At 69.2% G+C, this 55,154-nt stretch carries 53 protein-coding genes and 4 tRNA genes (2 of these 57 running past the window's edge); 20 read left to right on the top strand and 37 right to left on the bottom strand.

Annotated features, from left to right (window positions below; all coding sequences use genetic code 11):
- The 7 genes from eno to lipA form a co-directional block, all read right to left on the bottom strand.
- Positions 1 to 1,138, bottom strand: partial view of a phosphopyruvate hydratase gene (gene eno, locus ACFQQC_RS13635; RefSeq protein WP_376862977.1) — the 5' portion only. The gene continues 140 nt to the left of window position 1, outside the view; 1,138 of the gene's 1,278 nt are visible here — the first part of the coding sequence; it begins with the start codon at positions 1,136 to 1,138; the stop codon falls past the left edge of the window.
- Between the two features lie 140 nt (positions 1,139 to 1,278).
- Positions 1,279 to 1,884 carry a hypothetical protein gene (locus ACFQQC_RS13630; protein WP_376862975.1) on the bottom strand — a complete coding sequence of 202 codons (606 nt, stop codon included), beginning with the start codon at positions 1,882 to 1,884 and terminating at the stop codon, positions 1,279 to 1,281.
- A 107-nt stretch (positions 1,885 to 1,991) separates the two neighbouring features.
- Entirely contained in the window at positions 1,992 to 2,174 is a 183-nt protein-coding gene (gene rpmF, locus ACFQQC_RS13625) for a 50S ribosomal protein L32 (protein WP_141626598.1), read from the bottom strand.
- A gap of 132 nt (positions 2,175 to 2,306) precedes the next feature.
- Positions 2,307 to 2,837, bottom strand: a complete 531-nt coding sequence (locus ACFQQC_RS13620) for a GNAT family N-acetyltransferase (protein WP_376862974.1) — start codon at positions 2,835 to 2,837, stop codon at positions 2,307 to 2,309.
- Entirely contained in the window at positions 2,830 to 3,942 is a 1,113-nt protein-coding gene (locus ACFQQC_RS13615; protein ID WP_376862972.1) for an NAD(P)/FAD-dependent oxidoreductase, read from the bottom strand. Before ACFQQC_RS13615 ends, ACFQQC_RS13620 begins: the two co-directional genes overlap by 8 nt.
- A complete protein-coding gene (locus tag ACFQQC_RS13610) occupies positions 3,939 to 4,394 on the bottom strand; it encodes a type II toxin-antitoxin system RatA family toxin (protein ID WP_376862971.1) in 456 nt (151 codons plus the stop codon). Before ACFQQC_RS13610 ends, ACFQQC_RS13615 begins: the two co-directional genes overlap by 4 nt.
- A gap of 7 nt (positions 4,395 to 4,401) precedes the next feature.
- Entirely contained in the window at positions 4,402 to 5,364 is a 963-nt protein-coding gene (gene lipA, locus ACFQQC_RS13605; protein ID WP_376862969.1) for a lipoyl synthase, read from the bottom strand.
- A 178-nt stretch (positions 5,365 to 5,542) separates the two neighbouring features.
- Between lipA and ACFQQC_RS13600 the strand changes: the two genes are divergently transcribed.
- A complete protein-coding gene (locus ACFQQC_RS13600; protein WP_376862968.1) occupies positions 5,543 to 7,096 on the top strand; it encodes an AMP-binding protein in 1,554 nt (517 codons plus the stop codon).
- A 79-nt stretch (positions 7,097 to 7,175) separates the two neighbouring features.
- Entirely contained in the window at positions 7,176 to 7,574 is a 399-nt protein-coding gene (locus ACFQQC_RS13595; RefSeq protein ID WP_376862967.1) for a DoxX family protein, read from the top strand.
- On the opposite strand, the gene ygiD is transcribed toward ACFQQC_RS13595, so the two are convergent.
- The 4 genes from ygiD to ACFQQC_RS13575 form a co-directional block, all read right to left on the bottom strand.
- Positions 7,575 to 8,330, bottom strand: coding sequence for a 4,5-DOPA dioxygenase extradiol (gene ygiD, locus ACFQQC_RS13590; RefSeq protein ID WP_376862966.1), 756 nt, complete (start codon positions 8,328 to 8,330; stop codon positions 7,575 to 7,577). It lies immediately after the preceding gene.
- Positions 8,331 to 8,334: 4 nt separating this feature from the next.
- Positions 8,335 to 8,937, bottom strand: coding sequence for an NAD(P)H:quinone oxidoreductase (wrbA, locus tag ACFQQC_RS13585; protein ID WP_376862965.1), 603 nt, complete (start codon positions 8,935 to 8,937; stop codon positions 8,335 to 8,337).
- Positions 8,938 to 9,021: 84 nt separating this feature from the next.
- A complete protein-coding gene (locus tag ACFQQC_RS13580) occupies positions 9,022 to 9,474 on the bottom strand; it encodes a hypothetical protein (protein ID WP_376862964.1) in 453 nt (150 codons plus the stop codon).
- Entirely contained in the window at positions 9,471 to 10,373 is a 903-nt protein-coding gene (locus ACFQQC_RS13575; protein WP_376862963.1) for a D-alanyl-D-alanine carboxypeptidase family protein, read from the bottom strand. Before ACFQQC_RS13575 ends, ACFQQC_RS13580 begins: the two co-directional genes overlap by 4 nt.
- Positions 10,374 to 10,493: 120 nt before the next feature.
- On the opposite strand from ACFQQC_RS13575, the gene ACFQQC_RS13570 reads away from it, so the two are divergent.
- The 3 genes from ACFQQC_RS13570 to ACFQQC_RS13560 are packed head-to-tail and all read left to right on the top strand — an operon-like array spanning position 10,494 to position 13,228.
- On the top strand, positions 10,494 to 11,870 hold the full coding sequence (locus ACFQQC_RS13570; protein WP_376862962.1) for an MFS transporter: 1,377 nt from the start codon (positions 10,494 to 10,496) through the stop codon (positions 11,868 to 11,870).
- A 12-nt stretch (positions 11,871 to 11,882) separates the two neighbouring features.
- Positions 11,883 to 12,683 carry a nucleoside triphosphate pyrophosphohydrolase gene (gene mazG, locus ACFQQC_RS13565; RefSeq protein ID WP_376862961.1) on the top strand — a complete coding sequence of 267 codons (801 nt, stop codon included), beginning with the start codon at positions 11,883 to 11,885 and terminating at the stop codon, positions 12,681 to 12,683.
- Positions 12,680 to 13,228: a DUF1643 domain-containing protein gene (locus ACFQQC_RS13560; protein ID WP_376862960.1), complete on the top strand. Its 549-nt coding sequence runs from the start codon at positions 12,680 to 12,682 to the stop codon at positions 13,226 to 13,228. Before mazG ends, ACFQQC_RS13560 begins: the two co-directional genes overlap by 4 nt.
- On the opposite strand, the gene ACFQQC_RS13555 is transcribed toward ACFQQC_RS13560, so the two are convergent.
- The 3 genes from ACFQQC_RS13555 to hfq all read right to left on the bottom strand — a co-directional run bounded on the left by ACFQQC_RS13555 (position 13,225) and on the right by hfq (position 16,897).
- The gene (locus ACFQQC_RS13555; protein WP_376862959.1) at positions 13,225 to 14,862 is read right to left on the bottom strand and encodes a Na+/H+ antiporter; all 1,638 of its coding nucleotides are present in this window, start codon (positions 14,860 to 14,862) and stop codon (positions 13,225 to 13,227) included. The two genes, ACFQQC_RS13560 and ACFQQC_RS13555, sit on opposite strands and share 4 nt — an antisense overlap.
- 203 nt (positions 14,863 to 15,065) lie before the next feature.
- Entirely contained in the window at positions 15,066 to 16,367 is a 1,302-nt protein-coding gene (gene hflX, locus ACFQQC_RS13550; RefSeq protein ID WP_376863235.1) for a GTPase HflX, read from the bottom strand.
- Positions 16,368 to 16,651: 284 nt separating this feature from the next.
- The gene (hfq, locus tag ACFQQC_RS13545; RefSeq protein WP_131249128.1) at positions 16,652 to 16,897 is read right to left on the bottom strand and encodes an RNA chaperone Hfq; all 246 of its coding nucleotides are present in this window, start codon (positions 16,895 to 16,897) and stop codon (positions 16,652 to 16,654) included.
- Positions 16,898 to 17,094: 197 nt separating this feature from the next.
- Here hfq and ACFQQC_RS13540 point away from each other — a divergent pair, with 197 nt between their 5' ends.
- Positions 17,095 to 17,493 carry a hypothetical protein gene (locus ACFQQC_RS13540; protein WP_376862958.1) on the top strand — a complete coding sequence of 133 codons (399 nt, stop codon included), beginning with the start codon at positions 17,095 to 17,097 and terminating at the stop codon, positions 17,491 to 17,493.
- 11 nt (positions 17,494 to 17,504) lie between these two features.
- Here ACFQQC_RS13540 and ACFQQC_RS13535 read toward each other — a convergent pair whose 3' ends face one another.
- Genes ACFQQC_RS13535 through dusB form a run of 4 tightly spaced genes read right to left on the bottom strand, consistent with a single transcriptional unit; the run spans position 17,505 to position 23,128 of the window.
- Complete coding sequence (locus ACFQQC_RS13535) at positions 17,505 to 18,368, bottom strand: D-amino-acid transaminase (RefSeq protein WP_376862957.1); 864 nt, start codon at positions 18,366 to 18,368, stop codon at positions 17,505 to 17,507.
- Entirely contained in the window at positions 18,365 to 19,780 is a 1,416-nt protein-coding gene (locus ACFQQC_RS13530) for a sigma-54-dependent transcriptional regulator (protein WP_376862956.1), read from the bottom strand. Before ACFQQC_RS13530 ends, ACFQQC_RS13535 begins: the two co-directional genes overlap by 4 nt.
- A 10-nt stretch (positions 19,781 to 19,790) precedes the next feature.
- Positions 19,791 to 22,079, bottom strand: coding sequence for an ATP-binding protein (locus ACFQQC_RS13525; RefSeq protein ID WP_376862955.1), 2,289 nt, complete (start codon positions 22,077 to 22,079; stop codon positions 19,791 to 19,793).
- A complete protein-coding gene (gene dusB, locus ACFQQC_RS13520) occupies positions 22,076 to 23,128 on the bottom strand; it encodes a tRNA dihydrouridine synthase DusB (protein WP_376863234.1) in 1,053 nt (350 codons plus the stop codon). The genes ACFQQC_RS13525 and dusB overlap by 4 nt, the downstream gene beginning before the upstream one ends.
- Positions 23,129 to 23,192: 64 nt before the next feature.
- Between dusB and ACFQQC_RS13515 the strand changes: the two genes are divergently transcribed.
- Positions 23,193 to 24,350 (top strand): bifunctional 2-C-methyl-D-erythritol 4-phosphate cytidylyltransferase/2-C-methyl-D-erythritol 2,4-cyclodiphosphate synthase, encoded by a 1,158-nt coding sequence (locus ACFQQC_RS13515; protein ID WP_376862954.1) that lies wholly within the window; start codon positions 23,193 to 23,195, stop codon positions 24,348 to 24,350.
- Positions 24,351 to 24,356: 6 nt separating this feature from the next.
- On the opposite strand, the gene ACFQQC_RS13510 is transcribed toward ACFQQC_RS13515, so the two are convergent.
- Complete coding sequence (locus ACFQQC_RS13510) at positions 24,357 to 26,654, bottom strand: fused MFS/spermidine synthase (RefSeq protein WP_376862953.1); 2,298 nt, start codon at positions 26,652 to 26,654, stop codon at positions 24,357 to 24,359.
- Between the two features lie 75 nt (positions 26,655 to 26,729).
- On the opposite strand from ACFQQC_RS13510, the gene ACFQQC_RS13505 reads away from it, so the two are divergent.
- The gene (locus ACFQQC_RS13505) at positions 26,730 to 27,221 is read left to right on the top strand and encodes a CinA family protein (protein ID WP_376862952.1); all 492 of its coding nucleotides are present in this window, start codon (positions 26,730 to 26,732) and stop codon (positions 27,219 to 27,221) included.
- On the top strand, positions 27,218 to 27,451 hold the full coding sequence (locus ACFQQC_RS13500) for a sulfurtransferase TusA family protein (protein ID WP_376862951.1): 234 nt from the start codon (positions 27,218 to 27,220) through the stop codon (positions 27,449 to 27,451). The genes ACFQQC_RS13505 and ACFQQC_RS13500 overlap by 4 nt, the downstream gene beginning before the upstream one ends.
- Here the strand turns inward: ACFQQC_RS13500 and ACFQQC_RS13495 are convergent.
- On the bottom strand, positions 27,414 to 28,358 hold the full coding sequence (locus ACFQQC_RS13495; RefSeq protein WP_376862949.1) for a YihY/virulence factor BrkB family protein: 945 nt from the start codon (positions 28,356 to 28,358) through the stop codon (positions 27,414 to 27,416). The genes ACFQQC_RS13500 and ACFQQC_RS13495 overlap by 38 nt on opposite strands.
- Positions 28,359 to 28,540: 182 nt before the next feature.
- On the opposite strand from ACFQQC_RS13495, the gene ACFQQC_RS13490 reads away from it, so the two are divergent.
- Both ACFQQC_RS13490 and ACFQQC_RS13485 read left to right on the top strand, forming a co-directional pair.
- Complete coding sequence (locus ACFQQC_RS13490; protein ID WP_376862947.1) at positions 28,541 to 29,860, top strand: diguanylate cyclase domain-containing protein; 1,320 nt, start codon at positions 28,541 to 28,543, stop codon at positions 29,858 to 29,860.
- Positions 29,860 to 30,255, top strand: a complete 396-nt coding sequence (locus tag ACFQQC_RS13485; RefSeq protein WP_376862946.1) for a lysozyme inhibitor LprI family protein — start codon at positions 29,860 to 29,862, stop codon at positions 30,253 to 30,255. The genes ACFQQC_RS13490 and ACFQQC_RS13485 overlap by 1 nt, the downstream gene beginning before the upstream one ends.
- A gap of 9 nt (positions 30,256 to 30,264) precedes the next feature.
- Here the strand turns inward: ACFQQC_RS13485 and mfd are convergent, their stop codons facing one another.
- Both mfd and ACFQQC_RS13475 read right to left on the bottom strand, forming a co-directional pair.
- Positions 30,265 to 33,708, bottom strand: a complete 3,444-nt coding sequence (mfd, locus tag ACFQQC_RS13480; protein ID WP_376862945.1) for a transcription-repair coupling factor — start codon at positions 33,706 to 33,708, stop codon at positions 30,265 to 30,267.
- 8 nt (positions 33,709 to 33,716) lie between these two features.
- The gene (locus tag ACFQQC_RS13475; RefSeq protein WP_376862943.1) at positions 33,717 to 34,034 is read right to left on the bottom strand and encodes a succinate dehydrogenase assembly factor 2; all 318 of its coding nucleotides are present in this window, start codon (positions 34,032 to 34,034) and stop codon (positions 33,717 to 33,719) included.
- 152 nt (positions 34,035 to 34,186) lie between these two features.
- Between ACFQQC_RS13475 and ACFQQC_RS13470 the strand changes: the two genes are divergently transcribed.
- A complete protein-coding gene (locus tag ACFQQC_RS13470; protein ID WP_376862942.1) occupies positions 34,187 to 35,050 on the top strand; it encodes a DUF6065 family protein in 864 nt (287 codons plus the stop codon).
- A 75-nt stretch (positions 35,051 to 35,125) separates the two neighbouring features.
- Positions 35,126 to 37,213, top strand: a complete 2,088-nt coding sequence (gene recG / locus ACFQQC_RS13465; RefSeq protein ID WP_376862941.1) for an ATP-dependent DNA helicase RecG — start codon at positions 35,126 to 35,128, stop codon at positions 37,211 to 37,213.
- A gap of 6 nt (positions 37,214 to 37,219) precedes the next feature.
- Here the strand turns inward: recG and ACFQQC_RS13460 are convergent, their stop codons facing one another.
- The 4 genes from ACFQQC_RS13460 to kdsA are packed head-to-tail and all read right to left on the bottom strand — an operon-like array spanning position 37,220 to position 41,663.
- Positions 37,220 to 38,326 (bottom strand): DUF3089 domain-containing protein, encoded by a 1,107-nt coding sequence (locus tag ACFQQC_RS13460; protein ID WP_376862940.1) that lies wholly within the window; start codon positions 38,324 to 38,326, stop codon positions 37,220 to 37,222.
- The gene (rfaD, locus tag ACFQQC_RS13455) at positions 38,323 to 39,324 is read right to left on the bottom strand and encodes an ADP-glyceromanno-heptose 6-epimerase (RefSeq protein WP_376862939.1); all 1,002 of its coding nucleotides are present in this window, start codon (positions 39,322 to 39,324) and stop codon (positions 38,323 to 38,325) included. The genes ACFQQC_RS13460 and rfaD overlap by 4 nt, the downstream gene beginning before the upstream one ends.
- On the bottom strand, positions 39,324 to 40,778 hold the full coding sequence (gene rfaE2 / locus ACFQQC_RS13450) for a D-glycero-beta-D-manno-heptose 1-phosphate adenylyltransferase (RefSeq protein WP_376862938.1): 1,455 nt from the start codon (positions 40,776 to 40,778) through the stop codon (positions 39,324 to 39,326). Before rfaE2 ends, rfaD begins: the two co-directional genes overlap by 1 nt.
- Before the next feature lie 18 nt (positions 40,779 to 40,796).
- Positions 40,797 to 41,663, bottom strand: a complete 867-nt coding sequence (kdsA, locus tag ACFQQC_RS13445) for a 3-deoxy-8-phosphooctulonate synthase (RefSeq protein ID WP_376863233.1) — start codon at positions 41,661 to 41,663, stop codon at positions 40,797 to 40,799.
- A 104-nt stretch (positions 41,664 to 41,767) separates the two neighbouring features.
- Here kdsA and ACFQQC_RS13440 point away from each other — a divergent pair, with 104 nt between their 5' ends.
- Genes ACFQQC_RS13440 through ACFQQC_RS13425 form a run of 4 tightly spaced genes read left to right on the top strand, consistent with a single transcriptional unit; the run spans position 41,768 to position 45,348 of the window.
- Positions 41,768 to 43,228: a cryptochrome/photolyase family protein gene (locus tag ACFQQC_RS13440; protein ID WP_376862937.1), complete on the top strand. Its 1,461-nt coding sequence runs from the start codon at positions 41,768 to 41,770 to the stop codon at positions 43,226 to 43,228.
- Between the two features lie 33 nt (positions 43,229 to 43,261).
- Complete coding sequence (locus tag ACFQQC_RS13435) at positions 43,262 to 44,482, top strand: class I SAM-dependent methyltransferase (protein ID WP_376862936.1); 1,221 nt, start codon at positions 43,262 to 43,264, stop codon at positions 44,480 to 44,482.
- A 21-nt stretch (positions 44,483 to 44,503) separates the two neighbouring features.
- Complete coding sequence (locus ACFQQC_RS13430) at positions 44,504 to 45,106, top strand: sulfurtransferase (RefSeq protein WP_376862935.1); 603 nt, start codon at positions 44,504 to 44,506, stop codon at positions 45,104 to 45,106.
- A complete protein-coding gene (locus ACFQQC_RS13425) occupies positions 45,016 to 45,348 on the top strand; it encodes a rhodanese-like domain-containing protein (protein ID WP_376863232.1) in 333 nt (110 codons plus the stop codon). Before ACFQQC_RS13430 ends, ACFQQC_RS13425 begins: the two co-directional genes overlap by 91 nt.
- Here ACFQQC_RS13425 and ACFQQC_RS13420 read toward each other — a convergent pair.
- Together ACFQQC_RS13420 and ACFQQC_RS13415 are read right to left on the bottom strand one after the other, a co-directional pair.
- Complete coding sequence (locus tag ACFQQC_RS13420) at positions 45,345 to 46,667, bottom strand: dicarboxylate/amino acid:cation symporter (protein WP_376862934.1); 1,323 nt, start codon at positions 46,665 to 46,667, stop codon at positions 45,345 to 45,347. The two genes, ACFQQC_RS13425 and ACFQQC_RS13420, sit on opposite strands and share 4 nt — an antisense overlap.
- Before the next feature lie 30 nt (positions 46,668 to 46,697).
- Positions 46,698 to 47,804 (bottom strand): amino acid ABC transporter substrate-binding protein, encoded by a 1,107-nt coding sequence (locus ACFQQC_RS13415; RefSeq protein WP_376862933.1) that lies wholly within the window; start codon positions 47,802 to 47,804, stop codon positions 46,698 to 46,700.
- An 87-nt stretch (positions 47,805 to 47,891) separates the two neighbouring features.
- Between ACFQQC_RS13415 and metC the strand changes: the two genes are divergently transcribed.
- Both metC and ACFQQC_RS13405 read left to right on the top strand, forming a co-directional pair.
- Complete coding sequence (metC, locus tag ACFQQC_RS13410) at positions 47,892 to 49,079, top strand: cystathionine beta-lyase (protein WP_376862932.1); 1,188 nt, start codon at positions 47,892 to 47,894, stop codon at positions 49,077 to 49,079.
- A gap of 81 nt (positions 49,080 to 49,160) precedes the next feature.
- Positions 49,161 to 49,556 carry a hypothetical protein gene (locus ACFQQC_RS13405; RefSeq protein ID WP_376862931.1) on the top strand — a complete coding sequence of 132 codons (396 nt, stop codon included), beginning with the start codon at positions 49,161 to 49,163 and terminating at the stop codon, positions 49,554 to 49,556.
- A 5-nt stretch (positions 49,557 to 49,561) separates the two neighbouring features.
- Here ACFQQC_RS13405 and ACFQQC_RS13400 read toward each other — a convergent pair.
- Positions 49,562 to 49,638 (bottom strand) — tRNA-Arg (locus ACFQQC_RS13400).
- 157 nt (positions 49,639 to 49,795) lie between these two features.
- Positions 49,796 to 50,104: an ETC complex I subunit gene (locus tag ACFQQC_RS13395; protein WP_376862930.1), complete on the bottom strand. Its 309-nt coding sequence runs from the start codon at positions 50,102 to 50,104 to the stop codon at positions 49,796 to 49,798.
- Between the two features lie 132 nt (positions 50,105 to 50,236).
- Between ACFQQC_RS13395 and ACFQQC_RS13390 the strand changes: the two genes are divergently transcribed.
- Complete coding sequence (locus ACFQQC_RS13390) at positions 50,237 to 50,602, top strand: hypothetical protein (RefSeq protein ID WP_376862929.1); 366 nt, start codon at positions 50,237 to 50,239, stop codon at positions 50,600 to 50,602.
- Positions 50,603 to 50,614: 12 nt separating this feature from the next.
- Here ACFQQC_RS13390 and ACFQQC_RS13385 read toward each other — a convergent pair.
- The 7 genes from ACFQQC_RS13385 to glpX all read right to left on the bottom strand — a co-directional run.
- A tRNA-Pro gene (locus ACFQQC_RS13385) sits at positions 50,615 to 50,691 on the bottom strand.
- A gap of 78 nt (positions 50,692 to 50,769) precedes the next feature.
- Positions 50,770 to 51,240, bottom strand: coding sequence for a DUF192 domain-containing protein (locus ACFQQC_RS13380; protein ID WP_376862928.1), 471 nt, complete (start codon positions 51,238 to 51,240; stop codon positions 50,770 to 50,772).
- A 31-nt stretch (positions 51,241 to 51,271) separates the two neighbouring features.
- Positions 51,272 to 51,832, bottom strand: a complete 561-nt coding sequence (locus ACFQQC_RS13375) for a cold-shock protein (protein WP_376862926.1) — start codon at positions 51,830 to 51,832, stop codon at positions 51,272 to 51,274.
- A 199-nt stretch (positions 51,833 to 52,031) separates the two neighbouring features.
- Positions 52,032 to 52,106 (bottom strand) — tRNA-Glu (locus tag ACFQQC_RS13370).
- Positions 52,107 to 52,301: 195 nt separating this feature from the next.
- Positions 52,302 to 52,376: transfer RNA gene (locus ACFQQC_RS13365), tRNA-Glu, on the bottom strand.
- 94 nt (positions 52,377 to 52,470) lie between these two features.
- Positions 52,471 to 54,276: a single-stranded-DNA-specific exonuclease RecJ gene (recJ, locus tag ACFQQC_RS13360; RefSeq protein ID WP_376862925.1), complete on the bottom strand. Its 1,806-nt coding sequence runs from the start codon at positions 54,274 to 54,276 to the stop codon at positions 52,471 to 52,473.
- Positions 54,276 to 55,154, bottom strand: the 3' portion of a protein-coding gene (glpX, locus tag ACFQQC_RS13355; protein ID WP_376862924.1) for a class II fructose-bisphosphatase. It continues 81 nt past the right edge of the window; the window shows 879 of its 960 coding nt (coding positions 82–960); the start codon falls outside the window, past its right edge; its stop codon occupies positions 54,276 to 54,278. The genes recJ and glpX overlap by 1 nt, the downstream gene beginning before the upstream one ends.

Genomic DNA, 55,154 nt, shown 5'->3' with positions numbered 1-55,154 from the left:
CGGCCAGATCGGCGATCGTCGAGTCCTCGGTCTCGCCCGAGCGGTGGCTCATGACGGCGGTGTAGCCGGCGCGATGGGCCATATCGACCGCATCCAGCGTCTCCGAAAGCGTGCCGATCTGGTTGACCTTGATCAGGATCGAGTTGGCCAGGCCTTCGCCGATGCCGGCGGCCAGACGGGCCGGATTGGTCACGAACAGGTCGTCGCCGACGATCTGGACGCGGTCACCCAGACGGTCCGTCAGCAGCTTCCAGCCATCGAAGTCGTCCTCGGCGCAGCCGTCCTCGATCGAGACGATCGGGAAGCGCTCGCACAGGTCGGCGAGGTAGCCCACCATGCCGTCGGCGTCGAAGCTCTTGCCCTCGCCCGCCATCACATACTTGCCGTCCTTGAAGAACTCGGTGGCGGCGACGTCGAGGCCCAGGTGGAAGTCCTCGCCGGCCAGGTAGCCGGCGGCCTGACCGGCCTTGGTGATGAACTCCAGCGCGGCTTCAGCCGACAGCAGGTTCGGGGCGAAGCCGCCCTCGTCACCGACGTTGGTGTTGTGGCCGGCGTCCTTCAGCGACTTCTTCAGCGCGTGGAAGATTTCCGCGCCCATGCGCAAGGCGTCCGAGAAGTCCTGGGCGCCGGTCGGCAGGATCATGAACTCCTGGATGTCGATCGGATTGTCGGCGTGGGCGCCGCCGTTGATGATGTTCATCATCGGGGTCGGCAGGACGCGGGCCGAGACGCCGCCCAGGTAGCGATACAGCGGCAGGTTCGACGAAATGGCGCTGGCCTTGGCGCAGGCCAGCGACACGCCGAGGATCGCGTTGGCGCCGAGGCGGGCCTTGTTCGCCGTGCCGTCCAGACCGATCAGGGTCTCGTCGATGCGGCGCTGGTCCTCGGCATCCATGCCGGACAGGGCGTCGAAGATCTCGCCGTTGACGGCGTCGACCGCCTTCTGGACGCCCTTGCCGCCCCACATGTCCTTGTCGCCATCCCGCAGTTCGACGGCTTCGTGGGCGCCGGTCGAGGCGCCCGACGGCACGGCGGCGCGACCGAAGCTGCCGTCCTCCAGCACCACATCCACTTCCACCGTCGGATTGCCCCGACTGTCGAGGATCTGGCGGGCGACGATTTCAGCGATGTCGGTCATGGGATGGCTCTGCTCTGCGAGACGGCGTTCAGACGCCGCGTTTAGACCGTAGAGGCCCGGAACGGCAACCGGATAGAGCCTCGCGCTCCGGGACGGCGGCTCTCACCGCCGCCCCGGATGTCAAAGCGACCGGCCTGCGATCAGGCGCAGCCCTCGACGTACTCGATGGAGGCGCCGCCGCCGGCGATGGACTTGACCTTGCCGTCCATGCCGATCTCGTACTTGATCCCGCGGGCCGCCGGACCGGTGCGCTCGCTCGTCGCCCAGACCGTGATGTACTCGGCCGGCGCGCTCTCATACTTGTGCGGGACGACGACCGCCGCCGCGCCGTAGGCCGCCTTGATGGCCGAGGCCTCGTCGCCGATCTTGAAGCCGCGATCCGTTTCGATGGTGGAGGTCCGTGTCAGCCACACGCTGGCCAGCACCCCGTCATTGGTCATCACCAGCATGTTTTCGGGCGCCCGGCTCGGGCGGAACATGTCGCAACTGGCCGGGTCGGCTCCACCGACCGCGTTCGGGTTCGCATCCGGCCCCAGCGCCGCCTCGATCTCGGCGGTGGTCATGCCGACCCGCAGGGGGCCGAAGCCGTTGGCGGTCAGGACGTTGTCGGGAACGGGCTGGGCCGGGGCCTCGGCCGCGGGCGGCGGGGTCGGCGCCGGCGCATCGGCGGGCGCTTGCGCGGATTCCGGCGCATTACAGGCGGCGACGGACAGGACGGCGGCGGTCAGCAGAAGGCGGCGGATCATGGGGGCTCCAGAAGGTTGTCCAGAGGCATGAACGCACGAAAACGGCGCGCGAGGGTATCGCGCGCCGCAAAATCTTTCGTCCGGCCGGAGCCGGCAGCGTCAGAAGACTAGTCTTCCTTCGGCGTCAGAACCTGACGGCCACGGTAGGTGCCGGTCTTCAGGTCGATGTGGTGCGGGCGCTTCAGCTCGCCGGTGTCCTTGTCCTCAACGTAGGAGTTGGTGCCAAGGGCGTCGTGGGCGCGGCGCATGTTGCGACGCGAGGGCGATACTTTGCGCTTCGGAACGGCCATGTCCGTCTCAATCTTCTGGTCGGGCGCCGGCGAAGGCGCGAAAACAATAGCGGCGGCCCGTCAGAGCCGCCTTGCGAGGGCGGGCTTATGCATGAACCCGCAGGCGATTTCAAGGCGCTTGCGATGAGAGACTCAGCGAAGCGTCTTCTCCATCACGATGAAGCTCAAATCCTCCCGCTTCGGCAGGCCGAAACGCCTGTCTCCATAAGGGAAAGGCAGGGCCTCGCCGGTGGCGACGTAACCGAGGCGCTCATACCAGGCGATCAGGGTGTCCCGCTGCGGAATGACCGAGATGCGAACCCGGAGGGCGCCGAATCGGTCGGCCATTGTCTGTTCAGCGATCCGGACCAGCTTCCGACCCAGCCCCGCGTTCTGAAGGAGCGGGCTGACCGACAGCATGCCGAAATAGCCGATCCCCTCCCCGCGCCGCGCGATCAGGATGCAGCCGACGAGCGCGTCCCCGTTCCAGGCGGTCAGCATTCCCTGTTCGGGGTCCGACAAGATGGACGCCAGATCCTCCGCATCGGTCCGCTGGCCGTCCAGCAGGTCGGCCTCGGTCGTCCAGCCCGCGCGCGACGCCTCGCCGCGGTAGGCGCTTTCGACCAGCGCATGCAGCGACGGGATGTCGGACACGATCGCATCCCGGATCGTCGGTTCAGTCACGCGTCGCCATCTCCGCCACCGCCTCGCCAATGGCCAGCGAGCTGGTCAGGCCGGGGCTCTCGATGCCGAACAGGGCGACCAGACCGTCGATGCCGTGATCCTCGCGCCCGCGCAGTTGGAAGTCCGGCTGCGGTTCGCCCTTGCCATGCAGCTTGGGCCGGATGCCGGCATAGTCGGGCGCCAGAGCCCCTTCCGGCAGGCCCGGCCAGAAGCGGCGGATATAGTGCTCGAACTCCGCCGCCTTGGCCGGATCGACCGAATAGTCCTCGGCCTCGACATAGACGAGGTCCGGCCCGAACACCGCCTGTCCGCCCAGATCCTTGCGGTAGTGGGTGCCCAGCGCGCCGGGGATGGGCGGCGGATAGATCAGCCGCTCGAACGGCGCCTTGCCGGTCAGACGGAAATAGACGCCCTTGCCGAAATGGCGTGCGGGAATGCCGTCCGCCGGATAGCCTGCGATGCGCGCCGCCACATCCTGCGCGCCCAGGCCCGGAGCCGTGACCAGCAGGCCGGTCGTCAGGGTCGCCCCGCCCTCCCCGCCCGCAATGATCTTGAACCCGCCGCCCGACAGGGGCTCGGCCCGTTCGAACGGCGTGGACAGGACGACAGACCCGCCCGCGTCCTCGATCTCGCCCTGCAGGGCCAGCATGTAGTCGTGGCTGGCGAACAGGCCGCTCTCCGGCGACAGGATGGCCGCATGGGCGTTGAGCCCCGGCTCCATGGCGCGCGCCTGCGCCCCGGTCAGATGCTCCAGCCCCTCGACGCCATTGGCGGTGGCCTGCTGGAAGATGGCCTCGATCCGCTCGACCTCGGCCTCCTCCGTCGCCACGACAAGTTTTCCGCATTTGCGGTAGTCGACCTTGTGGCTGTCCAGGAAGGCGTACAGCGCCCGCCGCCCCTCGACGCAGAATCGGGCCTTCAGCGACCCGGTCGGATAGTAGAGCCCGCCGTGGATGACCTCGCTGTTGCGCGAGGACACGCCCTGCCCGACGTGCGGCTCCTTCTCGAGCACCAGCACCGACAGGCCCCGCTTCGCCAGCGCACGCCCGCACGCCAGACCGACCGCGCCGGCCCCCACCACCGTCGCGTCGAAGTCGAAGCTCATGCCTTCTGTCCGTACCGGCGCGCCGCCTCGGCCTCGAAACTGCTCATCAGGGCCGAGACCGCGCGATCAAAATTGGCCTGCAGCATGCCGTTCAGCAGCGGACTGGCGAAGGCGAAATCGATCATGAACTCGACTCGCGTCCCGCCGGCGTCGGGAAAGAACTGCCAGCGGTTCTTCAGATGCCGGAACGGCCCGCGCAGCAGGCCCACCTCGACCAGCGGCGCATTGCGGTCATGCCGCACCCAGGTCGAGAACCGCTCGGTCAGGAAGGAGAAGCCGACCGAGGCCTCGGCGTCCAGCACGGTCACGCCGGGACGTTCCTCGCGCGGATTCCAGGTCCGCATGCCGGTGACCCACTTCACGAAGACCGGATAGGCCTTCACGTCCGCCACCAGCTCGGCCAGCTGATCCGGTTGATAGGGCAGGATTTTCGTGACGCGGTGGACGGCCAAGCGGGGCTCAGCGCCCCGTCTGCGCCAGACGCGCCGCCTTCAGCCGGGCGAAGTCGTCGCCGGCGTGGTGCGAACTGCGGGTCAGCGGCGAGGCCGACACCATCAGGAAGCCCTTGGCCCGGGCGATCGCCTCATAGGCCTTGAACTCTTCCGGCGTCACGAACCGCTCGATGGCCGCGTGCTTGCGGGTCGGCTGCAGGTACTGGCCGATGGTGATGAAGTCGACGCCGGCGGACCGCATGTCGTCCATCACCTGCATGACCTCTTCCTTGGTCTCGCCCAGGCCGACCATGATGCCGGACTTGGTGAACTGGTTGGGGTCGCGCTCCTTGACCATCTGCAGCAGGCGCAGGCTGTGGAAGTAGCGAGCGCCCGGCCGGATCTTCAGATACAGGCGCGGAACGGTCTCGAGGTTGTGATTGAAGACGTCAGGCTTGGCGTCGATCATCACCGCCGCCGCCCCGTCCTTGCGCAGGAAGTCGGGCGTCAGGATTTCGATGGTGGTGTCCGGGGCCTGCAGGCGGATCTGGCGCACCACCTCGGCGAAGTGGGCGGCGCCGCCGTCGGACACATCGTCACGGTCCACCGAGGTGATGACGACGTGGTTCAGCCCCATCTGCGACACGGCCAGACCGACCTTGCCCGGCTCTTCCGGGTCCAGCGGCTGCGGCAGGCCGGTCTTCACATTGCAGAAGGCGCAGGCGCGCGTGCAGGTGTCGCCCATGATCATGAGCGTGGCGTGCTTCTGGCTCCAGCACTCGCCGATGTTCGGGCAGGCCGCCTCCTCGCAAACCGTCACCAGTCCCTTGGAGCGGACGATCTCCCTGGTGGCGTTGTACTGGCCCGATCCGGGCGCCTTGACCCTCAGCCAGTCCGGCTTTTTCAGCACCGCGCTTTCCGGGCGGTTCTGCTTTTCCGGGTGACGCAACTCGGCGGGCGTCTTCTTCAGCGTATCGATCAGGGTGACCAAGGCGGGGGCTCGGGCTCCAGAGGCGTGAAGGCGGTATGTCGTCTTTCCGTGCGGCGAAGGCAAGGCGCGAGGGAACCTCACGCTAGGTAACGCATCTTTTCAAGGTGAACGCCCCGCACTAGTTTCCCCGGTTCAAATCACGGGCGCGGGGTTCAACGCGTCGACGGAGGACTGAGTTTTGCGCGTACCGCTGGAAGCCAAGATCGGCGAAGAAGGTATTTTCGACGCCCTGATCGCCGCGCGCGAAACCTACGGCGACAAGGAGATCCTGGAGGACCAGGATCGCAAGCCGCTTACCTACACCGGCCTGATCCGCGCCGCCTTCGTGCTGGGCCGCAAGATCGCGGCGATGACTGAGCTGGAGGAACGCGTCGGCATCCTGCTGCCCTCCAGCATGGGCACGGTGGTCACCTTCTACGGCCTGCACGCCCACGGCCGCGTGCCGGTGATGATCAACTTCACGGCCGGCGAGCGGAACATCAAGGCGGCGCTGGCCGCCGCGGGTGTGAAGAAGGTCCTGACCGCCCGCCGCTTCATCCAGCAGGCCAAGCTGGAAGAGCTGATCGCCGACATCGAGACGGTCGCCGAGATCGTCTGGCTGGACGACGTGCGCGCCACCATCGGCCTGCCGGACAAGCTTTACGGCCTCGCCGCCGGGATCGCGCCCAGGCGGTTCCGGGTCAAGACGGACGCCCATGCCCCCGGCGTGGTGCTGTTCACCTCCGGCAGCTTCGGCGCGCCCAAGGGCGTGGTGCTCAGCCAGGCCAATCTGGTCGCCAACTGCCGCCAGGTCGCCCAGCACATCGATCTGAAGCCGGAGTGGGTGATGTTCAACCCGCTGCCGACCTTCCACTGCTTCGGCCTGACCGGGGGCGTCCTGCTGCCCCTGCTGCAGGGCATGAAGGCCTTCCAGTACCCCTCCCCCCTGCACGCCAAGCAGATCGTGGAACTGCTGCCGCAGGTGAAGGCCTCGATCCTGTTCGCGACCGACACCTTCCTGAACCAGTACGCCCGCGTCGCCGGGCCGGACGACTTCTCGACCCTGCAGTTCGTCGTCGCCGGCGCGGAGCGGGTGCGCGACGAGACCCATCATCTGTTCAACACCCGCTTCCATGGCCTGAAGCTGCTGGAAGGCTATGGCGCGACGGAAGCCGCGCCGGTGGTGGCCGTGAACCATCCGGACCGCAACCGCCCCGGATCGGTCGGCCAGATCCTGCCCGGCATGGAATGGAAGCTGGAAGAGGTGCCCGGCATCGCCGAGGGCGGCCGCCTGTACCTGCGCGGCCCCAATGTCATGGAAGGCTATCTGTCGCCCGACGATCCGCGCAGGATCGAGCCTCTGGTCGATGGCTGGCACGACACGGGCGACATCGTTGATCTGGACGCCGAGGGCTACATCACCATCCTCGGCCGGGTGAAGCGTTTCGCCAAGATCGGCGGCGAGATGGTTTCCCTGACCGCTGTCGAGGGTCTGGCCAGCGCCGTCTGGCCCGAAGCCCGCCACGCCGTGGTCTCCATTCCCGACAGCCGCAAGGGCGAGAAGCTGGTGCTGGTCACCGACCGCAAGGACGCCGAGGTCGCACGTCTGGCGGAATGGGCCCGCGAGCACGGGGCGCCGGAACTGGCCGTGCCCAAGAAGATCCTGCGCGTCGACGACGTGCCGGTTCTGGGCACCGGCAAGACCGACTATGTCGCGATCCAGCAGATGGCCGAGCTCGACAAGGCCGCCTGAGCCCACCCGTAGAACATTGTGCGACGGACCGACTCCGGCCCACAGTCCTCCCGCTTCTGAAAGCAAGAGGGAGGGTTCAATGTTCAACTCGATTTCGAAATACCAGCCGCAACTGCTCAGCGTGCTGCGCATCATCGCGGGCCTGATGTTCCTGTGCCACGGCACCGCCAAGGTGCTGGGCTTCCCGGCCGTGGAGGGTGTGCCCGGTCCGGGCCTCAGCATTCCGGGCCTGTCCGGCCCGCTGGAGCTGATCTTCGGCGCCCTGCTGGTGCTGGGTCTCTTCACCCGCCCGGTCGCCTTCCTGGCCGCGGGCTTCTGCGCCGTCGGCTATTGGCTGGTGCACGCCGGTCAGGGCCCGTTCCCGATCCTGAACGGCGGCGAGACCATCGCCCTGTACTGCTTCGTCTGGCTGTATTTCGCCGCCGCGGGCGCCGGTCCGTGGTCGGTCGACGCCGCCATGGCCAAAAAGGGCGGCTGATCAGCCGATCCGGACACCCGTCATCGAGATCGATCCGCCTTCAATGACGTCGTTGAAGAAGCTCACATCGTCGCCCGGCCCACGCTGGGCGGCGATGTAGAGCAGCGGCAGATAGTGCTCGTCGGTCGGGACGCTCAGCTGGGCGTCCTCGGCCAGGTTCACCCAGTCGATCAGGGCGTCATGGTCGCCGCGCACGAACGCCGCCTTGACCGCTTCATTGAAATGGCTCGCCCATTCATAGGGTTCGCCGCCGGATCGCTTCCAGGTTCTGAGGTTGTGCACGAAGTCGCCGGACCCCGCGATGACGATCCCCTCGTCCCGCAGCGGCGCCAGCCGCTTGGCCAGTTCGAAATGCTCACGGGTGCTCAGCCGCCGGTTCAGCGACAACTGCACGACCGGCACGTCGGCCTCGGGCCAGACGTGGGCCAGCACCGACCAGGTGCCATGGTCCAGTCCCCACTGGTCGGTCTGGATGGCGCCGGTCAGCTCGGACACCCGCGCGGCCAGCGACGGCGATCCCGGCGCCGGGTACTGCATCGCATGCAGTTCGGCGGGGAAGCCGCCGAAATCATGGATGGTTTCCGGTTTCGCCTGCGCCGTCACACCCAGCCCGCCGGTTTCCCAGTGGGCCGAGATCATGACCACGCCCTTCGGCTTGCCCACGGCTTCGCCCAGCGCGCGCCAGGCGTCCGCATACGGACCGCCCAGCGCGTTCATCGGGGATCCGTGACCAAAGAAGATCGCCGGCTGACGCATCGTCTTACCCGTGCAGCTTCTTCGCCAGTTCGGCGATGTGCTTACCCTGGAACCGGGCGCCGCCCAGTTCAATCTCGCTGGGCTGACGCGAGCCGTCGCCGGCGGTGATGGTGGTCGCGCCATAGGGCGAGCCGCCTTCGACCGAGTCCAGCGTCATCTGGCCCTGATAGGAGTACGGCAGGCCGACGACCGGCATGCCGTGGTGCATGAAGAAGTTGTGCAGCCCCTGGAAGGTGCTTTCCTGACCCCCGTGCTGGGTGGCGCTGGCGGTGAAGGCGCCGCCCACCTTGCCGATCAGGGCGCCGGTGAACCACAGGCCGCCGGCCTGATCCAGGAAGGCGCGCATCTGCGAGGCGGCCGAGCCGAAGCGGGTGCCCGCGCCGATGATGATGGCGTCATAGTCCTTCAGGTCGTCGATGACGGCGATCGGGGCCTTCTGGTCCAGCTTGTAGTGCGAGGCCTTGGCCAGCTCTTCCGGCACGGTTTCCGGCACGCGCTTGATATCGACGGTCACGCCCTCGACCGAACCCGCGCCCTCGGCGACGGCTTCCGCCATCGTCTCGATATGGCCATAGGTCGAATGATAGAGAACCAGAACGCGGGCCATCGGCCATCTCCTGAACGTTATAAGCAACAGTTGCGGTGCTTATTTCGGGTGAACCGCAAGGACGCGCAAGAGGGCGGCGCGAATTCATCTGCGATTGATGGGACAGACCCGATCGTAGAAGGCCTGATCGGCCGGCACGGTCAGCCCGCGCGACAGACGGAAACGATGCTCCACCAGGGTCGCCTGCTGCTCGATGTTCAGCTGCTCCCAGCGGCAGTCGACGACCAGCGGATAGGCGTAAGAGGCCGCACTGTCCCCTGCCCTGATCTTGGCCAGCAGCAGGTTCACCCCCTGCCGCGCCTGCCAGACATGGGTCAGCTCATGGATCAGCAGGGCCTGAAGGCCGAGGGCCGCGCCGGACACGTCGTCAGGCAGCGACCGCTTCGGCCAGATGATCCAGTCCCGACCGAACCAGCAGCCGGCGACGAAGGCCCGGTTGAACGGTGAGGCCAGAAGGCGGATCGCGCCATAGTCCAGGCCGTCGCCGAACGCCTCGCGTCCCAGCGCGACCTCGCCGGGCGTCAGGGGCCGGATCATGTCGGCGGCGGCGCGCCGACGTAGCCGCCCGTCGGACTGACCCACTCCCAGTGCCAGGGTTCATAGACATAGGGGACGAAGCCGAAGCGGCCGGCGTTCTTGACCAGCCACCGATAGGTCTCGGTCCGGCTCATGTGCAGGCGGCTGGAGGCCGAGGTGTTGTCCACGCCCAGCCCCGGCGCCTGGCCGACATACAGGTCCACGGCGGTCCCCGTCCGGTGCGGCGAACAGGCGGCCCGGCGCAGGCCGTCGCAATTGCCCTGCTGGGCGCAGCGCGCGGCGTCGGCCTCGGGGTCGCGGAAGCCGGAGAAGATCTGCAGCAGCTCGGGATTGGCGGCGACTTCGGGCACCTCCGCCCGCGCGGCGGCGACCAGCCGACGGTAGGCGTCCAGCACGTCGCGGCGCAGCAGGCGGGTCAGGCGATCCGCATGCTCCTCGGACTCGACCAGATAGCCCAGCTGGTACAGCGGCGGCGGATCGGGACAGGGCTGCTGATTGACCCGCGCCATGATGAAGGGCCGGCGCTCCTGCCAGACCCCGCGGAACACCTGGAAGGTGGCGGCGTCGAACCAGCCGGTCGGCGGCAGGCCGCGCGCATACTGGAAGTCCGCCAGCGCGCGGGCGAAGCGCGGCGTGTTCGGCGCGCAGTCGGTGCCCAGCTCCTTCTGGATCAGGGGCAGATAGGTCTCCCAGCCGAACTCCGTGGCGCTGAACGGCGCCCACTCCATTCGCCCAAAGGAGATGGCGTTGGCGACGGCGGGCGCCGCCCATTCCGTCGCGCCGACGGCGCAGACTTCACCCGCGTCGCGCACTTGGGCCGAGGCGGTCCCGGCAAGGCCGAGCCCCGCCATCAGGGCGGCGCAGGCGACGAGTTTCGGCAGAAGGCGGCCCCGGATCATGGAGGGATGGTGGCCCGGAGATGATGGCCGCGGCAAGGCCCTTCGCAACCCTCGCGCACACGACGCAAAGGCGGCATGGTGAGCCTGCGGTCGACTCGGATCGCGCTCCCGGATCGCTCCATGACCGACGCCGTTCCGTCCCGATCGCCGCGCCGCTCCAATCCCGTACTGGCGGCCTTCTCGTCTGTCTGCCTGCCGCTGGCGGCCTTCGGCGTGGCCCTGCCGGTCACCCTGCCGGAGTTCTACGCCACCTATGTCGGCATCCCGATCGCGGTGGTCGGCTATGTCTTCATGGCGGTGCGGGCCATCGATATCGTCGTCGATCCGCTGATCGGCGCGGCGATGGATCGGACCAAGGGCCGTTTCGGCCGCTATCGGCCCTGGCTGGCGGCGTCGGCGCCGGTCCTGATGCTGTCGGCCCTGATGATCTTCGTCATGGTCGAGCCGGGCGCTGGTCCCCTCTATCTGTTCGGCTGGCTTCTGGTCCTCTACCTCGGCTTCTCGGTCGGCACGCTCAGCCAGCTGGGCTGGGCCAGCGTCCTGGCGCCCGAATACGACCAGCGATCCCGCGTCTACGCTTGGTGGCAGGCGTTCAACATCATGGGCGTGATCGGCATCCTGCTGCTCTTTGCCTGGGCGACCCAGACCTATCCGACGGACAAGGCCGCCGGCGCCCACATCATGGGCTGGGCCATCATCGTCGCCCTGCCCCTGACCATCTCCCTCGCGCTGGCCGCGGTCCCCGAGCCGGTGAACCACAGCGCCGCGCCGCACGGCGGGCTCAAGGCCTACTGGGACATCATCCGCCGCCCCACCGTCTCCCGGCTGCTGGCGGCCGATCTGGTGCTGGGCGTCGCGCCGGGCATCACCGGGGCGCTGCTGTTCTTCTTCTTCGACCAGATCAAGGGCTACGACCGGTCGGCAGCCTCGATCCTCATGCTGCTCTATTTCGTGGGCGGGCTGGCCGGGGCGCCGATCTGGGCGAAGCTGGCCGCGCGCATCGGCAAGCACCGGGCCCTGTCCACGGCCAGCCTGATCTTCGCCGGTCTCTATCTGGTCGCCACCGCCCTGCCCGGCGGCAACTTCGCCCTGACCGCCGTCGCCATGTTCATCGCCGGCCTGCCCTACGCCGCGGGCTTGTTCCTGCTTCGGGCCATGATGGCCGACGCTGGCGACGAGGTGCGACTGGAGACCGGGGTCGAGCGCACTGGCCTGATGTTCTCCATCCTGTCGGCGACGACCAAGCTGGGTCACGTCTTCGCCCTGATCCCCTATGCGGTGCTGGGCTGGATCGGCTTCCAGGCCGTGCCGCCCGAGGGCGGGAACAGCGAGACCTCGCTGCTGGCGCTGCAGGCCATGTTCATCATCGTCCCGGCCCTGCTGATCGCCTCGGCGGCGCTGATCCTGCGCCGCTACCCGCTGACGCCGGCCCGCCACGATGATATCCGCCGCCAGCTGGACGCCCGCGACGCCTCCGCCTCCCCGACGACGCCTTGAGTTAAGCCTGCCATGACCACCCCCATCGACCGCCTGAACGCCATCATGGCCCGGCTGCGCGCCCCCGTGGGCGGCTGCCCCTGGGACGTGGAGCAGACCTTCGAGACCATCGCCCCCTACACCCTTGAGGAGGCCTATGAGGTCGCCGACGCCATCGAGCGCAAGGACTGGACCGAGCTGAAGTCCGAGCTGGGCGACCTGCTGTTCCAGGTCGTCTTCCACGCCCGCATGGCCGAGGAGCAGGGTCTGTTCGTCTTCGACGACGTGGCCAACGCCATCGCCGACAAGCTGGAGCGCCGTCACCCGCACGTCTTCCCAAAAGACGGGCAACTCGAGGCCGCCAAGGCGGACGGCGTGGCCCAGAAGGCCCGCTGGGAGGATATCAAGGCGGCCGAGCGCGCGGCCAAGGCCCAGCATGGCGTGCTGGACGACGTGCCCGTCGGCCTGCCCGCCCTCGCCCGCGCCGCCAAGCTGACCAAGCGCGCCGCCCGCGTCGGCTTCGACTGGCCCTCGACCGACGAGGTCTTCGACAAGCTGCACGAGGAGGTCGCCGAGCTGCGGGCCGAAATCGCCGCGGGCGATCTGGACAAGGCCAAGGGCGAGGTCGGGGACCTGCTGTTCGTCGTGGCCAACCTGGCCCGCAAGCTGGGGGTCGAGCCCGAAGACGCCCTGAGGGGCTCGAACGCCAAATTCGTGCGCCGCTTCGGCTTCATCGAGGCCGAGCTGGCCAAGGCGGGCAAGACGCCGGAGCAGTCTGACCTCGCCGAGATGGACGGCCTGTGGAACGCGGCCAAGGCGGCGGAGCGGGCATGACCGCGGACAAGCATGATCCGGGCGGCAAGGTCCGGCTGGCCCTGATGCCGGGCGTCAACGGCGACGCGACCTTCAGCGACGACGGCCGCTATCGTCAACTGATGCGGCGCTGGGTGGGAGAGACCTTCCCCGAGCGCTACGTCCTGTTCATCGGCATGAACCCCTCGACGGCCGACGCCACGGTCAACGACCCGACCTGCGCCCGGGAGTGGACCTTCGCCCAGCGCGAGGGCTTCGACGCCATGGTCAAGGCCAATGTCGGCGACTACCGGGCGACCGACCCGAAGATGCTCCTTGCTCCCGGCGTGGAGGCCTCCTCCCCCGACAACCTGCCCGCCATCCGCGAGGCGGCGGCCGGGGCCGGGCTGGTGGTCCTGTGCCACGGCAAGCTGAACAAGGCGCTGGCCCCGGCGGGCCGGGCCCTGATCGAGGCCCTGCGCGAGGACGGCGTGCCCCTCTGGTGCCTCGGGACCAATGGCGACGGCAGCCCCAAACACCCGCTGTATCTGCGGGCGGACACGCCGCTCAGGCCGTACGAAGCCTAGCTGTACCTCAGCTCCTGCAGGTCGATCTCGCGGATCAGCTTCTTGGCCGTGACCTCGTCGATCTCGCGGCTGCGGGCGAGGCGGCGGAGTTCGTCGCGTTCGGCGTTCAGGCCGACGAGGCGCAGCTGGCGCTCGACCGCGTCGCCGAGACGGGCGGCCTCGACGTCGTCCTCGTCGGTGCGGGTGCGGCTCTCGATGCGGTGGCGGTAGATCTCCATCAGGCGGCTGGCGACGTCGCTGTAGAGGTCCGGGTTCGACTTGCCCTCGGCCATGTCGTGGGAGGCGTCCTCGATGGCCATGAGGGCCGCTTGCGCCGCCGTGACGCGCCCGTGGTCCTCCTCGCGCTGGTGCGAGGGTTCGGGCGGCAGTTCGACGCCCTTCAGCAGTCTGGGCAGGGCGACGGTCGCCACGACCAGTGAGACGATGATCACCGAGGCGGCGAGGAAGATGGCCAGCGTCCGGGCGGGCATGGGCGTGCCGTCATCCAGCGCGAAGGGCACGGTCAGGATACCGGCGAGGGTGATGGCTCCGCGCACTCCCGCCAGCGACATGACGGCGGTCAGGCGCAGGCCGACCTTGGGCGGCGGGCCCTTCTGGCGCTTGCGGAACAGGGTCAGGCGCAGGGAGGTCCACACCCAGATGAAGCGGAGCGCCGCCAGCGCCGCGAAGGTGGCCGCCACATAGACCGCCAGCCACCAGACCTCGGGCCGGCTGGTGCCGGCCACGATCTCGGCCGAACGCGACAGGATCGACGGCATCTGCTGGCCGAGGATGACGAAGATCAGGCCGTTGGCGACGAACTGGACCGTGTCCCAGACGACGGCCCGGCGGATGCGGGTCATGGCCAGCGACTGGCCCCGCGCCCCGCCCCGCTCGGTGAAGCTCATGGTGATGCCTGCGGCGACGGCGGCCAGGATGCCCGAGGCGTGAAGCTCTTCAGCCACCAGATAGGCGGCGAAGGGGATCAGCAGGCTGATCAGGATCTGGGCGCCGACGTCCTCGCCCCAGCGACGGCTGATCCAGCCCTTCGCCGCGCTGATCGCCAGTGTGACCCCCACGCCCGCCGCCACCCCGGCCAGCGCCAGCCACAGGAAGCTGCCGATCGCCTGCGTCAGGACGAAGGTCCCGGTCGAGGCAGCGACGATGGCCAGTCGCATGGCGGTCAGGCCGGTGGCGTCGTTCAGCAGGGACTCGCCCTCAAGGATGTGCATCAGCCGCTTGGGGATCGGGGCGCGGGCGGCGATGGCCTGCACCGCGATGGGATCAGTCGGCGACAGGATGGCGGCGAGCGCGAAGGCCACGGCCAGCGGCATCTCGGGGATCATCCACCACAGCAGGAAGCCCAGGCCGATGACGGTGAAGATCACCAGCCCCAGCGCCAGCTCGAGGATGATGGCCCGGTCGCGGACCAGCGCCTCCTTGGGGATGCGCCAGCCGTCGAGGAACAGCAGCGGCGGCAGGAACAGCAGGAAGAAGATGTCCGGCTCGAGGTCCACCGCCTTGCCGGTGATCAGCACAATCCCGGCCCCCAGCGCGATCTGCACCAGCGGCAGGGCGATGCGGGTGATGCGGGCGATCGAGCCCGACACGACCACGGCCAAAAGCAGGAACAGGGTGGTCTCGATCAGATGCATCCCGGCCCTTCCGGCGAGTCAGAATTTTTTGGAGTGCACATAGTGCACAAATTGGATCGAAGCCGTTGAAAACACTCAAACCGACCGTGCACAAAAGTGCACTTTCGAGTGGCCTTTTGTGCATTCCGGAGGTTCAGCGAGCGCTTTCGCCTCCTGACGCATCCGCATCATGACATGCGGATGCGTCAAAACTGGACGTACAGTCAGCCGAACTGTCGCTCGTATCGGCCCAGCGCCGCCGGGTGCAGGCGAACGGTGACGTGGGTACGGCCCGCGTCGTCCGTCTCGCGGCCCGTGACCCGACCGTTGGCGTAGAGCCAGGCCAGGGCCTCGCCCTGATGCGGTTCGAGGGTGAAGTCGCTTTCCGGGTCGTCGTCGATCAGGCCGGCGATGGTCTCGCGCAGGGGATCGATCCCCTCCCCGGTCCATGCGGACACCGCCACAGCCTTGCCTTGCGCCCGCAGGCGTTCGGCGTGGCCGAGAGTGGCGTCGCGGGCCTCGTCGTCCAGCAGGTCGATCTTGTTCCAGACCTCCAGCACGCGACGGGTCTTGCCCTCGACGGCGGGGATCTGCTCCAGCACCGCCTCGACGTCCTTGGCTTGGGCGTCGGAATCCGGGCTCGCGATGTCGCGCACGTGCAGGATCAGGTCGGCCTCGCCCACCTCCTCCAGCGTGGCGCGGAAGCTTTCGACCAGTTCGTGCGGCAGGTCGGAGATGAAGCCGACGGTGTCCGCGACGATGGCCGGGCGGCCCTGCGGCAGGCGGATGGTGCGCTGGGTGGTGTCCAGCGTCGCGAACAGCAGGTCCTTGGCGAAGACCTCCGAGCCCGTCAGCCGGTTGAACAGGGTCGATTTGCCGGCGTTGGTGTAGCCGACCAGCGCCACCGTCGGAAACGGCACCTTCTGGCGGGCCTTGCGATGCAGGCCGCGGGTGCGGCGCACCTCCTCCAGCTCGGCCTTCAGGCGGACGATGCGGTCGGCGATCAGGCGGCGGTCGATTTCGATCTGGGTTTCACCCGGACCGCCGGTCGAGCCGGTGCCGCCGCGCTGGCGCTCAAGGTGGGTCCAGGTGCGGACCAGACGCGACCGCTCATAGTCGAGCCGCGCCAGCTCGACCTGCAGGCGGCCTTCCTTGGTGCGGGCCCGGCGGCCGAAGATTTCGAGGATCAGGCCGGTGCGGTCGATGACCTTGCACTCCCACGCCTTCTCCAGATTGCGTTGCTGGACGGGGGTCAGCTGGTCGTCGACGACGACGGCCTCCGCCTCGGCCGCGCGCACGAGGGCGGCCAGTTCCTCGACCTTGCCCGAGCCGAACAGGGTGGCGGGCGTGGTCTTGCGCACGCGCACGATTTCCTCGGCGCGCACATCGAGGTCCAGCGCGGCGGCCAGACCCACGGCTTCCTGCAGACGCTCCTCCGCCAGCCGGGGGCTGTCGGAACGTCCGTCAGGATGAATGACGACCGCCCGGATGAGCGGCACGGAATGGTCGATAAGCTTGGTGGTCAGAAGGGTGTCTCGAAGTGGTGAGTGGTGCTGTGAGAGCCATTAGATAGGAAGTCACCGGCCTTCAGACTACCTCTCCTTCTTTCGTCATCCTCCGGCGAGCGCCCGCGCATGCGGGTGCGCGACCGGGGGACCCAGCGGCGCCGCGAAGGCGGCGAAACACTGAAGATCGAAAGTTGAAACGCTGGCGCTCCCGACAGCTTCGCGCTCGCGCGCGCCGCTGGGTCCCCCGGTCTGCGCCGCTACGCGGCTTGCCGGAGGATGACGAAAGCGGGGTGCGTCCGAGATCAGTCCTCGTCGGCGTCCGGCTCGTACAGCTGGACCGGGGCCGAGGGCATGATGGTCGAGATGGCGTGCTTGTAGACCAGCTGGGACTGGCCATCGCGGCGCAGCAGCACACAGAAGTTGTCGAACCAGGTCACGATGCCCTGCAGCTTGACCCCGTTGACCAGGAAGATGGTCAGCGGCGTCTTGGTCTTGCGGACCGAGTTGAGGAAGGTGTCCTGAAGGTTTTGACGCTTGTCTTGCGACATGGCGGGTAGTTCCCGTTCTTGATTGTTCTCCGGCCGGAGGAGCGGCGCGGGACCGGTCGGCGCCGGTCCGACTACCTTAACGGCCCGAACGCGGGGGGCAACCGGGAATGCCTGTCACACGCACAGGATTGCGACGAGGATGCAAATCAGCACAGGTTGCCCCACAGGAATCAAACCCGCTTTCGTTGAACCACTCCATGTCCCAAGTCCCGAACACCGTGGCGATCGGCGCGATGCTGCTGTTGTGTCTGTCCGGCGCGGCCGCGCCGCAGGACTGGACCATCGCCGCCCCGCCGCCCGGGACAGTCGCCCTTCCGGCGCTGGTGGCCCGCGACCTGCCGACGATCAGCGGCGGTCAGGTGAAGGTCTGCATGCAGGCGGGGACGAGGCCTCAGACCTATACCCTGATCAGCCGGGGATGCTGGAACGATGCGGACACCTGCACCGCATTCGTTGGCGTCCCGAGCCACGACGATATCCGGCTTATGGAGTACGACGCCTCCAACCCGCCGGTCGTCGTGACCACGGACGATATCTGCACTGTCCCCGGGCGTTCGACAAACGGGGTGCTGGGCGCCGCTCCACGCCACCCCTGACGCAATGCGGTCTAAACCGCGTCCCGCGTCCCCCGTTCGATGTAGAGCTGGCGCAGACGGGTCGCGACCGGGCCGGGCTTGCCGTCGCCGATCTTCACCCCGTCGATGGAGACGGCGGGCATGACGAAGGCGCCGGCGGCGGTGAAGAAGGCCTCCTTGGCGCGCTGGGCCTCCTCGACCGTGAAGGCCCGCTCCTCCAGTTCGATGCCCTCCTCCTTGAGGATGTCGAGCAGGGTCGTGCGGGTGCAGCCGCGCAGGATGTTGGCCTGGGTGTCGCGGGTCCGCAGCTTGCCGTGCTCGTCGATGATCCAGGCGTTGGTCGAGGAACCCTCGGTCACCAGCCCCATGTCATCGACCATCCACGCCTCATAGGCGCCCCGATCCTTGGCGTGCTGCTTGGCCAGCACATTGGCCAGCAGGCCCACCGTCTTGATGTCGCAACGGCCCCAGCGAATGTCCGGCGTCGTGACCACGGCCACGCCGTTGGCGGCGGTGGCGTCGGTCTTCATCGGGCTGATCGACTTCGAGGTGATGACCACGCTGGGCGGCGTGCCCTCGGGCGGGAACGGGTGATCCCGGCGTGACGTGCCGCGCGTGACCTGCAGATAGACGATGCCGTTCTTCACCCGGTTGCGCCGGATGGTTTCGCGCAGCACGGCAGTCAGGGCTTCCCGCGACATGGGAATGTCGATGCGCAGCTCGTTCAGGCTGCGGTGCAGGCGGGTCATGTGGCCGTCGAAATCGGCCATGCGCCCGTCGAAGACGGACCAGACCTCATAGACCCCGTCGGCGAACTGGAAGCCCCGGTCCTCGATATGAACGCTGGCCTGACCGTGCGGGACGTACTGGCCGTTGACGTAGGCGACGCGGCTCATTCCTCGACGGGTCCTTCTTCCTCATCCTCGCCGCCGCGCGACGGCGAGACGCCCAGAGACTTCAGTTTGCGGTGAAGCGCCGAGCGCTCCATGCCGATGAAGGCGGCGGTGCGGCTGATATTGCCGCCGAAGCGCATGATCTGGGCGGCCAGATACTCCCGCTCGAACACCTCCCGCGCCTCGCGCAGCGGCAGGGCGATGATGCGCTCGGCGCCCAGGGCGGTGCTGGACCCGGCGTTGGTCGCCTCCTGCGGCAGGGCGTCGGCGCCGATCGGATCGTTGATATCGCCGGTGGCCAGGATCAGCAGCCGCTCGACGTTGTTGCGCAGCTGGCGGACGTTGCCCGGCCAGGGATGGACCTGCAGCACGGCGATGGCGTCGTCGCCCAGACGGCGGCGCGGCAGCCCCTGGGACGAGGCCAGGCTCTCGATGAAGTAGTCGACCAGCTCCTGGATGTCCTCGCGCCGCTCGGCCAGGGCCGGGACGCGGATCGGCACCACGTTCAGGCGGTGGAACAGATCCTCGCGGAACCGCCCCTCGGCGATCTCCTGCTTGAGGTCGCGGGAGGTCGAGGTGACCACGCGCACATCGACCTGCACGTCCTGTTCCCCGCCGACGCGGCGGAACCGCTGCTCGACCAGCACGCGCAGGACGCGGCTCTGGCTTTCGCGCGGCATGTCCCCGACGTCGTCCAGATACAGGGTGCCGCCGTGGGCGCGCTCGAACACGCCGATCTTGCGCGGGCGACCGTCGCCGCCCTCCTCGCCGAACAGTTCGACGTCGAGGCGCTCGGGCGTCATGCCGGCGGCGGCGATGGCCACGAACTCACCGCGCGCGCGGGCGCTGGCGTCGTGGATCTGGCGGGCGACCAGTTCCTTGCCCGAGCCGGGCGGGCCCGAGATCAGGACACGGCTGTTGGCCGGGGCGACCTTGGCGATGGTGCTGCGCAGGGCCTGGGCGGCGGCCGACTTGCCGATCAGACCGGTCGGCACGGCGACCTGGGCGCGCAGGCGGCGGTTCTCGCGCTTCAGGGCCGAGGCCTCCAGCGCGCGCTGGACCACCACCACCAGCCGGTCCGACTTGAACGGCTTTTCGATGAAGTCATAGGCGCCGCGCTGAAGCGCGCTGACGGCGGTTTCGATATTGCCGTGGCCCGAGATCATCACGACCGGCAGGTCCGGATCCAGCTCCTTGATGACGTCCAGAAGCTCCAGCCCGTCCAGCCCGCCGCCCTGCATCCAGATGTCCAGCAGGGCCAGCGACGGACGCCGGGCGCGGATCGCGGCCATGGCCTCGTCGGAGTTGGAGGCCACGCGCACGGCGTGTCCCTCGTCCTCGAGCAGGCCCGAGACCAGTTCGCGGATGTCGGCCTCGTCGTCGACGACCAGGATGTCGGCTCCGGTGGATCGCATATCGCCTCGCTTACTCGGCCGCCGCGACGGAGCCGCCGGACGCCTTGGCGTCCCGCGATCCGGCCGGGGCCTTCACTGGGGATTTGAGGGGGAAGATCAGGCACACGCGCGCGCCGGACAGGGTCTCGGCGTCGGCCAGCTTCAGCTCGCCGCCGTGTTCCTCGCAGATGCGCTTGACGATGGCCAGGCCGAGGCCCGTGCCCTTCTCGCGCGTGGTCACATAGGGCTCCGTCAGGCGGTCGCGGTCGCGCGCCGGCAGGCCCGGACCGTCGTCCTCGATGACGAAGGTGGCGACAGTGTCCTCGACCGTCAGACGAGCCGAGATGCCGGGGGCGTCGCCGTCGCCGGGCCGGGGACTGGCCTCGCGCCGGGCGGCCACGGCCTCTCCGGCGTTCTTCAGGATGTTGGTCAGGGCCTGGCCGATCATCTGGCGGTCGGCGTGGATGGTGACCTTGGGCAGGGGCTCCTGCAGGGCCACGTCGATATCCGGCGCCGCGACACGCTGGGCGAAGGCCGCCTCGCGCAGCAGCTCCGCCGGATTGACCGCGGTGAAGCGCGGCGCGGGCATGCGGGCGAAGGAGGAGAACTCGTCGACCATGCGGCCGATGTCGCCGACCTGGCGAATGATGGTCTCGGTGCAGCGGTCAAAGACCTCGACGTCCTCCTCGACCATCTTGCGATAACGGCGACGCAGGCGTTCGGCGGACAGCTGGATGGGCGTCAGCGGGTTCTTGATCTCATGGGCGATGCGGCGGGCGACGTCGCGCCAGGCGGCGTTGCGCTGGGCGGTGACCAGACGGGTGATGTCGTCGAAGGTCAGGACCATCTCGCCGCCGAACCCGCCCTCGATCCGCACGCGCAGGCGGCGGGTCTCGCCGTCGGTGCTGACGTCGATCTCTTCCTCGATATGGGCCTCGGCGCGACGGGCCAGCTCGCTCAGCTCCGGCGAGACCTCACCCAGCGGACGGCCGATGATGTCCTCGTCGGCGATGCCCAGCAGCTCCACGGCGCTGTCGTTGATCGCCGAAACCCGGCGGCGGCGGTCCACGCCGATCACGCCGGCCGACACGCCGGACAGCACGGTCTCGATGAAGCGCGAGCGTTCGACCGCGTCCTCGCTGGCCGCGCGCAGGGCCGCCTGCTGGGCCTCCAGGTCTCCGGTCATGCGGTTGAAGGCCGCGGACAGGGTCTTGATCTCGCCCGGCCCGTCCTCGCCGTCCACGCGCGCCGACAGGTCGCCGCCGGCCACGGCGTCCGCCGCGACGACCAGACGCCCGATCGGCGCCGAGATGGAGTTGGCCGCCGACATGCCCAGCCAGACGGCGCCGACCAGCACCAGCAGGGCGGTCTCGAAATAGCTGAGGGCGAAGACCGCCTGGATCCGGGCGCGGCTGTCCTCGGCCTCCTTGTAGGCGACGATGGACTCGCGGGCCGAGGCCAGCTGGCCGATCAGGCCCGGTTGCAGCGGGCGCACCAGATAGAGGTAGGCGTCGCCATAGGCCGGGAAGGCCACCACGCCGCGGATGGCGTCCGGCCCCTCGGTGACCTGCTGCACCGACGGCTGCTCCTGCGCCTGCGCCTCCTCCAGCGCCTCGCGCGACGGGGCGACATAGGGCGGGGCGTTGGGCCCCTCGCCGCTGGCCAGCACCTCGCCGTTCTCGTCGAGGATATAGACGGCCGGATAGCCGAACAGCTGACCGACCTGGCTGAGGGCGTCGGAAAACTGGATGCGATTGTTCAGCAGCGGGCGAATGCCCTCCAGCTGTTCGGCGATGACCCCGATGTCGGAATCCAGCTCGGTCGAGACGTCGCTGGTGTAGGCCCGGCCGATGGCGGCGCCGTTGTCGACGGCGGCCTGGACGTTGTCGCTGAACCACTGGTCCACGCCCCGGTTGACCAGCACGCCGAACACCAGGGCGATCAGCACCGATGGCACCAGCGCCACGGACGAAAACAGGATCACGAATCGCAGATGCAGGCGGGCGCCCGCATCGCCGCGCCGACGCACCAGACCGAACGCCCGCCGACCGACGACCACCGCCAGCCCGCCGATCAACAGCAGATTGGCGATGAGGATCAGCAGCATGGCCTGGCTGACCGTGGCCCTTGTGCCCTCCCCGGCCACGCCGGGCGCGACGGCGACCAGCCAGATGGCGGCGATGTTGGTAACCAGCGCCACGGCGAAGGCGATCAGGAAGGCGTTGCGACGTTGCGTCTCCGACCAGCCGGCGAACCAGCGCGCCGGTCCGCGAGGCGCGGGCGGTGCGGGTTGAACGTCGGCGGCGGGTGTGTCCGTCATGCCGCTCCAGCTTTGACCAGCTGTGGCGCGATATCAACAGCTGAGTTGCAGGAATGCGGCAGGTGCGACCACAGCTCAGCGAGCGCCGCCTCGACCTGCTCCGGCGTCTCGAGACGACACAGCCGGCTCTTGGCCGCCCGACGCTCCAGAGGGTCGGCGGGCCAGGGCGCCTGTTCGACGTACCAGCCCAGATGCTTGCGGAACATCTTCAGCCCCAGCGGCAGGCCGTAGAAGGCGACCGAGGCCCGCAGATGTTCGATGACGATGGCCAGCCGCTCTTCCCGGTCCGGCTCCCGCAGCACCGTCCCGTCGGCCAGGGCCCGCTCCAGATGCGCCGCCAGCCACGGGCGCCCATAGACGCCGCGCCCCAGCATCAGGGCGTCAGCGCCCGACTGGCGCAGCGCCTCGCGCGCATCGTCCGCAGTCAGGATGTCGCCGTTGACCACGACCGGAATGGACACGGCGGCCTTCACATCGGCCACGGCGGTCCAGTCGGCCTTGCCCGTATAGAACTGCTGGCGCGTGCGGCCGTGCACGGTGACGGCCTTCACCCCGATCTCTTCCGCCCGTCTGGCGATCAGCGGCGCGTTGCGGCTGGCGTCGTCCCAGCCGAGGCGCATCTTGACCGTGACCGGGCGGGTGGTGGCGTTCACCGCCGCCTCGATCAGCCGGCAGGCCAGATCCGGCGTCCGCATCAGGGCCGAGCCGCAGGCGGCCCCGGTGACTTCCTTGGCCGGGCAGCCGAAATTCAGGTCGACGATGTCCGCGCCCGCCTTCTCGGCCATGCGCGCGCCCTCGGCCATCGCCTCCGGATCGCGACCGACCAGCTGGATCACGGTCAGGGGAAGGCCCTCGCCGACGGCGGCGCGGCGCACGACGTCGGGACGGGCCCGGGCCAGCTCGGCGGCGGCGACCATCTCGGTGGCGACATAGGCTGCGCCCAGCCGTGAGGCGAGCAGCCGGAACGGCAGATCGGTGATCCCGGTCATGGGCGCGGTCAGCACCCGTCCGGGCACCCACACGTCACCAATCTGAAGGCCTGCGCTCATCCGCCCCTTACCGCCGTTCGAACCGCTCTCGTCAAGCATGACGGCGGCGATTAGAAGGCCGGACATGACTTCCGCCCTCCCCCCCTTCGCCGCCGTCATCGTCGCCGCCGGTTCCGGATCCCGCTCCGGCGGGGCCAAGCAGTGGCGTTTGCTGGGCGGCAAGCCGGTGGTCCGCTGGTCCGTCGAGGCCCTGCTGAAGGCAGGGGCGGAGGATGTGGTGGTCGTCGTCGCGCCGGGTGCAGAGGCCAAGGCTGCGACCGCGCTGGACGGCCTGACCGGCTGGCGCGCCGTCGCCGGGGGCGCGACGCGGGCCGAGTCGGTGCAGGCCGGTCTGGCGGCGCTGGGCGGCCCGGATAATCGCCCCGTGCTGGTGCATGACGCCGCCCGCCCCTTCCTGTCCGCCGCGGTGATCGCTCGCTGCGTCGAGGCCCTGTCCGACGCCGACGGCGCCCTGCCTGCCCTGCCGGTCGCCGACAGCCTGCGCCGCGCCGTGGACGGCATGGTGGCGGGGTCGGTTGAGCGCGAGGCCCTGTGGCGCGCCCAGACCCCGCAGGCCTTCCGCCTGAAGACCCTGACCGACGCTTACGCAAACTGGCCGTCAGACGAAGCCGCCACCGACGAGGCCACCGTGGTCGAACGCGCCGGCGGCCGCGTAAGGATCGTCGAGGGCGACGCCCGCCTGATGAAGCTGACCTATCCCGAGGATTTCGCCATGGCCGAGGCCCTGATCCCCCGCACCGTCCGCATCGGCCAGGGCTATGACGTGCACCGCTGGGGCCCCGGAACGTCTGTGTGGCTGTGCGGGCTGGAAATCCCGCACGACCAGACCCTGATCGGCCATTCGGACGCTGACGCGGGCCTGCACGCCCTGACCGACGCCATCCTGGGCGCCATCGGCGAAGGCGACATCGGCGACCACTTCCCGCCCACCGACGATAAATGGAAGGGCGCGCCGTCCGACCTGTTCCTGAAGCACGCCGCCGGTCTGGTGACCGCGCGCGGCGGCCGCATCTCGAACGTCGACGTGACCCTGATCTGCGAGCGGCCCAAGGTGAAGCCGCACCGTCAGGCCATGCGCGAGCGGCTGGCGGAGATCCTCGACATCCCGCTGGACGCCGTCAGCGTGAAGGCGACCACCAGCGAGGGCCTCGGCTTCACCGGCCGCGGCGAGGGCCTGGCGGCCCAGGCCGTCGCCACGGTCGAACTGCCCGCCCGCCCCTGAGCCCCGTTAGAGCGGACGTTCCGCCGGCGGGAACTGGCTGCGCCAAAGGGCGCCGAACAGGTTCACATAGTCATCGGTCCACGGCCGCACCGAGGTTTCGGCCGCCGTCCGCCAGCGCCTGTCACGGGCGAAATCCGCCAGCCCCTCGGCCGTCGGCGACAGCACGACCGCCTCGGTGGAGGCCTCGGCCATCGACGGCATGTCCCCGCTCTCGATGTAGAGCTGGTGCAGCGCCGGCACGCCCAGTTCCTGCGCCGCCGCGAGGGTCGGCAGGGTGATGTCGAGGTTGCGGTTCGACAGGTGCAGCAGCACCACGCCGTTCGGCTTCAGCAGCTTCAGATAGCCCTGGATCGCCTCGATGGTCAGCAGGTGGGTCGGCACCGCGTCCGACGAGAAGGCGTCGATGATCAGCAGGTCATAGCTGCGGGCCGGTTGCTGGTTCAGCGTCAGGCGGGCGTCGCCCAGCACCGTCTCGATCGGACCCTCGGCGCATTCGGAGATGTAGCTGAACCATTTCGGATCGCGGGCCAGACGATCCACCATCGGATCGATCTCGAAGAAGGTCATGCGGTCGCCGGCGCGCTTGTAGGCCGCCATGGCGCCCGAGCCCTGCCCCACCACGCCGATATTGGCCGCGGGTCCGCGTCCACGCACCATCAGGGCGGACTGACCGATGGGCGTGTTGACGTTGTAATAGAGGGTGGGCGCGCACTGGTTCTGCCCCTGCTGCGCCTGCGCCCCGTGCAGGGTCGTGCCGTGCATCATCACATGGACATCGCCGCCCATGCGGACATCCGGGACGTTGGCGATCCGCATCACGCCGAAGAAGCTGCGCTCGGAATGGCTCCAGTCATAGCCCCGCGCGATCCACTGCGACGACAGGGCGACCATCACCAGGATGCCGGTGAAGACCAGGGCGCGATCCCGCGCCAGGAAGGCGCAGATGGCCGCGGGCACCAGCATGACCATCGCCAGTTGGGCCATGCCGAGCGGGAACATGCTGTGGAAGGTCGCCCGGGCGGAATCGTTGGAGTCCAGCCACAGCGACAGCAGCACGGGCGATGCCGCCACGGCGGCCGCCGCCACGATCGTGCCGATATACTGGCCGTCCAGCCGCCCCTTGCCCCACGGCCGCAGCAGGCCGACGAGCACCAGCACCAGCGGATACTCCCACACCATGTTGAAGATCATCGGCGCGACCAGCGCCGTGAAGGCGCCCCCGACCACGCCGCCCAGCGACATCAGCAGGTAGAACTCGGTCAGCCGATCCGGCGCGGGCCGCCGCGCCGCCATCAGCTGGTGGCACATCAGGGTCGTGAAGAAGAAGGCGATGATGTTGACGCCGAACGCCATCCCCCAGTTGGCCGAGCGGAAGGCCACCAGCAGCACGCACAGCGCGCCCACCGCCGCCTGGATGATCAGGGTGTATTGCAGCGGGATCCACGGCCGGTTCTGGAAGGCGATGACGAAGGTCAGCAGATAGAGCGCCAGCGGGATGACCCACAGGAAGGGCGCCGAGGCCACGTCCGTCGACAGGTGGGTGGTGACGCCCAGCATCAGGCTGGACGGCGCCGCCGCCAGCAGGATCAGGATGCCCTTTTCCTTCCAGGCGATGGGGGCGCTCTTCTCCAGCGGCGCGGGCTCGGCCGACCGGTCCAGACGGCGGCTCCACACCACCATCGCCAGGGCCACCACAAGCAGGACGAAGACGCCGTAGCCGCCGGTCCAGCCCCAACGCTGGCCGGACAGGGTGGTCAGCGGCTCGATCAGGATCGGATAGGACAGAAGGGCCAGGAAGCTGCCGAGGTTCGAGGCCGCATAGAGGACATAGGGGTTCTTGCCGTCCGGATGACCGGCGCGGACGCGGGCGTACCAGGCCTGCAGCAGGGGCGCGGTGGCCGACAGCACGGCGAAGGGCGCGCCGACCGACAGGGTCAGGGTCGCCAGCAGCCACCAGATCGGCGCCGACGGGTTCGGATCGCCCAGCCAGCCGTTGATGTGCAGCGGCAGGAACAGGGCCGCCGCCGCCAGCAGGGCCAGATGGATGCCGACCTGCAGCTTGATCGACCCGACCTTCTGCACCGCGTGGGCATAGCCGTAGCCGGCCAGCAGCGCCGTCTGGAAGAAGACCATCGAGGTGTTCCAGACCGAGGGCGAACCGCCCAGCATCGGCAGGACCAGCTTGGTCACCATCGGCTGGACCACGAAGACCAGCGACGCCGATGTGAAGATGGCGATGGCGAACAGGAGCGGGGTCAGGCGATCGGCCGGCGGCGTCGCCGTGTCGATGGTGGTGTCGCTCATGCCCGCCCCGTATGCTGCCGTCCGAATGACGCCCGGTCAGCCTAGACCGACTCGCCGCCCCCTCGGAAAGCCCCGATGTTCCCCGAAGATATCCAGACCCTCGCTAAACAGATCATTACGCAGGCGACGGCCAAGGGCCTGATGGTCGCCACCGCCGAGAGCTGCACGGGCGGACTGGTGGCCGGCGCCCTGACCGACGTGGCCGGTTCCTCGGCGGTCGTGGACCGGGGTTTCGTCACCTACAGCAATGCCGCGAAGACCGCGCTGGTGGGCGTTTCGGTCGATCTGCTGGCCGCGCACGGGGCCGTCTCCGAGCCGGTCGCGCGGGCCATGGCCGAGGGCGCCGTCGCCCGCTCGGACGCCGCGGTGTCAGTGGCGATCACCGGCATCGCCGGACCGGGCGGCGGATCGGACGACAAGCCGGTGGGGCTGGTTCACTTCGCCGCAGCCGGACCGGCGGGCGTCGTCCATGCCGAGCACCGTTTCGGCGACATCGGCCGCGAACAGGTGCGGCTGGCCAGCGTGAAGGTGGCGCTGGAGATGCTGCTGGACCGGATCGGCGCATGACCGTCATCGACGCGCGCGGCCATCGGTGCCCGACGCCCAGCCTGAAGCTTCAGAAGGCCTTCCGCGCCTCGGGACCAAACGAACAGCTGACCCTGCTGGCGACCGATCCGATGGCCCGGATCGACGTGCCCTTCCTGATGCGGGATCTGGGCGGCGAGGTCATCTCGATCAGCGAGGCCGATGGCGTCCTGACTATCGTGGTCGCGACGCCCGACGCTCCGACAGGCTGACCACGGTCTTGTCCGTTTCGCCGTCCGGCGTCGCGGGCGCGGCGTCCGCCGCTTCCATCTCGCGGGCCGCGATCTCCATCTCGGTGGTGAAGGCGCCGCCGTAGAAGATGGCGTTGACGTTCCACGACAGCCAGATGAGCAGCACCACCACGGCGCCGACCGAGCCGTAGGTCGCGCCCAGCGGGGCGATCTGCTCGACATAGATGGCGCAAAGCCATGATGAGATGGTCGACATCACCGTCGCCACCAGCCCGCCAGCGATGGACGGGATCCACGCCACCGGCGTCGTGTGGGACATGGCGTAGCGGTAGAGCATGGTCAGGCCGATCGCGAGACCGAGTGCCGGAGCGAGACCGTCCAGCGAAAGCCCGCCGGCGGCGGCGACCTCTCCGGGGCCGGTGTGCTCCAGCAGGCGCGCGGTGACCACGGCGCCGGACACCACCGTGAACAGGGCGAAGGCGAACAGGGCGACGAAGAAGGCCAGCAGATTGAATTTGAAGAAGCCGTGCGGCTCGGTTTCGTCGTGGATCAGGTTCAGCCCCGCCAGCAGGGCCTTGAAGCCGCGGTGCGCCGCGTAGCCGCCGATGACGAGGGCGAAGAAGCTCTGGGCCGAGACGGTGCTGGCCGAGGCGTTGGCCAGCCGCTCGATCTCCTGCTGGAAGATGGCGCGGGCCGCGTGGGGCATGACGTCGGCCAGGGCCGCCGCCTGCTCGCTGACCTGCCCGATGGACAGGACGACCTTGTAGAAGCCGATCAGGATAGCGATGGCCGGAAACACGGCCAGCAGGGCGAAGAAGGAGACGCCGCCCGTATAGAGCATCACGTCACGGCCCCAGCTGCGCGCGAAGGCCCGGACAGCCAGACGCCCCCACAGCTTCGGCGCCGCCCAACGCATCGCCGCGCCCATTTCAGATCCTGACTGCAAACCCGTACCCGTAGCCGCCCAAGGCCGCAGGTTTACTCCAATTCGCCCGCATGGGAACCGGGCAGGAATTTCCGCTGTCCCGCCCGTTGCTTCCGAACGGCGGTCATCGCTATGGTCCGCCCGAACGACCGCCCGGGGGTAGGGCGATCCGGAGTGTCCGTCCTTTGCCAATTGATCCGCGCATTCTGGTCGTCGCCCCGGATGACGACCTGATCGGCCCCCTGTGTCAGGGGCTGGACGCGCTCGGCTGGCGCACGGTCACCGCCCGGTCGCTGGCCGGCGCCGTGCAGGTGCTGATCGACTGGCCGCTGGAGGCGGTGATTCTCGACGGCAGCCTGCCCGAGGCCGAGGAAGGCGTGCGGGCCATGCGCCAGACCGTTTCCCCGCGCCGGCTTCCGGTCATGGCCATCGGTCCGGCGACCGCCGACTGGGACGCGGACCTGGCCGACATCGCCATGTCCGCCCCGCCGCACGCCGCCCAGGCCGCCATCCGGCTGGAGAATCTGGTCCGCACCGCCATCGCCGAGGAAGAGGTCAGCCTGCGCGAGGCCACCTTCGCGGCGCGCGGCGAGCCCCTGACCACGCCCGAGGTCGAGACCGCCCCCCTACGTGTGCTGGCGGCGGGCAAGCCGGACCGGCATTTCCTGGCCCTGTCCAACGCCCTGACCGCCCTGGACTGCGAGGTCGTGGCCGCGCCGACGCCCTATACCGCCTTCGACTATCTGCATGAGCGCGCCTTCGACGCCGCCGTCCTGTGGGGCGCCGAGGACCATGCCCCGGCCCTGTCCATCGCCTCGGGCATGAAGCGGAACACGCGGCTCTATCATGTGCCGGCGATCCTCTATCTGCGGGGCGCTGGCGAGATCAATCTGGCCGAACTGTACAACCGCGGCTTCGCCGATGTGGCCGCCGCCGACACGCCGGAGGAAGAAACCGCCCGCCGCGTCGTCGCCCTCGCGCGCGCCCATCGCCGCCATGTCGCCATCCGACGGGCGCTGGAGAGCGCGCGCGGCTCCGGCCTGACCGATCCGGCCACCGGCCTGTTCACCCCCGAACTGTTCGCCAGCCATCTGGCCCGCGTGGCCGAAGGCGCCCGTCTGCGCCGTCGTCCCCTGTCGGTCGCCGTGCTGCGCGTCGCCGAGACCGAGGCCGTGACCGCCGCGCGTGAAGGCGGCTGGCTGGATCGCGCCCTGCCCCAGATCGGCGCCATGGTCTCGCGCCTGATCCGCACCGAGGACACCGCCGCCCGTCTGTCGGCGGACGTCTTCGCCCTCGCCCTGCCCGCCACCCGCAGCGCGGCCGCGCGCATCGCCGCCGACCGCATCGCCGCCGTCATCAGCTGCACCGCCTTCGACGCCGGCCCCGACCGCTCGCCCTTCGTGGTCGAGTTCGAGGTCGGCGTGGCCGAGGTTATGCCCGGCGAGTCACCCGCCGTGGTGCTGGAGCGCGCCTCGGCGGACGTGGGCGTGTCGGAGAAGCGCTGATGCCGGCTCTGGCCACCCTGCTGTTCGGGGCCGCCCTGATGCAGGAGAAATCCAACCTCAGCGCCGCCTACGACGCGTGCATGGCCCGGGCCGGTGGCGTCACGGTGGAGATTCGGACCTGCACTTCGCAGGAGCACGGGCGTCAGGATAGCCGGCTCAATGCGACCTACCGCGAGCTGATGCGAGGCCTGCCGGAAGACCGCCGTGCAGGCCTCCGCGACGCGCAGCGCGCCTGGATCGCTTTCCGGGAAGCCGAGTGCAACTACCGCGGCGAACAGGAGGGCGGCGGCACCCTCCAGGCCGTAATCATCGACAGCTGCTGGCTCAGCTTCACCGCCGAGCGCGCCGACCAGTTGCAGCACGCTCTGGAGTTCGAGCGCGAATACGGGGAGTGACCCCCGTCATCACGCCGCCCCGGCCACCCGCGCCAGATCGGTGGTGATCCGCTCGGCGACCTTCAGGCGGTCTTCCGGCGTGTCCCAGTCGCCCTTCACGACGATCTTCTGATCGGGCCGGATCTTCCAGAAGGCGTGGTTCTTCTGGATCAGACCGACCAGTCCGACCGGGTTCGGGAAGGTATTGTCCCTCAGCGTCAGGACCGCGCCCTTGGGCCCCACGTCGATGCGCTCGATGTGGGCGGTCTTGCAGTTGGCCTTGATGCCGACGATCCGCAGCAGCTGTTTCGCCTCGTCCGGCAGCGGACCAAAGCGGTCGATCAGTTCGGCGGCCAGAGCCTCGCGGCTTTCGTTGTTCTCGGCGTCCGACAGGCGGCGATACAGGCTCAGACGAACGTTGAGGTCCGGGACGTAATCCTCTGGAATCAAAACGGCCGCGCCGACATTGATGGCCGGGGACCAGCCGCGATCGACCATCCCGCCCTCGCCCGCCTGGCGCAGTTCGGCGACGGCGTCCTCCAGCATCTGCTGGTACAGTTCGACGCCCACTTCGCGGATATGGCCCGACTGTTCGTCGCCCAGCAGGTTGCCGCCGCCGCGCTGGTCGAGGTCGTGGCTGGCCAGCTGGAAGCCGGCGCCCAGATTGTCCAGCGACTGCAGCACCTGCAGACGCCGCTCGGACGACAGGGACAGGGGCTTGGTCGCATCGGTGGTCAGATAGGCGAAGGCCCGCGCCTTGGCCCGTCCGATCCGCCCCCGAATCTGGTGCAGCTGGGCCAGGCCAAACATGTCCGCCCTGTGCACGATCAAGGTGTTGGCCGTCGGAACATCAAGCCCGGACTCAACAATGGTCGTCGACAGCAGCAGGTCGTAGCTGCCGTCGTAGAAGGCGCTCATCACGTCTTCCAGCTGGGTCGGCGTCATCTGGCCGTGCCCGACCACGAACTTGATCTCGGGCACCTGCTCGCGCAGGAATTTCTCGATGTCCGGCAGGTCGTTCAGGCGCGGCACGACATAGTAGGCCTGTCCGCCGCGATATTTCTCGCGCAGCAGGGCCTCGCGCACCAGCACCGGATCCCACGGGGTGACATAGGTCCGCACCGCCAGACGATCGACCGGCGGGGTGGCGATGATCGACATCTCGCGAATGCCCGACAGGGCCATCTGCAGGGTGCGCGGGATCGGGGTCGCGGTCAGGGTCAGCAGGTGCACGTCGGCGCGCAGCGACTTGAGCTTCTCCTTGTGCTTGACCCCGAAATGCTGCTCCTCGTCAACGATGACGAGGCCCAGGTCCTTGAACCCGACCTGCTCGCTCAGCACCGCATGGGTGCCGACGACGATCTCGAACGTCCCATCCTTCAGGCCCGCGCGCGCCTCGGCGGCGTCCTTGGCGGTGACCATGCGCGACAGGTGTCGGACGGTGATCGGCCAGCCGGCGAAGCGCTCCGAGAAGGTCTTGAAATGCTGGCGGGCCAGCAGGGTCGTCGGACAGACCACAGCCACCTGCTGACCGCTCATGGCGACAACGAAGGCGGCGCGCAGGGCCACCTCGGTCTTGCCGAAGCCGACATCGCCGCAGATCAGGCGATCCATCGGCGTGCCCTTGCCCAGATCCTCCAGCACATCGCCGATGGCGTTCAGCTGGTCGTCCGTCTCCTCATAGGGGAAGCGGGCGCAGAATTCGTCGAACAGCCCCTGCGGCGGGGTGATGGCGTCCGATGTCCGCAGCGAGCGTTTGGCGGCCAGCGCGATCAGCCCCTCGGCCATGTCGCGCAGACGCTGCTTGGCCTTGGCCTTGCGCGCCTGCCAGCCCGCGCCGCCCAGCCGGTCCAGTTGCACCCCGTCGGCGTCCGTGCCGTAGCGGGTCAGCAGGTCGATGTTCTCGACAGGCAGGTAGAGCTTGCTCTCGCCCGCGTACATCAGCTCCAGACAGTCGTGCGGCGCGTCCTGGATCTCGAGCGTCTTCAGCCCGTCGTAACGGCCGATGCCGTGATCCAGGTGGACGACCAGATCGCCGGCGGTCAGGGCCGAGGCCTCGGCGAGGAAGTTCGACGCCCGGCGCTTCTTGCGCGGCCGCGCCAGCCGGTCGCCGAGGATGTCGGTCTCGGAAATGACCGCCAGACCGTCCGTTTCAAAGCCGTGCTCGACCGGCAGGACGCCGCGCAGGAACAGGCCTTCCGGGGCCTTCTGCACATCGGCCCAGTCGCGCACGGCGACCACATGCTCGAGCCCGTGATCCGACAGCATGGCCGCCAGACGCTCCGACGAGCCCTCGGTCCAGGACGCGAACAGGACGCGCTTGCCCGCCGACTTCAGGCTCTGGGCGTGGTTGGCCACCGCCTCGAACAGATTGACGCTGTCCTGCGACCGCTCGGCGGTGAAGGCGCGCCCCAGACGCCCGCCCGCATCCTCGCCGCTCCCGGCAAAGGGCGACAGGCGGCGCACGGCGCGGCCCGCCAGCGCGCTGTTCCAGTCCGCTTCCGGCAGATAGAGGCGCTCGGGTGGCAGGGCCCGGTTGGCCGCCCCGCCCTTGGTCCGGGACGCGTCGCGACGCGCTTCATAGGCGTCGGCGGTCAGGGTCCAGCGCTCGGCCCGCGCGGCCTCGGCCTGGTTGTCGAGGAAGACCGGCGCCTGGTCCGGCAGATAGTCGAACAGGGTCTCCAGCCGGTCGTAGAGCAGCGGCAGCCAGTGCTCCATGCCCTGACGGCGCGCACCCTCGCTGACGGCGGCGTACAGCGGATCATCACCGCCCGCGCCGAACAGATTCAGATAGCCGGTGCGGAAGCGGGAAATGCCCTCCGGCGTCAGCAGGGCCTCGGACACCGGCGCCAGCGAGATGGAGCGCATCTGGCCGGTCGAGCGCTGGGTCGCCGGGTCGAAGGTGCGGATCGTCTCCAGCTCCGAGCCGAACATGTCCAGACGCACCGGCTCCTCGAAGCCCGGCGGGAAGACGTCGATGACGCCGCCGCGCACGGCGAACTCGCCCCGCTCCGACACGGTCGAGGCCCGGACATAGCCGTTGGCCGCGAAATAGCGCTCCAGCGCCGCCGTATCGAGATCGAGGCCGACGGTGGTCTCGAAGCCCGCGCCGCAGGTGATCTCACGCGGCGGGGTGCGCTGGGTGGCGGCCGCGACGGTCGTCACCACCAGCATGGGGCGGCTGTCGCCGGCCTCGCGGCAGGCCAGCTTGGTCAGGGCCGCCATCCGCTCGGCCGAAACCGAGGCCGTCGGGCTCAGCCGGTCATAGGGCAGACAGTCCCACGCCGGAAACTCAAGCACTTCAATGTCATTGGCGAAGAAGCGGAACGCCTGGGCGAACTCGCCCATGCGGGCGTAGTCGCGCGCCACGAAGACGCCGAGGCCGCCCGCGGCGCGCAGCCGCTCGGCGACGGTCAGGGCGTCCAGCCCCTCCGGCGCGCCGCCCAGTTCCTGATCGCCGCGTTGCGGGGTCATCGCATCCATCAGCCGGCGCCCTTGGCCACTTCAGCGGCGACATGCTCGGCCATGAAGGCGCGGATCTTGGTCATCAGGCTTCCGTCATACTTTTCGGGCGTCGGCGCGGTCTGGATGATCCAGGCATAGAGGGCGTGGTCGTCGTCCTCCATCAGCAGGTCCTCGAACAGGTCCAGCTCAGCGGCGTCCAGCGACGGCCCGACCTGATCGGCGAACGGCCCCAGCACCAGATCGGCTTCACGGAAGCCGCGCCGCCAGGCACGGAAAGCAATCCGGCCCAGCCGTTGTTCCCGGGTTTCGTTCAGACGCGCGTTCGTATCGGCCACAAGAATCCTTGCCCGGTCAGTCATGTAAGGTCGGGGCCGGAGATAGGCCCTCGCCGGCCAATTTGCCAGCACCGCCGGACCCTCCGCCCACCGTCATAAAAGCTTGCCGGCCGCCCCCTAAGCCGAAGGCGACAGACAGAGGGGTTCGGACCATGGCGAAACGGCTCAAGGGATCGGCGCCGGCGCGCCTGAAAAACGCCCCCGTCCGCGCCGCCGACACCGAACTGCTCTGCTATGTGCGCGAGGGCTGGACCCCGCGCATCGCCCCGGCCTCGGGCAAGCGTCAGTGGATGTCGGACACGCCGGAGAGCTTCGCCTATCGCTGCCTGCCGCTGGCCATCGCCAACGCCCACGGCTGGGAGGTGCTGAGCCCCTGCGGCTTCAAGGCCCGCTGGCATGGCGATCAGGGCGCGCGCTCCATCGAGATCGTGCTCGATCCCGGGACCGATCCGAAGAAGGCCCCGGTGTCCGAGTTCGGCAACGGCGTCCTGACCTTCCACGTCGATGGGATCATGCGGACGTCCGAGGGCTGGAACCTGTGGGTCGGCGGCCCGCCCAACGCGGCCAAGGACGGCATCGCCCCGCTCAGCGGCGTGATCGAGACCGACTGGTCCCCCTACACCTTCACCATGAACTGGAAATTCACCCGCCCGGACGTCTGGATCCGGTTCGAGGAGAACGAGCCCTTCTGCTTCTTCTTCCCGACCCCGCGCGGGGTCATGGCCGGACTCAAGCCCGAACTGCGCCCGATGGAGGACGAGCCGGGCCTGCAGGAGACCTATGACGCCTGGGCCATCTCGCGCGCCGAGTTCCAGGAATGGGCCCGCCGCACCAAGCCCTCGGCCCCGGCCGACCAGTGGCAGAAGCTCTACTATCGCGGCCTGCATCCGCAGGGGCACGCCGGACCGGACGATCACGAGACCAAGCTGCGCCTGACGCCGTTCCGCCAGACCGGCTCCCGCCGCGTCTGCCCGGTCGACCACGCCAGCCTGCGCAAGCGTGACGGCCCAGCGTGACGGCCAAGCGTGACGGCCAAGCGTGACGGCCAAAGCGTGACGGAGAGGGGCGCCCCGCGATAGGCTGGCTCCTTCATGCGGCCCCAGATTCTCTTCCCCCTGTTCGCCGAGGTCTCCACCCTGAAGGGCGTGGGGCCCAAGGTGCTGCCGCTCGTGCACAAGGTGGCCGGGCCGCTGGTGCGCGACGTCCTGTTCCTGTCGCCCTCCGGGGTGGTGGTGCGCCGCCCGATGACCGCGACCAATGCGGTCGAGGGACAGGTCGGCATTTTCGAGGTCATGGTCGACCGCCTGTTCCTGCCCTCCAAGCCGGGCGCGCCGATCAAGGTGCGGGCCTCTGACCAGACCGGCTTCGTCCACCTGATCTGGTTCGGCGGCTCGGGCCAGCACATCGACCGCCTGCTGCCGCGCGGCGAAACCCGGCTGGTCTCGGGCAAGGTCGAGCGGTTCAACAACGAGGTCCAGATCGTCCATCCGGAGGTCTTCAAGCCGGCCGAGGCCGACGAGATCGCCATGGTCGAGCCGGTCTATCCCGCGACCCAGGGCCTGACCTCGCGCAACATCCGCAAACTGGTTCTGCAGGCGCTGGACCACGCGCCGGAACTGGCCGAGTGGCAGGACCCGGCCTGGCTAGCGAAACAGAAATGGACCGGCTGGCGCGAGGCCATCGCCGCCCTGCACACCCCGACCGGCGAGCGCGATCTGGAGCCGGACGCCCCCGTCCGCGAGCGGCTGGCCTATGACGAACTGTTCGCCCACCAGCTGGCGCTGGCCCGGCGTCGGCGGGCGCGGCAGATCACGCCCGCCCCGGTCATCCGTCCTGGCGAGGCGTCCGAACGGCTGCTGGCCGCCCTGCCCTTCACCCTGACCGGCGCGCAGGCGCGAGCGGTCGAGGAAATCCGCCACGACCTCGCCTCGGGCGAGCAGATGGGGCGGCTGCTGCAGGGCGACGTCGGCTCGGGCAAGACGGCGGTGGCGGCGCTGGCGCTGGCCGACGCGGCGGCCTCGGGCTTCCAGGCGGCCCTGATGGCCCCGACCGAAATCCTCGCCCGCCAGCACTGGCAGCGGCTGGCGCCGATGCTGGAGGCCGCGGGCGTGCCGACCGTCCTGCTGACCGGTCGCGACAGCCAGGCCGAGCGGCGGCCGAAGCTGGCGGCGCTGGCGTCCGGCGAGGCGAAGGTCGCCATCGGCACCCACGCCCTGTTCCAGGACGCGGTCCGCTTCGACAGGCTTGCGCTGGCGGTGATCGATGAGCAGCACCGGTTCGGGGTCAATGAGCGCGCCCGGCTGCAGGCCAAGGGCGATCCGCGCACCGGCGGCGTCCACCTGCTGACCATGTCGGCCACCCCCATCCCGCGTACGCTCGAGCTGACCCAGTACGGCGAACTGGATGTGTCGCGCCTGACCGAGAAGCCGCCGGGCCGCACCCCGGTCACCACCGCCGTCCTGCCGCTGGCCCGGATCGGCGAGGTGGCCAAGCGGCTGAAGGCGGCGCTGGACAACGGCGCCCAGGCCTACTGGATCTGCCCGCTGGTGGCCGAGAGCGAGGCGATCGACCTGGCCGCCGCCGAGGCGCGCGCCGCCGATCTGCGCCGCATCCTGCAGGTCGAGGTCGGACTGGCCCACGGCCAGATGCCGGGCCCTGAGCGCGAGGCGGTGATGGCCGATTTCGCCGATGGCCGCACGCCCCTGCTGGTCGCCACCACCGTGGTCGAGGTCGGGGTCGATGTGCCCAACGCCTCCATCATGGTCATCGAACACGCCGACCGCTTCGGCCTGGCCCAGCTGCACCAGCTGCGCGGGCGGGTCGGTCGCGGCAGCGCGGCCTCGACCTGCCTGCTGCTCTATGGCGGCGGCGATGACGGCCTGGGCGAGACGGCGAAGACCCGGCTGGAGACCCTGCGCCGCACCGAGGACGGGTTCGAGATCGCCGAGGAGGACTTCAGACTCCGGGGCGGCGGCGATCCGCTGGGCCTCAAGCAGAGCGGCTTCCCGGCCTATCGCTTCGCCGATCCGATCCGCCATCGCGGCCTGATGCTGGCGGCGGCGGACGATGCGCGCATCGTACTCGGCCGCGATCCGGACCTGCTGTCGCCGCGCGGCGAGGCGGTGAAGATGCTGGAGGCCCTGTTCGACTGGCGCAACGACCGGTCGGCCCTGGACTAGGCTCGACTAGGCGGGATGCCGGGCGCTCCACAGCGCCAGCCGCGCCTGAACATCGGCTTCAATATCGCCATAGAACAGATTGTAGGGACGCGCCTTTCTGCGATCCGCCCAGCTGCCGGTCGGACGCAGGGACTCGATATCCGGGTCGTTGTGGCGCAGCAGGCCCTCCCGGCATTGGGCCGTGACTTCCCGCGCCATCAGCGCCGGCCGGGCGCCCCATTCCAGCCCCGTCGCATTGGTGACGCCGCGCTGCAGACGGGCCGGAACCACCGCCCCGTCCGTCGAGCCGCTGATCGGGTTCACGCACAGCGGCGCGCGCCCCGCCAGATCGACCAGACGGCCGCGTCCATCCCAGACCAGCGCCCGGCGCAACTGTCGTCGCGCCGCGCCATCATTGTCATCGGTGACGGCGGACCAGCCGACGATGCAGCCGACCTGCTGACGCTGGGCGCAGGCGGGCACGGCCGGGGACAGGCGATCCGCCGCCGTGATCACATCGATCAGATAGACGGCGACCAGACGCGATCTCAGGGCGGCGTCGCTCGCCACCCGCTCGCGCACCAGCCGCTCCAGCAACTCACCGCCCTGCTCGGCCCCGGCCAGCACGATCGGCCCGGTCGGATGGCGCGCCAGCCAGGCGTCAAAGGCCGCCACCACGTCGTCATAGGCGAAGGCCCGCGCCTCTCGCGCATCCTCGCGCAGGGTCAGGCGGGTGTAGAGGCTGCCCTGCCGGTAGCGCGGCGCGCTGACGATCCCCGCCCGCGCGAACGGCCCCGCATAGTTCGGCAGCACCACCTCCTGCAGCCAGCGCTCGCCATTGCGGTCGCCGATCGGCCCGTTCCAGTGGCGTCCGCCATCATAGGTGGTCGAGTGCAGGAAGAAGACCGAGGCCGCGCCCATGTCGGGCGTGCGGGCGTCCAGCAGGGCCCAGCTGTCCGGACGGCCGTAGTCGGGCGCCGGGGGCGGCGTATAGGTCTGGAACGGCACCTGCGGGTCCAGACCGGCGCGCAGGATGTCGCCGCGCCAGACGCCGACAGCGACCGCCACCAGCAGGAACAGGGCGATGCCGACAATGCCGATCCACTGCCGGAATGTCAGCTTCGCGCGGCTCACCGGTAGGCGTCCGGCTTCATCAGGAAGTCCTGCACATACCGGCGGACCCCTTCCCCCAGCGGCGTCGACTGACCGCTGTAGCCGGCGGCGCGGACGCGCTCCATCCGGGCCTCGGTGAAGTACTGGTACTTGTCCCGGATCGACAGCGGGGTGTCGACATACTCGACCTGTGGCTCCACCCCGGCCGCGGCGAAGGTGGCGTGGGCCAGATCGAGGAAGGAGCGCGCCTGTCCCGACCCGGCGTTGAACACGCCCGACACCGCCGGGGTCTCCAGCAGCCAGGCGATGATATCGACCACGTCCTCGACGAAGACGAAGTCGCGCATCTGGCCGCCGTCGGCGTAGTTGGGGTTATGCGACCGGAACAGGGTGACCGGCTCGCCCGCCTGCACCTTGGGCCAGATCTGGGCCACGACCGACTTCATGCCGCCCTTGTGGTACTCGTTCGGCCCATAGACGTTGAAGAATTTCAGCCCCGCCCACTGGCCCGGCGCATGGCCCTGACCGGCCTGCTTCACCGCATACTGGTCGAATAGGTATTTCGAATAGCCGTAGGCGTTCAGCGGACGCAGGCCCGACAGCCAGTCGATGTCATCGCGATCCTCGAACCCGTCCTCGCCGTCCCCATAGGTCGCGGCCGAGGAGGCGTAGATCAGCCGGGCGTCGCGCAGGGCGCACCAGTCCCACAGGTCGCGCGACAGGCTGAAGTTGGTGCGCATGATCAGGTCGGCGTCGGCCTCGGTCGTCGAGGAGATGGCGCCCATATGGACGATGGCCTCGACCCGTTCGGCGTGCCGCTCCAGCTTCTCGAACAGCTCTTCCGGCGACCAGAAGTCGGCGATGCCGTGCTTGGCCAGGTTCTTCCACTTGCCCAGCGCCGCCTCTTCCATGCGGTCGCAGACAACGATGTCGCGCTGGCCGTCCGCACACAGACGCGCAACGATGTTCGAGCCGATGAAGCCCGCGCCGCCGGTCACAACGATCATCCGACGCGTCATCAGTCAGCCTTCATCTTTTCAATCGTGCGGGTCGTGGAATAGCCGTCCTCGAACGTCGCCAGTTTCACCTCGCCGCCCCAGCTCTCGACCAGGTCGCCGCCGACCACGCCCTCGCGGGTATAGTCCGCGCCCTTGATCAGCACATCGGGCCGCAGCCGTTCGATCAGGGCCAGCGGGGTCGGGTCGTCGAAGCTGGTCACCCGGTCCACCGACTGCAGGCCGCCGATGACCACGGCGCGGCTGTCCAGATCATTGATCGGACGGCCCTCGCCCTTCAGACGACGCACCGAGGCGTCGGTGTTCAGCGCCACCACCAGCCGGTCGCACCAGCTGCGCGCCTGCGCCAGATAGGCCACGTGGCCGCGATGCAGGATGTCGAAACAGCCGTTGGTGAAGCCGACCTTCAGCCCCTGACGACGCCAGCCCTCGACCACATGCGCCAGTTCCTCCAGCGGCATGACCTTGGCGTGGGCGCCCGAGGCGTGCTGGCTCATCTCGGCGTCGATCAGTTCGGCGGGCGAGACCACGGCGGTGCCCGCCTTGCCGACCACCACGCCCGAGGCGAGGATGGCGAACTCCACCGCCGTCTCCAGCGACGCGCCCGCGCCCAGCGCCAGCCCCAGCGCCGCCAGACCGGTGTCCCCGGCGCCCGAGACGTCGAACACCTCACGCGCCCGGCCGGGGAAATGCTTCACCGCCCCGCCGCGCCGCATCAGGCTCATGCCCTTGCCCGCGCGGGTGACGATGATGGCCCTGGCGGTCGTCGCCGCCAGCAGGGCCGTCAGCGCCGCCTCGACCTGTTCATCCGTGTCGACCGGCAGACCGGTGGCGCCCGCCAGCTCGCTGGCGTTCGGCTTGATCACATCGACCGCGCCGTATCGGGCGAAGTCCGTGCCCTTGGGATCCACGATCACCGGCGCGCCCGAGGCCCGCGCGGCCTTCAGGGCCTCGTCCAGCAGCCCGGCGGTGACCCCGCCCTTGGCGTAGTCCGAGATCAGGATGCTGGCCGCGCCGTCGAACACGCCATTGGTCGGAAGGGTGCGGTCGCCCGCCTCCTCGTCGTCCAGCCGCAGCAGCTGCTGCCCGGCCGAGACATAGCGGGTCTTCACAATGGTCGGGGCGGCGGTGCTGACCTCGACGAAGCTTTCGACGCCCTCGTCCTGACGGATCAGCGTCTGCAGCTCGACGCCGGCGGCGTCCTCGCCAACCGTCGCGCCCAGCCGGGCCGAACCGCCCAGCGAGCCGACGTTGCGGGCGACATTGCCGACGGCGCCCGCCATGGCCACCGTCCGCTTCGCCTTCAGCACCGGGATCGGCGCCTCGGGCGAAATCCGGCTGACCTCGCCATAGACGTAGCGGTCCAGCATCAGGTCGCCGACACAGGCGACCTTCAGCCCGCGCACGCGCTCCAGAAGCGCCTGCAGTTGTCCCAGATCGAGCGTGCGTTCAGCCATCCGGTCGAACTATCGGATTCAGGCGGCCTTCGCCATCCGCGCCTTCGACAGATCGTCATAGGCCAGCAGGTCGGCGGCCAGGGCCTCGAACTGGTTCAGCGGCACCATGTTCGGGCCGTCCGACGGCGCGTGGTCCGGGTCCTGGTGGGTTTCCATGAACACGGCGTCCACGCCCACGGCCACGGCGGCGCGGGCCAGCACCGGCACGAACTCGCGCTGGCCGCCCGAGGACGTGCCCTGCCCGCCCGGTTGCTGCACCGAGTGGGTGGCGTCGAACACGACCGGGCAGCCGATCTCCTTGAGGATCGGCAGGGCGCGCATGTCGCTGACCAGGGTGTTGTAGCCGAAGCTGGCGCCGCGCTCGCAGGCCATGACGTTCGGATTGCCGGCGCCGGTGACCTTGGCGATGACGTTCTTCATGTCCCAGGGGGCCAGGAACTGGCCCTTCTTGATGTTGATCGCCTTGCCGGTGGCTGCGGCGGCCAGCAGCAGGTCGGTCTGGCGGCTCAGGAAGGCCGGGATCTGCAGCACGTCCACGACTTCACCGGCGATCCGGCAATGCTCCTCGGTGTGCACGTCGGTCAGCACCGGCAGGCCGACGCTCTCGCGGATCTCGGCGAAGATCGGCAGCGAGCCTTCCAGGCCGAAACCGCGCGCAGCGTTGGCGCTGGTGCGGTTCGCCTTGTCGAAGCTGGTCTTGTAGATGATGCCGACGTTCAGCCGCTCGCCGATTTCCTTCAGCGCATGGGCCATCTCCAGCGCGTGATCCCGGCTTTCCAGCTGGCACGGACCGGCGATGAAGACGATGCGCTGGTTGCCGCCGATGCTGACGGGACGGGCGACGCCCTTGATGTCGATGACGGCGTTGGGCTGGGACACGGTGATTTCCTGCGATGGCGACTTGGCGACGCGCGGCCCTTGCCGCACCTATGCGGCGATCAGGTGGCGTCGGGCGTTGAGGTTCGCAAGCTACCACGGAGCCCGACCGCATGACCACCAGCCCCGCCCCCGTCATCCTGTGGTTCCGGCGCGACCTGCGCCTGTCGGACAATCCGGCCCTCAACCAGGCGGCGGAGACCGGCGCGCCGATCGTTCCGGTCTATATTCATGACGGCGGCCCGCTTCAGGACCGGGCCGGCGGCGCCTCGCTCTGGTGGCTCGACAAGTCGCTCCGCGCGCTGGACGACAGCCTGAAGGCGCGCGGGTCGCGGCTGATCCTGCGGTCCGGCGATTCGGAATCCGAGCTGCGCCGCCTGATCGACGAGACCGGCGCCGACAGCGTCTTCATGAACCGCCGCTTCGAGCCCGAACTGTTCGCCCGCGACGCCGACATCGCCCATGCGCTGAAGGACGAAGGCGTCGAGGTGAAGGGCTGGAACGGTTCGCTGATGTGCCGCCCGGGCGCCGTGCTGAACGGCTCGGGCCAGCCCTACAAGGTCTTCACCCCCTTCCTGAAGGCCCTGCTGGCCATGGCGGAGCCGCCGTCGCACACCACGGGCCCGCGCACCCTCGACACGCCCGCGGGCCTCCGCAGCGAGGCCCTGGACGACTGGAACCTGCATCCCGGGAAGCCGGACTGGTCCACCGGCTTCGACTGGACGCCGGGCGAGGCCGGAGCCTCGGAGGCCCTGTCGCGCTTCATCGCCGGGGGACTGAAGGCCTACAGCCGCGACCGCGACTTCCCCGCCGCGCCCGGCTGCAGCCGCCTGTCGCCCCACCTGCATTTCGGCGAGATCCATCCCTGGCGGGCTATCGAGCGGGTCCGGGCCGCGGCCGAGGCCGGGAAGGTTCCGCAGGCCGAGGCCGACAAATTCGTCGCCGAACTGGGCTGGCGCGATTTCTCCGCCCACCTGCTGCACAACTTCCCCCAGATCACCGACACCGCCTTCCGTCCCGAATACGACCGCATGCCCTGGCGCGATGACGCGGCGGGGCTCCGGGCCTGGCGGCGGGGGCAGACCGGCTATCCCATCGTCGACGCCGGCATGCGCCAGCTCTGGACCACCGGCTGGATGCACAATCGCGTCCGGATGATCGTCGCCTCCTTCCTGGTGAAGGACCTGCTGATCGACTGGCGAAAGGGCGAAAAGTGGTTCCGCGACACCCTCGTGGACGCCGATCTGGCCAGCAATGTGCAGAATTGGCAGTGGGTCGCGGGATCCGGAGCCGACGCTTCACCGTACTTCAGAGTGTTCAATCCGATCACTCAGGGGACGAAGTTCGATGCCAAGGGACAATACGTCCGCCGCTGGGTGCCCGAGATCGCGGCCCTGCCTGACAAATGGCTCCACGCCCCCTGGACCGCGCCGCCGGAAATCCTGCGCGGCGTCGGCCTGCGCCTCGGCCACGACTATCCGCGTCCGATCGTCGATCATGGGCAGGCGCGGGATCGCGCCCTTGAGGCCCTGCGCACCGTCACCGCGTCCCGCTACGACGACCTTGAGCATTGACGCCCGGGGGGCGGCCTCCCCACTTGGTCTGGCATGACGTCCCTGACCGCCGAACGGCATGAGGCTCCGGCCCGCACGCCCCGCGGGTTCGCGCTGCTGCTGCGCCTGCTTTCCGCCAACTGGACCTTCGGCCAGCTGACCGTCCTGCTGCCCAACGGGGAAACCCACCGGCTTGAGGGCGCCGAGGCCGGCCCGACCGCCGTGCTCGACATCCGCGACTATCGCTTCGCCCGCCGGGTGCTGGCCAATGGCGATATCGGCTTCGCGGAAGGTTACATGGCCGCCGAGTGGGAGACGCCGCATCTGGCGCCCCTGCTGGAGGTGCTGGCCCGCAACTACGACAACATCCGCCGCCTGTTCGACGGCAATCCCCTGATGACCGCGGTCAACTGGCTGTCGCACCGGATGAACCGCAACAGCCGGTCGGGGTCGAGGAAGAACATCCACGCCCACTATGATCTGGGCAATGCCTTCTACGACCGGTGGCTGGACCGTTCGATGACCTATTCGTCGGCGCGCTTCACCGCGCCGGGCCTGTCGCTGGAGGCGGCGCAGCGCGAGAAATACGCCGCCCTGGCCCGGATGATGGACCTGCGCCCCGGCCAGACCGTGCTGGAGATCGGCTGCGGCTGGGGCGGCTTCGCCGAGTTCGCGGCGAAGGAGATCGGGGCGAAGGTCACCGGCATCACCATCTCGCAGCAGCAGTACGATTTCGCGAAACAGCGCCTGTTCGATGCGGGCCTGTCGGAGAAGGCGGACATCCGGCTGGTCGACTATCGCGACGTGACCGGCCAGTTCGACCGCGTCGCCTCCATCGAGATGTTCGAGGCCGTCGGTCAGGAATACTGGCCCGCCTATTTCGGCAAGATCCACGACGTGCTCGCCCCCGGCGGCCGGGTGGGCCTGCAGATCATCACCATCGAGGACGCCCTGTTCGCCGAGTACAACCGGCGCACCGACTTCATCCAGAAATACGTCTTCCCCGGCGGCATGCTGCCCTCCGAGGAGAGGCTGAAGCCGGTCATCGCCCGCGCCGGGCTGGGCTGGGACGCAATCGAGCGGTTCGGCGTCGACTATGCCGACACCCTGAAACTCTGGGACGAGCGCTTCCAGTCGGCCTGGCCGGAGATCAGCGCCATGCCCGGCTTCGACGAGCGCTTCCGCCGCCTGTGGCGCTTCTACCTGGCCTATTGCGAGGCCGGCTTCCGTTCGCGCCGCACCGATGTGGTCCAGCTGGCTCTGGCGAAGGGCTGAGGCGGGGCGCATATCGGAGGCATGACCTCCGCCCTGATCTCCGCCGCCGAACTGGCCGATCGCCTTGGCGAAACCGACCTGCGCATCGTCGACGCCAGCTGGCATCTGGACGGGCATGACGCCCGTGCTGACTTCGCCGACCAGCATATTCCCGGCGCGGTCTTCCTCGATCTGGACGCCGTGTCCGATCCGGACAGCCCCCTGCCCCACACCCTGCCCTCGCCCGCGTCCTTCGCCGCCTCGGCGGGGGTGCTGGGCCTGTCGGATCGCGACCGCATCGTCGTCTATGACACCGCCGGCCTGTTCTCGGCCGCCCGGGTCTGGTGGATGCTGAAGATCATGGGTGCCCGCGACGTGCGTGTGCTGGACGGCGGCCTGCCCGCCTGGACCGCGCTGGACCTTCCGCTGGAGCAAGGCGTGCCCGGTCGTCCGCCGTTCGAGGTGTTCAGTCCGCGCTTTGACACCGCCGCCGTCGCCGCCCTGCCGGACGTTCAGGCCGCCTTGATGCAGATACCCAGGTCGTCGACGCCCAGATCGTCGATGCAAGGGGCGCCGCCCGCTTCCGGGGCGAGGCCGCCGAGCCGCGACCGGGCGTCCGCTCCGGCCACATGCCCGGCGCCCTGAACCTGCCCTATGGCTCGCTGCTGAACCCCGACGGGACGATGAAGCGCGGCGCCGCGCTGGAGGCCGCCTTCACCGACGCCGGAATCGACCTCGACCGCCCGGTCATCACCACCTGCGGCTCGGGCGTCACCGCCGCCATCCTGACGCTGGGCCTGCACGAGCTGGGCCGCACGTCCCGCCTCTATGACGGCAGCTGGAGCGAATGGGGCGCGCCCGAAGGCGGCCCCGTCGTTACCGGTTAGGCCGGCTTCACCGTCGGCTCGACCACATCGTCCGGCACGCTGTCGTCGCTCTCGCCGCGCGAGACGACCGTGGCCAGCACCAGGTCGCCGGTCACGTTCAGCGTGGTCCGGCACATGTCGAGGAAGCGATCGACGCCGAGGATCAGGCCAATGCCTTCCACCGGCACGCCCACCATGGCCAGGATCATGGCGACCACGGGCAGCGAGCCCGCCGGGACGCCGGCGGTGCCGACGCCGCCCAGGATGCAGACCAGCATGACCACCAGCTGCTGCGTCAGGGTCAGCTCGATCTGGAAGAACTGCGCCAGGAACAGCACGGTCACGCCCTCGAACAGGGCGGTGCCGTTCTGGTTGGCGGTGGCGCCGACGGTCAGCACGAAGCGGGCGATCTTGCGCGGCAGGCCCAGCTGCTCCTCGGCGGCGCGCAGCGACACCGGCAGGGAGGCGTTGGACGAGGCGGTCGAGAAGGCCACCACCATCGGCTCGCGCACGCCGCGGAAGAATTTCACCGGGTTCATGCCGCCGGCAAGCCAGACGACCAGCGGATAGACGACGAACATATGGATCGCCATGGCCCCGACGGCCACGCCGACGAAGGAGGCCAGCCGCACCAGCAGGTCCCATCCGAACAGGGCGGCCAGGTTGAACATCAGACAGGCGATCGCATAGGGCGCCAGCTTGATGACCATGTTGATCAGCTTCATCGTCACCTCGAGGATGCCCTCGATGACGGTCTGCAGCCTGTCGGTGGCGGGGCTCTTGGCCATCACCAGACCGATGCCGAAGAACAGGGCGAAGATCATCACCGGCAGGATCTGGTTCTCGGCCGCCGCCGTGATCACGTTCGAGGGGATCAGGTCCAGCAGGAAGGTGCCGAACTGCACATTCTCCGGCGCCTTCTCGACGATCGCCGAGGCGCCTTCACGCCCCTGGGCCAGCAGTTGCTGCGCCATGGCCGGATCGACGCCGGCGCCCGGCTGGAACAGGTTGACCATGCCCAGGCCGATGACCACGGCGATACCCGACACCACGATGGTCAGCAGCAGGGTCTTGATGCCCGCGCGGCCCAGCGACTTCAGGTCGCCCATCTCGGCCACCCCGACCACGAGGGCCGAGAACAGCAGCGGAATCACCAGCATGAACAGCAGGCGCAGGAAGATCTGGCCCGCCGGTCCGGTGACATTGGTGGTCAGCCAGACGACCCAGGCCGCATCGGGGCCGATGGCCAGATTGACCGCCATCCCGCCGCCCAGACCGACGATAAAGCCGATCAGCATCAGCCAGTGCAGGGCCAATCCGCCCTTTTTGGTCGCTTCCATGAACAGGTCCCCAGCTTGCGAGCCGCGTGGTTATCGGATGGGCAGGCCGTAGATCAAGCCGGCAGGCCGTTGGTTCCATTGTGCATTGAGCCCGCGGGCGAGGTCGAGCGGTGAATCCGCCCCGACGTTGCGGGCGAAGATTTCGCCATAGTTGCCCTCGGCCTCGATCGCCGTGCGCATCCAGGTCTTGGACAGCCCCAGCATCGGACCGAACTCGCCCTCCTCGCCCAGCAGGCGGCGGACGGCGGGGTCGCGGCTCTCATCGGCCATCTGGGCGACGTTCTGGCGGGTGACGCCCAGTTCCTCGGCCAGGATCAGGCCGTTCAGGGTCCAGCGCACGATGGAGGTCCAGGCCTCGTCGCCGCGCTTCACCGCCGGGCCCAGCGGCTCCTTGGAGATGACCTCGGGCAGGATGGCGTGCTGGTCCGGCGCCGCCAGCAGGGTCCGGGCGGCGGCCAGGGCGGAAATGTCGGCGCTGAAGGCGTCGCAGTCCTCGCGGGCATAGGCCTCGCGCGCCGCCTCCTCGTTCTGGGTCACGACCGGCGTGTAGGCGATGCCCCGCGCGCGGAACCAGTCGGCGACATTCGGCTCGCTGGTCGAGGCCCGCTGCACGCAGATGCGCGCCCCGTTCAGCTCCGCCGCGCTGGACAGGTTCAGCGACCGCCGCACGAGGAAGCCCTGGCCGTCGTAGTAGTTGATCCCGGCGAAGCGGACGCCCTCCTCGGCCTCGCGCGACAGGGTCCAGGAGGTCTCGCGCCACAGCACGTCGACCCGGCCGCTGCGCAGGGCGTCGAACCGCTGGCTGGTGGTCAGCGGCACGAAGCGCACCGCATTGGCGTCGCCCAGCACCGCCGCCGCCAGCGCCCGGCAGAAGTCGGCGTCAAAGCCGCGCCACTGGCCGCGATTGTCCGTATAGGCGAAGCCGACCAGACCCTCGTGCACGCCGCAGTTCAGCCGGCCGCGCCGCTTCACCGCCCGCAGGGTGGCGCTGGCGAACTCGGGCGCCTCGGTCGGGGTGGTGACGGCGGCGTCTTCGGGCGTGTCGTCCTCGCGCGCGCCACGATCGCAGGCGGCGAGCGCCATCGTCGCGATCAGCGCCAGCGCCGTCGTCCGAATCCTGTTTCCGCCTGTCCGCATGCCGCGCCTCGTCAGTGTGTCCGCCAGACTTGCGCCCCGGCCCTTTTAGAGGCCTTTGAGCCCTGAACCGCAACCCCGCGAGGCGCCATGACCGACCGTTCCGACCGCACGCGCCTGATCGCCGGGGCCACCCGCCGCGCTTCAGGCCCCGGGCTCGGCCGTCGCCCGGTCTCCCCGCCCGTCGAGCGGGCCTCGACCCTGCTCAACGATTCGCCGGCCGCCATGCGCGACGGCTCCATTGGCCCGACCTACGGCATCGAGGACCTGTCGGCGGGCCGCGCCCTGCGTGAAGCCCTGGCCGAACTGGAGGGCGCCCGCGACGTCTGGCTGGTGCCGTCCGGCCTCGCCGCCGTCACCGTGCCCCTGACCGCCCTGCTCCAGCCCGGCGATCAGGTCGTCACGACCGACGCCCTCTACGGCCCCACCCGCCGCTTCCTACACCGCCACCTTCGCCCGCGCGGGATCGAGACCGTCTTCCACCCCGCCGAGGCCGGAACCGACGCCATCCTGTCCGCCCTCACCGACCGGACCAGGGTGCTGCTGATCGAGTCGCCCGGCTCCCTGACCTTCGACATGCAGGACGTCCCCGCTCTCGCCGCCGCCTGTCGCGAGCGCGGCGTCAAGACGATCATGGACAACACCTGGGGCGCGGGCCTGGCCTTCAAGCCCTTGGCCCACGGCGTCGACGTCAGCGTCCAGGCCCTGACCAAATACGCGGGCGGCCACTCCGACCTGCTGATGGGCGCCATCGCTGTCGCCGATGACGCCGTCGGCAAGCCGATCTTCGAGACACTTGAGGACTATGGCTGGCGCGTCACCTCCGACGACGCCTGGCTGGCCCTGCGCGGCCTTCGCACCCTGCCCCTGCGCTATGCCGAACAGGCCCGCTCGGCGCGCATCGTCGCCGACTGGCTCCTGACGCAGCCCGAGGTCGCCGACGTGATCTGGCCCGCCCTGCCCGACAGCCCCGCCCATCCCCTGTGGAGCCGCGACTACACCGGCGCCGCCTCCCTGTTCGGCGTTGTGATGAAGGGCGGCGACACCGCCTCGGCCCACGCCCTGATGTCGGCCCTCAGCCTGTTCGGCCTCGGCTACTCCTGGGGCGGCTTCGAAAGCCTCATCACGCACGAGACGGCGCAACTGGCGATGCGCGGCTCCCCGCCGAAACTGGCGGGCGAACTGCTGCGCCTGCATGTCGGACTGGAAGACCCGGCCGACCTGATCGCGGATCTGGAGGTGGGGCTGGGGGCATGGCGGAGCGCAACAGGCGCGTAGGCAGACCGAAAGTCGGGCGAAGGACGAGTTCCCAAACTCTGCGATTGCGGAAAGCTCGACAGTAAACCCAAACTGCGCACCATGAGAAAGCTGGCATTCACAGGATCGGCGGTCGCAGTTGTGTTGCTGGGCGCCGGTTGCGCCCCTCGCCCTACCGCTGATCTGTCGCTGGGCGACTGCGCCCGGTTCATTGCGCTGGCGAACAGCAACCGCGTGATAGGCGGCAGCCTTGCAGGCAGCAGTCTCGGCCTCAGTGACGAAGGGTCTGAATTCACAGGTCGGGTAGCGATGATCGGTGATCCGGACGACCACCCCCGTCACTACCGCGTCACCGGCCCCACCCTTCTTTCGGTGGGCATTCATCGGGCCGGTCAGCGTTCAGAATTCGATCTCAGCCTGCCGGCAGGGACAACGATCACCTTGGCGGACCACACCAGCCTCGTCCGTTGTGAAGTCGCCGAAGCAGCATCCCGCTGAAACCCTGGCGCGCCCTGCAGGATTCGAACCTGCGACCGTCCGCTTAGAAGGCGGGTGCTCTATCCAGCTGAGCTAAGGGCGCTGAAGGGGTGCAGAGGCCGTACCCGTAAGACCAAAATGGCTCAAGGGCTGCGCGGCGCCCCGGCCTCAAGTAGCGCGAAGCGCGATAGGCCAACAAGAATGGCCTCAAGTAGCCGCCAGGCGGTAGGCCACTCAAAAAAGCACTGATCGCGACGCGATCAGTGCGTCCACGACTGCTTGCGGTAGGTGGCGAAATTGTCGGCGTAGGCCTTGATGATCACCGGCGGCTCCTGCGGCTCGTGCAGGCGGAAGGCGATGCCGTGGCGTTCGGCGTAAGCGACGGCCTCTTCCTTCGAATCGAAGGTCAGGCGGACCTGGCCGTTCATGTCCGACGAGGAGGTCCAGCCCATCAGCGGGTCGATGGTGCGGGCCGAGGCCGGCTCGAACTCCAGCCGCCAGTCTCTCGACTTGGCCTTGCCGGACTGCATGGCGGTCTTGGCGGGGCGGTAGATGCGGGCGATGGCCATCGGAATCCTCATGCGTCCGGCCGAAACCGGTCCCCGCGTCCTAGAAGCCTTCGCCCGCAGGATCAAGGCAGGCCATCAAGCGGGGGCGGCCTTCCCGACGCCGCCTGCGCGGAAAATCCTTCGAATCTCCACATGCCTCTTGCCGCCGGGCGGCGCATGAAGGGACATCACTTCTCGGGCGAGGCCGGAATGACGGGCATGACCACACGCAATGAAGCTCCCGGGAACGGACCGGTCGTGCCGCTGTGGCGGGTGGGCCTGTGGGGCGGGATCGCTGGCCTCCTCGTGCTGCCGCTGATCGCCATGCAATTCACCCGCGAGGTCAACTGGGGGCCGGAGGACTTCGCCTTCGCCGCCATCCTGCTGGTCGGCGCGGGCGCCCTGTTCGAACTGGCGGCGTGGAAGGTGCGCGACCTGACCGGCCGGATGGTGCTGGCGGCGGTGCTGCTCGGCGCTGTGTTGCTGGTCTGGGCCGACGGGGCCGTGGGGATCTTCTGACCCGCTAAACTCTGGTCGGAGTGAGAGGATTCGAACCTCCGACCCTCTGCTCCCAAAACAGATGCGCTACCAGGCTGCGCCACACTCCGATCCAGAGCGGCGGGTCTTGCCACGCGCCGCCCCCGATCGCAATGCGAAAGACGTGGCCGCAATCCGTGATCGACGCCTTATTCGGCGAAGAAGGGGTGGGTGACCTTGTCGCCCGGCTTGGCGCCGATCTCGTCCGAGCGACCGGCGCGCAGTTCCAGCACCCCCATGGCCGGTCCGTTGGACGGCAGGATGGTGTCGTTGTTCGGCGCCGCGTTCTTGACGATCGAGACGATCCGTCCGTGCGGGTCCAGATAGAGGATGTCCAGCGGGCTGGGCGTGTTGTGCATCCAGAAGCCGCGCTCGGCCACGTCCGGGAACTGGAACAGCATGCCGCGGTCGTCGGCCAGCGGCGGGCGCTCCATCAGGCCGCGCTGGCGCTCCAGCTCATCGTCGGCGATCTCGACCATGAATTTGTGCTCGCCGGTCGAGGTGGTGACGGTCAGCGGCTCCAGCGGCTCGCCGTTCGGCCCCTTGGGCGCGCCCATGGCGCAGCCGGCCAGAACAATGGCGCCGGTCAGGGCCGCCAGAATTCCACGACGATGAATCATAAGCGTCCGCCCTTTTTCCGGGGCGGAGACTTCAGCCGCCCATTCTGATTTCAGCGACCACCAGCCCCTTGGGGCCATCGGCGAACCGCACCGAGACCGGCTCGCCCGGCAGGAGGTCATCCAGCCCGCAGCGCCGCAACGTCTCGACATGGACGAAGATATCGCCCGCCTGCCCGTCGCGCACCACGAATCCGTAGCCCTTGGTACGATTGAACCATTTGACGACCGCCGGCTCCAGCGGGCCGCCCGATCCGGCGAAGGCCACGGCCGCGCGCGGGCGGTCGGGGTCCGGCGACGGACGACGCGGCTGCAGCGCCGCCAGCGCCGGATCGCCTTCGCCCAGGTCCAGGATGGCGGTCACCTGCCAGCCCTTGGGTCGGCGCACGCATTCGAAGGAAATCGGCGCGCCCTCGCCGGCGGTCTCGTGCCCGGCGTCGCGCAGGCTGGAGATGTGGAGCAGCACGTCCTTGAGATCGGTCAGCGTCGGATCATCAGGGACGATGAAGCCATAGCCCTTGCCGGGATCAAACCATTTGATCCGCCCGGCGATCCGCACAGCGGTCGCCGTATCCCCAACCTCGTAATCCGACACAACTTTCCCCCTGCCCGGGATCTGTACGGGCACGGCTTATTTAACACGGTTCTTCGAACACCTGAAAAGCGAAAAACACCCGTTTTTAGCGGTTGTATGAGTTTGATCGCTCAACCTGACACAGGCCCGCCGTCGCACAGGGCATGGCGCAGCCCCTGCGGCGGGCGGGTATCCGGCAATGTCGGGGAGACGCCCCGCGTGGCAGTCCCTAGGGGAATCGAACCCCTCTTTTCAGGTTGAAAACCTGACGTCCTAACCGATAGACGAAGGGACCGCTGCGCGGGGAAGCGGCGATATAGCCGAGCCGATCCGGCAGGCCAAGCCCAATCTCACCATCTCTTCTGATCGACGGACCGGCCCGGTCCGACGGCCGCTCCTGCGTCATGCGCATCGACGCACGCACTCGACGGGCGACGCGGAATCGCGACGCCCGGGGCGATCATTCCAGCGATGTGAGGAATGCCCCGCGTGGCAGTCCCTAGGGGAATCGAACCCCTCTTTTCAGGTTGAAAACCTGACGTCCTAACCGATAGACGAAGGGACCGCTGCGCGGGGAAGCGGCGATATAGCCGCCGACTCGGACGGCTGCAACGCCTTTTTCGAAGAAAATCCGGATCGCCGTTACGGCCCCGCTTTCGTCAGGCCATGCGCGGATCGGCGACGTCCTCGATCTCGAACTGCACGCCACGTCGCCCGTTCCAGTCGTCCGCCTTCAGACGACCGGCGACGCTCAGCCCGCCGCCGCCCGCCAGCAGGGCCTGACCGGTCGGCAGGTCGGCGCAGCGCCAGGCGATGGCCTTCACCGAGGCCCCGTCCGGCCCGACCAGACGACAGCGGACATGGCCGCCGTTCATCGCCACCGGCTCGCGCACCTGCACATGCTCCATGGCGAACAGGGGCTCGGGGTTCGCCGGGCCGAAGGGCGCCAGGGCCTCGAACTGCTCGAACAGGGCGCGGGTGGCGGCGCGCGGCTCGATCAGGGCGTCCAGCTCGACCGCGTCCAGCGCCTCGGCCGCCGCCTGCTCGCCCGACAGCCGGTCGTTCAGGAAGTCGCGCAGCTCGCCGATCCGGTCGGCCCTGACCGTCAGGCCCGCGGCCATGGCGTGGCCGCCGCCGGCGATCAGCACGCCCTGCTCCCACGCCGCCTGCACCGCCTTGCCCAGGTTCATGCCCGGCTGCGACCGGCCCGACCCCTTGCCGATGCCGTTGACCGCATCGACGCCGATGACGATCACCGGCTTGCGCCAGCGTTCGCGCAGCCGCCCGGCCACGATGCCGACCACGCCCGGATGCCAGTCCTCGCCCTCGACGACCACCACGGCCGAACCGTCCTCGTGGGCGCCCGTGGCCTCGACCCGGCGGATGGCCTGATCGGTAACCGCCTTCTCCACCTCGCGCCGGGCGATGTTCAGGGCGTCCAGCTCGCGGGCCAGGGTCGCCGCCTCGGCCGGGTCGTCGGTGGACAGCAGGCGCGCGCCCAGGTCGGACTTGCCGATCCGCCCGCCCGCATTGATGCGCGGCCCCAGGATGAAGCCCGCATGATTGACCTTGGCCGGGCCTTCCTCGGCCCCCGCGGCGGCCAGCAGGGCCTTCAGCCCCGGATTGCTCCAGCTCGACATGACGTTCAGCCCGAGGCTGGTCAGCGCCCGGTTGAAGCCTGTCAGTCCGGTCACGTCGCAGATGGCGCCCATGGCGGCCAGATCCAGCCACTGGCGGATGTCCGGCTGCTCGCGCCCTTCAAAGAGGCCCCTGCCCCGCGCCTCGCGGTTCAGGGCGGCCAGCAGGACAAAGACCACCCCGGCGGCGGCCAGATTGCCCTGCCCCGAGTTGCAGCCCGGCCGGTTCGGATTGACGACCGCCAGACACTGCGGCGGCTCCTCGCGCATCATGTGGTGGTCGATAACCACGACCTTCAGCCCGATGGCCGCGGCATGGGCCACCGCCTCATTGGCCGCCGCGCCGCAGTCCACGGTGACCACCAGATCGGCGCCCGAGGCCTTCAGGGTGTCGAACGCCTTCGCGCTGGGGCCATAGCCCTCGGTGATCCGGTCGGGGACATAGATGGGCAGCTCCGCCCCCATGGCCCGGAACCAGCGCACCAGCAGGGCCGCGCTGGACGCGCCGTCCACGTCATAGTCGGCGAAGACATGGATCGACGATCCGGCCTGCAGGGCGTCGATGATCGCGGTGGCCGCCGCGTCCATGTCGGTGAAGCTGGACGGGTCCGGGAACAGGGCCTTCAGCGTCGGCGCCAGAAAGTCCTGCCCCTGATCGGCGCGCACGCCCCGGGCCGCCAGCGCGCGCGCCAGCGGCTCGTCCAGACCGAGCGTCTGCATGTGGGCGCGGGTGGCGCCGGCGTCGGCCGGTCTTTGTTTCCAGACCCGGCCCGACAGCGAGCGGGAGACGCCCAGAAAGGCCGTGTCCGGGCTCCCGCCGTCGGCCATCAGGCGACCGGGCGCGTCGTGCGGATGCGCTGCACGGTGCGGGTCGAGGAATCCATCACCAGCGTGTGGGTGGTGACGAAGCCGTCGCGGAACGACACGCCGTCCAGCATGGCGCCCTTGGTCACGCCGGTGGCGGCGAAGATGGCGTCCTTCGAGACCAGCTCGTGCAGGTCATACTTGCGGTCGAAGTCGGTCACGCCGGTGCGGCGGGCGCGCTCGCGCTCGTCGTCATTGCGGAACACCAGACGGCCCTGGAAGAAGCCGCCCACGCATTTCAGCGCCGAGGCCGCCAGCACGCCTTCCGGGGCGCCGCCCTGACCGAGGTACAGGTCGATGCCGGTTTCCGGCTCGGCGGTGTGGATCACGCCCGCCACGTCGCCGTCGGTGATCAGCACCACCTTGGCGCCGACCTCGCGCAGGGCCGCGATCAGATCGGCGTGGCGCGGGCGGTCCATGACGCAGACGGTGATCTCGCTGGTCGGCACGCCCTTGGCTTTCGCCAGGTTGCGGACGTTGTCCTGCGGGGTGAAGTCCAGGTCGACGGTGCCGGCCGGATAGCCCGGGCCGACCGCGATCTTGTCCATATAGGTGTCCGGCGCGTGCAGCATGCCGCCGCCCGGCGACATCGACAGCACGCACAGGGCGTTGGCCATGGCCTTGGCCGTCAGGGTGGTGCCTTCCAGCGGGTCCAGGGCGATGTCGATGGCCGGGCCTTTGCCGGTGCCGACCTTCTCGCCGATGTACAGCATCGGGGCCTCGTCGCGCTCGCCCTCGCCGATGACGATCTTGCCGTCGATGTCGAGGCTGTTCAGCGCGGTGCGCATGGCGTCCACGGCCAGCTGGTCGGCCTTCTTCTCGTCGCCGCGGCCGATCTGGGC

This window comes from Brevundimonas sp. GCM10030266, from assembly GCF_042666595.1.
GTDB lineage: Bacteria > Pseudomonadota > Alphaproteobacteria > Caulobacterales > Caulobacteraceae > Brevundimonas.
This window is presented reverse-complemented; position numbering and strand designations above follow the sequence as displayed.

Bases quoted from the DNA above. Each gene is read 5' to 3' on its own strand.
- rpmF (WP_141626598.1), bottom strand. From the start codon at position 2,174: ATGGCCGTTCCGAAGCGCAAAGTATCGCCCTCGCGTCGCAACATGCGC.
- recJ (WP_376862925.1), bottom strand. From the start codon at position 54,276: ATGGCCGACGGCGGGAGCCCGGACACGGCCTTTCTGGGCGTCTCCCGC.
- ACFQQC_RS13495 (WP_376862949.1), bottom strand. From the start codon at position 28,358: ATGGGCGCGGCGATGCGTTGGGCGGCGCCGAAGCTGTGGGGGCGTCTG.
- ygiD (WP_376862966.1), bottom strand. From the start codon at position 8,330: ATGCGTCAGCCGGCGATCTTCTTTGGTCACGGATCCCCGATGAACGCG.
- ACFQQC_RS13515 (WP_376862954.1), top strand. From the start codon at position 23,193: ATGACTTCCGCCCTCCCCCCCTTCGCCGCCGTCATCGTCGCCGCCGGT.
- ACFQQC_RS13415 (WP_376862933.1), bottom strand. From the start codon at position 47,804: ATGCGGACAGGCGGAAACAGGATTCGGACGACGGCGCTGGCGCTGATC.
- recG (WP_376862941.1), top strand. From the start codon at position 35,126: ATGCGGCCCCAGATTCTCTTCCCCCTGTTCGCCGAGGTCTCCACCCTG.
- rfaE2 (WP_376862938.1), bottom strand. From the start codon at position 40,778: ATGGCTGAACGCACGCTCGATCTGGGACAACTGCAGGCGCTTCTGGAG.
- ACFQQC_RS13525 (WP_376862955.1), bottom strand. From the start codon at position 22,079: ATGACGGACACACCCGCCGCCGACGTTCAACCCGCACCGCCCGCGCCT.
- rfaD (WP_376862939.1), bottom strand. From the start codon at position 39,324: ATGACGCGTCGGATGATCGTTGTGACCGGCGGCGCGGGCTTCATCGGC.
- ACFQQC_RS13630 (WP_376862975.1), bottom strand. From the start codon at position 1,884: ATGATCCGCCGCCTTCTGCTGACCGCCGCCGTCCTGTCCGTCGCCGCC.
- ACFQQC_RS13575 (WP_376862963.1), bottom strand. From the start codon at position 10,373: ATGATCCGGGGCCGCCTTCTGCCGAAACTCGTCGCCTGCGCCGCCCTG.
- ACFQQC_RS13555 (WP_376862959.1), bottom strand. From the start codon at position 14,862: ATGCATCTGATCGAGACCACCCTGTTCCTGCTTTTGGCCGTGGTCGTG.
- ACFQQC_RS13405 (WP_376862931.1), top strand. From the start codon at position 49,161: ATGAGAAAGCTGGCATTCACAGGATCGGCGGTCGCAGTTGTGTTGCTG.
- mazG (WP_376862961.1), top strand. From the start codon at position 11,883: ATGACCACCCCCATCGACCGCCTGAACGCCATCATGGCCCGGCTGCGC.
- ACFQQC_RS13440 (WP_376862937.1), top strand. From the start codon at position 41,768: ATGACCACCAGCCCCGCCCCCGTCATCCTGTGGTTCCGGCGCGACCTG.
- ACFQQC_RS13430 (WP_376862935.1), top strand. From the start codon at position 44,504: ATGACCTCCGCCCTGATCTCCGCCGCCGAACTGGCCGATCGCCTTGGC.
- ACFQQC_RS13595 (WP_376862967.1), top strand. From the start codon at position 7,176: ATGTTCAACTCGATTTCGAAATACCAGCCGCAACTGCTCAGCGTGCTG.
- ACFQQC_RS13505 (WP_376862952.1), top strand. From the start codon at position 26,730: ATGTTCCCCGAAGATATCCAGACCCTCGCTAAACAGATCATTACGCAG.
- ACFQQC_RS13500 (WP_376862951.1), top strand. From the start codon at position 27,218: ATGACCGTCATCGACGCGCGCGGCCATCGGTGCCCGACGCCCAGCCTG.
- mfd (WP_376862945.1), bottom strand. From the start codon at position 33,708: ATGACCCCGCAACGCGGCGATCAGGAACTGGGCGGCGCGCCGGAGGGG.
- ACFQQC_RS13380 (WP_376862928.1), bottom strand. From the start codon at position 51,240: ATGATTCATCGTCGTGGAATTCTGGCGGCCCTGACCGGCGCCATTGTT.
- ACFQQC_RS13615 (WP_376862972.1), bottom strand. From the start codon at position 3,942: ATGAGCTTCGACTTCGACGCGACGGTGGTGGGGGCCGGCGCGGTCGGT.
- ACFQQC_RS13390 (WP_376862929.1), top strand. From the start codon at position 50,237: ATGCCTCTTGCCGCCGGGCGGCGCATGAAGGGACATCACTTCTCGGGC.
- hfq (WP_131249128.1), bottom strand. From the start codon at position 16,897: ATGTCGCAAGACAAGCGTCAAAACCTTCAGGACACCTTCCTCAACTCG.
- ACFQQC_RS13530 (WP_376862956.1), bottom strand. From the start codon at position 19,780: ATGCGATCCACCGGAGCCGACATCCTGGTCGTCGACGACGAGGCCGAC.
- ACFQQC_RS13485 (WP_376862946.1), top strand. From the start codon at position 29,860: ATGCCGGCTCTGGCCACCCTGCTGTTCGGGGCCGCCCTGATGCAGGAG.
- ACFQQC_RS13435 (WP_376862936.1), top strand. From the start codon at position 43,262: ATGACGTCCCTGACCGCCGAACGGCATGAGGCTCCGGCCCGCACGCCC.
- ACFQQC_RS13395 (WP_376862930.1), bottom strand. From the start codon at position 50,104: ATGGCCATCGCCCGCATCTACCGCCCCGCCAAGACCGCCATGCAGTCC.
- ACFQQC_RS13470 (WP_376862942.1), top strand. From the start codon at position 34,187: ATGGCGAAACGGCTCAAGGGATCGGCGCCGGCGCGCCTGAAAAACGCC.
- ACFQQC_RS13580 (WP_376862964.1), bottom strand. From the start codon at position 9,474: ATGATCCGGCCCCTGACGCCCGGCGAGGTCGCGCTGGGACGCGAGGCG.
- ACFQQC_RS13535 (WP_376862957.1), bottom strand. From the start codon at position 18,368: ATGAGCCGCGTCGCCTACGTCAACGGCCAGTACGTCCCGCACGGTCAG.
- ACFQQC_RS13510 (WP_376862953.1), bottom strand. From the start codon at position 26,654: ATGAGCGACACCACCATCGACACGGCGACGCCGCCGGCCGATCGCCTG.
- dusB (WP_376863234.1), bottom strand. From the start codon at position 23,128: ATGAGCGCAGGCCTTCAGATTGGTGACGTGTGGGTGCCCGGACGGGTG.
- ACFQQC_RS13560 (WP_376862960.1), top strand. From the start codon at position 12,680: ATGACCGCGGACAAGCATGATCCGGGCGGCAAGGTCCGGCTGGCCCTG.
- ACFQQC_RS13570 (WP_376862962.1), top strand. From the start codon at position 10,494: ATGACCGACGCCGTTCCGTCCCGATCGCCGCGCCGCTCCAATCCCGTA.
- ACFQQC_RS13540 (WP_376862958.1), top strand. From the start codon at position 17,095: ATGTCCCAAGTCCCGAACACCGTGGCGATCGGCGCGATGCTGCTGTTG.
- ACFQQC_RS13420 (WP_376862934.1), bottom strand. From the start codon at position 46,667: ATGGAAGCGACCAAAAAGGGCGGATTGGCCCTGCACTGGCTGATGCTG.
- metC (WP_376862932.1), top strand. From the start codon at position 47,892: ATGACCGACCGTTCCGACCGCACGCGCCTGATCGCCGGGGCCACCCGC.
- wrbA (WP_376862965.1), bottom strand. From the start codon at position 8,937: ATGGCCCGCGTTCTGGTTCTCTATCATTCGACCTATGGCCATATCGAG.